Source organism: Gilliamella sp. B2717, assembly GCF_026536675.1.
In the GTDB taxonomy this organism is placed as follows: domain Bacteria; phylum Pseudomonadota; class Gammaproteobacteria; order Enterobacterales; family Orbaceae; genus Gilliamella; species Gilliamella apicola_I.
The window spans coordinates 280-57,950 of the sequence record NZ_JAFNNQ010000009.1 but is presented as its reverse complement, the minus strand read 5'-3'; the positions used below and the strand labels follow the sequence as shown (position 1 = coordinate 57,950).

Here is a 57,671-nt window from a genome sequence, read left to right as displayed (position 1 = left end):
GAAAACCTAAAATTAAGTCGCTTAAAACTGGCTTCTTTGACAGCTAAAACACTGAAAGTAGGATTAGATATGTTAGGCATAAAAACCGTTGAAAAAATGTAATTTCAACAAAATAGATGCCTGATGTTATAACGCCATTCATCACTTTATTAAATCGGTTGTCAACAAAAGTTTTGGCAACCGATTGACCTGATTAAACTGCTCCAAACTTTATCGCATCCGCGTTATTAATATAATATTTCATGACCAATTTTCTTTCTCACACAATTTGGTTAATCGCTTGTTCGGTTTAATTTTATAACACAGGTTTCACAATACAAATTTCGAGTTTTTCGCAATGCTCTTTAGCAAATGCGGCGAATTCAATAAAATGTGGTGTATGATTGTGCAAATCAATTGCTTGTTTCGAAGCCCATGTTTCAATGACGACATAAACATCGGGATCATCGATGCTTTGATTAAGTTCATAACGAATACATCCCGCTTCTTTACGGCTTGCTTCAACAAGTTTTTTAAAAAGCGTTTGAAAAGCGGCATGATTTTCTGACTTGATTTTTAGCGTAGCAACAATATTTAACTGGCTCATAATAACCTCTTATCTTAGGCAAACTTTATCAACTTTATACTAACATAGGTTGTTTTAACATCAATAAAAAAGCATTATGGAAAATCTCATTTTTTTGACAATCGCTTATTGATAAAAATTAATCCGTTATCCTAATCATGTTACCCAAAATAAAACCAAAATTGTTAATGACCATCAAATGATGACAAGAAAATCTAAAAAATAATACTTTAACTATATCATTTATTTGCATATTTTCACTGTTATAACGCTTGATATTAATCAAGATAGGTTTAGAATTTCTGCTACTAAATAACCTGCTAGAGTCTTTAAACTATGAAGCCATGTGAATCAACAATCCAGATTTTAAACATTGTTGGTTCTATTTTTAATCCTCCTTTATGGAGGATTTTTTTTAGCTGTTATTTTTGAATTTTTAAACCAACTTTAGGTAATTTATTTGTAGAGGCATATTATGACAGACAACAAAAAGATGTTATTAACCAGTCGAGATCAAAGTTTAAAAGCATTTTTAATGAACAAAATCAAGCAAAATGGCGGTTGGGTTAATGCACATATGCACGCTGATCGTGCTTTTACAATTACCGTTGACAGTTTTGATGTGTACCAAAAACAGACATTGATTGAAAAATGGGATACGTTAGACAAAGTCAAAGCCGCCATGACCGAAGAAGACTATTATCATCATTTTAGTATGGCTGTTGAACGAATGATTGAACAAGGTGTTAGTGCCATGGGCTCATTTGTGGATATAGACCCTATCGCTGAAGAACGTGCAATCAAAGGCGCATTACGAGCACGAGAAACCTATAAAAACGATATCACCATTAAACTGGTGAATCAGACCTTAAAAGGCGTGATTGATAAAGAGGCTCGCTATTGGTTTGATAAAGGTGCCGATCTTGTCGATATTATTGGTGGCTTACCTCGCCGTGATGAACGTGATCATGGTGAAGGTATGGGACTTAAACATCTGGATGTATTAATGCAAACGGGCAAATCTTTAGGCAAAATGGTGCATGTTCATGTTGATCAATTTAATTCATCCGATGAGATAGAAACAGAGCAATTAACAGATAAAACCTTAGAACATGCAATGCATGGTCGTGTAGTGGCAATTCATAGTATTTCAATTACTGCCCATAGCTTAGAATATCGTCAAAAATTATACCAAAAAATGAAAGAAGCCCAAATGATGGTGATTGCCTGTCCGTTTGCGTGGATTGACAGTCCAAGGCGTGAGGAACAAGGCCCAACCCGTAACTCCTTAACCCCTGTTGATGAATTAGCCGCCGCTGGAATTCCTGTTGCGATTGGTACCGATAATGTCAGTGATTATATGCTCCCCTTTTCAACGGGTAATATGTGGGAAGAGCTAAAACTGCTTGTAACCGGATGTCGATATACCGATTTAGATAATGTGGTTAACGTCGCCACTCGGAATGGACGTAAAGTGCTGGGACTTGAGTAATTAACGCAAAACGTTATAAATCAGGTTGTTAAAGCAGACTCCCCCCTTTTAGAAATTAAAAAACCCAACAATACTGAAATTGTTGGGATTTTTACTACCATTGAACAGCGTCAATGATTCACGATGCTTTTATACTGATAAAAAATTAAGATCCAGCTCGATAATTTGGTGGCTCTTTGGTTATTAGCACATCGTGAACATGGCTTTCTTTCATGCCAGCGCCGGTTATTCGATAAAATTTAGATTGCGTTCTTAGCTCATCGATAGTGGCACAGCCAGTTAATCCCATACAAGAACGTAATCCTCCCATTTGTTGGTGAATGATTTCTTTTAATGGGCCTTTATAGGCAATACGCCCTTCAATACCTTCAGGAACTAATTTATCAGCAGCATTATCAGATTGGAAATAACGATCAGATGAACCTTTCGCCATTGCACCAAGTGATCCCATACCTCGATAAGATTTATAAGCTCGACCTTGATATAATTCGATTTCACCAGGGGCTTCTTCTGTTCCAGCAAACATTGAGCCAACCATAACACATGATGCACCTGCGGCAATTGCTTTAGCAATGTCACCCGAAAAACGAATACCACCATCAGCAATAACAGGGATATTATGTCGTTGTGCCATTTCAACTGCATCCATAATGGCACTAATTTGTGGCACACCGACTCCAGTCACAATACGTGTAGTACAGATAGAGCCCGGCCCAATACCGACTTTAACGGCATTAACCCCTGCATCAATTAATGCTTTTGCGCCTTCCGCTGTAGCAATATTCCCCCCAATAATTTGTAATTCCGGATACGCCTGCCTTGTCTGACGAATACGCTCTAATACACCTTCTGAATGTCCATGAGATGAGTCAATCAATAAAACATCGACCCCTGCTTCAACCAATGCCGCAATCCGTTCTTCATTGCCTGCACCAGCGCCCACCGCTGCCCCTACGCGCAAACGCCCTTTTTCATCTTTGCAAGCATGTGGTTTTTGTTCTGCTTTATTGTAGTCCTTAACCGTTATCATTCCTTTAAGATGAAATTTGGAATCAACAACTAACACTTTTTCAACACGGTGTTCATGCATTTTTTTCAGCACAATTTCACGTTGTTCGCCCTCTTTTACCGTAACAAGTCGTTCTTTTGGTGTCATGACTGCCGTTACCGGTAACGATAAATCAGTCGCAAAACGAACATCTCGAGCGGTAATAATCCCCACTAACTCTTGAGATTGAGTAACCACAGGAAAACCGGCAAAACCATACTCTTTAGCAAGTTCGATAACATCTCGAATCGTGGCAGTAGGTAAAACGGTCACGGGATCTTGGACGATACCACTTTCATGCTTTTTCACCCTTTTTACATGGTTAGCCTGAGCTTCGATTGACATATTTTTATGAATAAAACCAATTCCGCCTTCTTGAGCTAGGGCGATGGCTAAATCGGATTCAGTCACCGTATCCATTGCAGCTGACAGCATCGGAATATTGAGTTTAATTGTTTGGGTTAGCTGAGTAGAAATAACCGCAGTGTTGGGTAATACCGTGGAGTGGGCAGGAACTAATAACACATCATCAAATGTAAGTGCTTCTTTAACTATACGAGACATGACAATATTCACCATTGAGTTGAATTGTTGATAAAATATTGCCGATGTATTCTACTGACTTTTGCGATAAAAGACCAGCGGTATTTTGATTCTTGAAATAGTTTGAACAGTTATCCTTCTTATTATTTCATCAAAAATAATTATATCTCATACAAACTAACCTTATAAAAAAAGATTAATGATCAAACAGCCGATTAATCCACTGACAGATATCACTGTTTCGAGTAAAGACCATGATTTCAATGTTTCGGTAATGCTCAGATTAAAATATTCTTTAAATAACCAAAAGCCCGGATCATTTACATGCGAAAAAACGACACTACCCGCACCCGTTGCAATAACCATTAATTCTGGGCTAACACCCGTTGAAGCAATTAATGGGAAAACAATCCCACCTGCCGTTAGTGCTGCAACCGTTGCCGACCCTAAGGCTAATCTTAATAAGGCTGCAATTAACCACGCCATAACAATGGGGGAAATAGTCGATCCATGCATTATCTGTTCGATATAAACTTTCACGCCACTATCGACAAGAACTTGTTTAAATGCCCCACCACCCCCAATAATCAATAGCATCATTGCAATAATTTTAATTGAATCAACTAAGCTAGTATTGATGTCTGACATGCTACGGCCACGTAATAAACCAAAAGTGAATATGGCTATTAATACTGATACCAGCGTTGCAATGACTGGATCCCCAAAAAATTCAACATAGGGTAGCAACCAATGCCCATTATTTAACGTCATTTCACTTATGGCTCGGATTGACATTAATATAACTGGAATCAATGCGGTAATAAGACTGACACGAAAACTAGGCATCTGCTGTTCAGTAAATGTTTTAGTATTATATAAGCCTTCTTCAACAGGATGATTAATCAAACGAATAAAAGGTAATTTAGTTAAAATAGGCCCAGCTAGTATGACGGTTGGAATACCTATAATTGTGCCATAAAGTAAGGTTTTTCCCATATCGGCTTTAAATATTTGTGCAATCGCTGTTGGTCCAGGGTGCGGCGGTAAAAAACCATGTGTAACCGACAAAGCCGCCGCCATGGGAATACCAATATATAGCGGAGAGATACCTAAGGTTGCAGCTATAGTTAAAATTAAGGGTAACAATAAAACGAAACCAACCTCATAAAACAGAGCAAATCCAACAATAAATCCCGTAAGCGTCACTGCCCATTGAATCTTTTTATCGCCGAAAGTGGCAATGAGCGTTGTTGCTATCCGCTGTGCACCTCCACAATCGGCGAGTAATTTGCCTAACATTGCGCCAAATCCCATAATTAATGCTAAGCTGCCAAGCGTGCCACCGACACCATTTTTAATTGATTTGATGACCTCCATAACGGGCATCCCTTCCAGAACACCGACACTAAGTGCCACCAAAATTAATGCGATAAAACCATTAACTCGTAAAGGTAACATGAGAATCAATAACATCAAGACACCAAAAGCAATAATGATTAATGGCATAATCAACTCCTCTTAATCAACAACATCCAATCTGGTTAAATTGACACAGCTAGACTTAAATACTTTAAACATAATTAGTAAATTGCAAATCAATTAAGATTTGAACACATCGCTTTTATGGGTAAGTACGAATAAATTAACAATAAGTATTTACCCACATAGTATCGATATATGTGGGAATGTTAGAGGAAAATTTACACTATTTATTAGAAATGAGAATAAGATCACACTTTTAAATTTAAACTTCTTTTTGCGCCATTAAAATATAATTTACATCCACATTGTGACCTAATTTGAATTGATTTTTTAAAAGATGATATTCCATACCAATAATGCCTTTAACCGCTAATTTAGATTGCTCAACTAAGTCCATTAATTCTGAAGGTCGAATAAAGCGATTAAAATCATGTGTTCCTTTTGGTACAAGCCGAGCAATGTATTCAGCACCATAAATAAGTAATAACTTTGCTTTGGTATTTCGATTGATTGTCGATAAGAATAGTTTGCCACTGGGTTTTAGCAACTTAGCACAAGCATTAATGATGGAGAATGGATCGGGGACATGCTCTAATAACTCCATACAAGTAATCACATCATAATATTCTGATCGTTCTTCTGCATGCGCTTCAACGGTTTGTTTTTCGTAATCGATAGAAAGACCATTTTGCTCTGCATGCATTTTAGCAACGTTTAAAGACTCATCCGCCAGATCGATAGCGGTCACTTGCGCACCAAGTTTAGCAAGGCTTTCTGATAAGATGCCACCACCACACCCGACATCTAACACCTTTTTGCCAGTAAGAGATTCGCATTGCTGCAATATATAATCAACACGTAATGGATTAATGATATGTAAAGGTTTACATTGACCATTTGGATCCCACCATTGTGCGGCTAATTGTGAGAATTTATTTATTTCGTTAATATCGATATTTTGTGACATGCTGGCGTTTTTAAAGTGTAAAAAATGGGTTTTACTATATGCTAACTCCAATCAATTATCAATAAAATAGCTTACACTGCCCGCTTTTTATTAACAAAAAAATCCACTTAGTTTAAGCGTTCAAATGATATACTTTTTACCAATAAAAAATAGACAATTAATTTAATTCATAAAAACGGTATAAATATAATATAAGGAAGACAAATTATGATAATCGCGCTAAGAACAACTCGACCTAGTTTAATAAAAATAATGGATATACCAATTATAGGCAGTTTTATCATGTTTATTTTTGCACTGATTCCAATGTTTATTTTAATGATAACCGATGGTGCTTTTGGATACAGTTATCAAGATCTCCAAACAAATATAATATATTTTATAGTAGGCGTTTATAACTTCATTTTAGCCTTCTTTTTTGGTATCAGTATTTGGATTATGATATTACCTTCCTGGTTACTTTTTAACCTTATCGGTATATTGAAACTCATCGGTTGGATCTAATAATAATCGAATCATTTGATCCATTTCAATGATTGACGCCAATTCTAGTTAAATTTTTAAACAATATTGTCAATGACTGTAATGATTTCTTGTGAATAGTTTGATTTCATGGCATGATTTAAAGTTTTAATTAAGACATAATTTTACTAAACGCAAATTAAACTATTTATTAAGAATCAAAGGAAAATTCATGAGTACAGGTACTATGAAGAAAAGTCATTCCCAATGGAGCTCACGCATGGGATTCATGCTAGCAGCAGCTGGCTCTGCTGTGGGTTTAGGTAATATTTGGAAATTTCCCTATATGGCGGGTGAAATGGGTGGTTCAGCATTTGTGCTCACCTATTTACTCTTTATGTTTATCATTGGGCTACCTATCCTTGTTTTAGAATGGTTGATCGGGCGCCGAGGGCAAAAAAATCCGATTCATACCATGCAAGATGTGGCCGTTTCTGAAGGTCGTTCAAAATTATGGGGCTGGGTAGGGATAATTGGGGTACTTGGTTCATTCTTAATTCTCTCCTTTTATAGTGTGATTGGTGGCTGGGCAACAGATTACATCGTTCTAGCAGCGCAAGGCACATTTGAAGGTGCGAATGGTGGAATAACCGAAAATCTCTTTACTAATTTTCTGGGCGATGTAAATAGTTTATTAATCTGGCATACAGTATTTATGTTTGCAACGGCCTTTATTGTCGCTCTCGGCGTTGGAGCTGGCTTGGAACGTGGCTGTAAGATTATGATGCCTGGTTTAGGTATATTACTCTTAGTGCTGGTTGGGTATGCCGCATATGCCAGCGGTTCTTCTTTCTGGAAGGCTTGTGATTTCTTATTTACACCTAACTGGTCTGCCTTAAATGGCACGGCAATATTAGCTGCTTTAGGTCACGCATTTTTCAGTCTATCTTTAGGTATGGGAATTATGATGGCATACGGCTCGTATTTAGGGAAAGATGTCAATCTACTCTCAACAGCCCGAACAGTGGTCATTTTGGATGTGATTGTGGCGGTTTTATCAGGATTAGCAATATTCCCGCTTGTTTTTGCTAATGATTTACAACCGGGTTCTGGCCCTGGTCTCATCTTTGTGACACTACCAATTGCATTCGGCAATATGGCTGGCGGTTCAATTTTAGGCATATTATTCTTTATATTCTTAACGTTTGCTGCATTAACCTCGTCAATCTCATTATTAGAACCGACTGTAGAGTTACTCGAAGAAAAAACCCATATGGGACGCAAAACGGCAACCATTGTCACCAGTATTATTATTTGGGCTTTAGGTATTGCTTGTATTCTTTCATTTAATAAATGGGCAGATGTCACATTATTTGATAAAAATATTTTTGATTTACTTGATTACTTAACCAGTAAAATCATGTTGCCAGTAACCGGTTTAGGTACCATTATTTTTGCTGCATGGATGATGAATCAAAAACGAATTCGTGAAGAACTTAATCTAAATGCTTTCTGGTTTAACATTTGGACAATCTTAACCCGTTTTATTATTCCAGTGGCAATTGTTGCTATTCTTGTTTTTGGATTTTTTCCAGAAGGGAAATAGTTAATTATCATCTGCAAAGCCTTGATATTTTCAAGGCTTTCTTCCCACCAAGCTAACAAAAAAACAGCAAACAATTACCAAAATTACTTAATCTCTATTGAAAACCTCATTTTCATTCCCATATAACAATAAATCAAACTATTATGACAGTGTTATTCATTTAACAGTTATACCCTTTTGCAATCAAATCTGCTCTTGCAGACGTTGAAAGCATGGATAGCTTTATTAATTAAGGTTATCGGTATAAATTGTTAATTGAATCAGTTAAATATATTAGAGGAACTAGTCAATGAGTAAGCAAGGTACAGAAACTCGTGGATTTCAATCCGAAGTTAAACAAATTCTTCATTTAATGATACATTCTTTATATTCCAATAAAGAAATATTTTTACGAGAGTTAATTTCGAACGCATCCGATGCGGCGGATAAATTACGTTTTAAAGCACTTGAAAATCCTAGCCTTTATGCTGGTGATGCTGAGCTTGGCGTACGTATTTCTGTGAACAAAGAAGCAGGAACTTTAACCATTGCCGATAATGGTATCGGTATGACACGTGATGAAGTTATCGAAAATTTAGGTACGATTGCCAAATCTGGCACCAAAGCATTTTTGGAATCAATCGGTAGCGATCAAGCTAAAGACAGCCAACTAATTGGTCAATTTGGTGTTGGTTTTTACTCTGCATTTATAGTAGCAGATAAAGTCACCGTCAAAACTCGTGCTGCAACAGCTAACGCTGATGAAGCGGTTATGTGGGAATCGGCTGGCGAAGGTGAATATACGATTTCTGATGATAATAAAGAGACACGTGGTACTGAAATTATTTTACATCTAAAAGAAGATGAAAAAGAGTTTTTAGATGACTGGCGTTTACGCTCAATTATCAGTAAATATTCTGATCATATTTCACTCCCTGTTGAAGTACAAACCATCGACGAAGAAAGCAAAGACGTAAAATGGGAAAAAGTAAACAAGGCTCAAGCCCTTTGGACTCGGAGTAAATCTGAAATTACCGACGAAGAGTACAAAGAGTTTTATAAACATATTTCTCATGATTTTGCCGATCCACTCAGTTGGAGCCACAACCGAGTAGAAGGTAAACAAGAATACACCAGTTTACTTTATATTCCGTCAAAAGCGCCTTGGGATATGTGGAATCGTGATAATAAACACGGTCTAAAACTTTATGTACAACGTGTCTTTATTATGGATGATGCAGAGCAATTTATGCCAAACTATTTACGCTTTGTAAAAGGTTTAATTGACTCTAATGATCTTCCATTGAATGTATCACGTGAAATATTGCAAGATAACAAAATCACCCAAAGTTTACGCAATGCATGTACAAAACGTGTATTACAAATGTTAGAAAAACTGGCTAAAGATGATAAAGAACAATATCAACAGTTCTGGAGCGAATTTGGCTTAGTGTTAAAAGAAGGTACGGGTGAGGACTATGCTAACCGTGAAGCTATCGCGAAATTGCTCCGTTTTGCTTCTACGCATTCGGATAGCAATGCGCAAACCATCTCCTTAGACGATTATATTAGTCGTATGCAAGAAGGTCAGGATAAGATCTACTACATTACCGCTGATAGTTATGGTGCGGCTAAAAATAGTCCACATTTGGAATTATTTAGCAAAAAAGGCATTGAAGTCTTACTATTATCTGATCGTGTTGATGAGTGGATGATGAGTAATTTAACTGAATTTGAAGGAAAACAGTTCCAATCAATCAGTAAATCTGACGAATCGATTGAAAAACTTGCCGTTCAAGATAGCGAAGAACAAAAACAAGCTGAAAAAGAGCTTGAACCATTTATTGAACGTGTCAAAGCAGTGTTAGGCGATAAAGTAAAAGAAGTTAAATTAACGCATCGTTTAACCAATACACCTGCAATAGTGACTACTGCAGCGGATGAAATGACCACGCAAATGGCAAAACTTTTTGCTGCTGCCGGTCAAAAAGCGCCTGAAATCAAATATACGTTTGAGATCAACCCTGATCATAAATTAGTAAAACGTATTGCTGATACACAAGACGAAACGGCATTTAGCGACTGGATTGAATTATTATTAGATCAAGCGCTACTGGCTGAGAAAGGATCATTAAGTGATCCAAGTAAATTTATTCAAACCATGAATAAACTGCTTGCAGAATAATCGAAAAATAATAAAACCCGATATTAGATTGTAATATCGGGTTTTTTATTAACTTTTATTTAAGTTAGGTAATCGAAATTTACTAAAAATATGATGCCTATCACATTTTCTTATATTTCTTCTTTTCATTTTCTGATGGCTATTCATAATACCTAAAGTTTACAATCAGACGGTGACAGATGAAAGTTTATAAAATTCTCAATAACAATGTAGTCGTTACACTTGACTCCAAAGGCAATGAACTCATTGTCACTGGTCGTGGCATTGGATTTAAAAAACGTGAGGGAGACTTGATTGATCCTAAACTGATTGAAAAACAATTTTCCCTCAACAATCAAGAAACGCTACCAAGATTTGCTGAATTACTATCCGAAATACCCATTGAAATATTCACTACTTCAGAAATCATCATTAATCACGCCAAGCAAGTCCTGAATGGAAAACTGCAAGATAGTATATATATTTCACTCACAGATCATATCCATTTTGCTATAGAGCGCCATAAACAAGGATTTGATATTCCGAATAGTTTTTTATGGGAAACAAAAAAACTTTATCCTAAAGAGTTTCAAGTAGGTTTATTTGCTTTATCGGTCATCAAAAAACGTTTATCCATTGAATTACCTGAAGATGAGGCGGGGTTTATTACCTTTCATATTATTAATGCTCAACTTAATGATACGATGCCCAATATCGTTAAAATGACCAAAATCATGCGTGAAATTCTTAATATCGTCAAATACCATTTTAATTTTGAGTATGATGAAGATTGTCTTTCTTATCAACGTTTTGTGACACACTTAAAATTCTTCTCACAACGCATTTTGAGTCAAACTCAACCGGTTCAACAAGATACCTCATTATATGAATTAATTCGTAAAAAGTATGAGCTAGCATATCTATGCACAAAACAGATTGATCTCCATTTAATTCAACAATATCAACATCCACTTACCGATGATGAAAGCCTGTATTTAACCATTCATATCGAACGACTACGCACTGAGCTCAAAAAATAATGTGATGTAGTTCACAATTCGAACATCTCAAAATGAGAAATCATATTCACTATCTTTTATTTATGCTAGCCTAAGCGAATAAATTTTGGATTGTTATTGCATAGCATTTTATGTTGTGTAAGCAAAACCTAATCACCTCAACTTGAGGTGGTTAGGTTTTTTTTTGCATTTAAAAAAGGATAAGGTATGAAAAACAAACAACTTGCCGAATCAATTATTGAATATGTTGGTGGTCAAGACAATATTATCAGTCTGGTACACTGTGCAACTCGTCTAAGATTTGCATTAAAAGATGATAATAAAGCTAATGCAGATATCCTCAAAAAACAAAAAGGGGTAATAACGGTTGTGCAAAGTGGTGGACAATTTCAAGTTGTCATTGGTAACAATGTGGCAGATGTATATAACAATATTATGCAACTAACCAACCTCAATGAGAAATCCAATGCCGAGGCACAACCAAATAAAAAATCAGGTTTTTTATCGAAATTAATTGATCTCGTTTCCGGCATTTTTATTCCTGTTCTAGTCGTAATAGTTGCCGGTGGGATTTTAAAAGGTTTAATCTCTTTATTACAAATTTTGGATATTGTCCGTGCACAAACACCAACCTATGAATTCTTGTATGCCATTGCTGATGCCCCACTCTATTATTTACCTATTATTTTAGGTTTTTCTGCGGTAAAAAAATTTGGTGGCAACCCCTATGTTGGAATGGCGATAGGTGGCGCCTTAGTTCACCCAAGTATCGCCAATATGATACCTAGCGGTCAATTTTCGTTAGAAACCGAAATGTTTTCAATACCAATACAATTAATTCCTTATGCATCATCGGTTTTCCCGATTATTTTGGCAGCTTGGTTCTATTCTTTACTAGAACGAACTTTCAATAGAATCATGCATGATTCATTTAAAAAATTTATTGCTCCCCTGCTCGGAATTCTTATCACTGTTCCATTAACTTTTGCGGTAATTGGTCCTGCGGTAACGTATGTCAGTAATGCTATCGCAAGTTGTATCATCTTCATGTATGAACTCAGTCCGGTTATAGCATCCATGGTTTTAGCGGCACTTTGGCAAGTCATGGTAATATTTGGTATTCACTGGGGACTTGTTCCATTTGCCTTAAATAACTTATCGGTTTATCAAAATGACTTTATGTTACCGATTCTGTTCCCTGCTGTGTTCGCACAAGTTGGTGCCGTATTAGCGGTAAGATTTCGAGCCAAAGATCCTGAATTCAAAGCATTAGCAAGTTCGTCGGTATTATCCGGTATTTTTGGGGTAACCGAACCGGCAATTTATGGTGTCAATTTACCATTAAAAAGACCATTTGTTATTGGTTGTCTTGCAGCAACTGTAGGTGGAGGCATTGTTGGTTATTATCACAGCGTCATTTATTCATTTAGTTTTATTAATATTTTCTCCTTCTTACAACTCATTCCACCAACAGGTATAGATGAAAAATTTTATGCGGTCGTCGTTGGTTGTATTCTGTCATTCACTTTAGCGCTGATTGCAACCTATTTATTTGGTATGCCAAAAACAAAATCGACAGTTCAAGATGATGCTGCAGCAACAAACAATCCTAACCCTTCTAATCCGGTTAATCTGCATCCTGTCACGATTTTCAGTCCGTTAACAGGAAAAATAATACCATTAAATCAAGTCAATGATCCCACCTTTGCCAGTGAACTAATGGGTAAAGGCATTGCTATTATTCCAACAGAAGGGAAAGCTTATGCCCCTGATGACGGTGAAGTCGTATCACTGTTCAGAACCAAACACGCTATCGGATTTCAAACTGATTCTGGCGTGGAAATATTAATTCATATCGGGATCGATACGGTTAAATTAGACGGTCAACACTTTCAAGCACATGTTCAAGCCGGTAGCCAAGTCAAAAAAGGCGATTTACTCGTCAGTTTTGATATCGAGGCAATCAAACAAGCAGGCTTTGAAGTTACCACGCCGATCATCATTACTAACAGTGATGACTATCAGAAGATCCAGACTATTCATCAATCAGAAACTATTGAAAAGGGTGACGTTTTATTGACGTTATCAGCAAATAAGGAGTAACACATGTTAACACAATTTCCGAATGATTTTCTTTGGGGCGGAGCAATTGCTGCCAACCAAGTTGAAGGAGCCTATCGTGAAGATGGCAAAGGTTTATCTACATCAGATTGTACACCCAACGGTTTATTTGGTGACATCATCGATCGTAATAAAAACACAATTACCAGCATTAAAGATCGTGCCATTGATTTTTATCATCGCTATCCTGAAGATATCGCTTTATTTGCTGAAATGGGATTTTCGTGTTTAAGAACGTCAATTGCTTGGACTCGAATCTTTCCAAATGGTGATGAAGAACAACCAAATGAAAAAGGACTGGCGTTTTATGACAAACTGTTTGACGAAATGTTAAAACACAACATCACCCCACTTGTCACCTTATCGCATTACGAAATGCCCTACTACCTTGTCACACAATATGGTGGATGGGGAAATCGTAAAGTCATCGAATTTTTTACTCGTTATGCCAAAACCGTATTTGAGCGTTACAAGAATAAAGTGAAATATTGGTTAACGTTCAATGAAATCAATATGTCATTACACGAACCCTTTACCGGTGTCGGATTGGATAGACACAGTAATAAAGAACAGATCTATCAAGCCATTCATCATCAGTTAGTCGCCAGCAGTCAAGCGGTAAAACTATGTCATCAAATTATTCCCGATGCCAAAATAGGTAACATGTTATTAGGCGCTGTTGCTTATCCTTTAACACCTAAGCCTGAAGATGTTTGGGCTACACTTCAAGAAAACCATGGTTGGCTATTTTTTGGTGATGTTCAAGTTCGAGGTTATTACCCGACTTATATGAAACGTTTTTTCAGAGAAAACAATATTAATTTAACGATTACCGAACAAGATCGACAAGATCTTAAAGAAACGGTCGATTTTGTATCGTTCAGTTACTATATGAGTTGTTGCGCAACTTCAGATGAATCACAAAAAACAAAAGGCAATATTTTAGATATGGTACCAAATCCTTATCTAAAAGCATCGGAATGGGGTTGGCAAATCGATCCAACAGGAATCCGTTATCTATTAAATATGCTTTATGAACGTTACCAAAAACCATTATTTATTGTTGAAAATGGTTTAGGCGCAAAAGATAAATTAGAAGCAGATGGCACGATAAATGATGATTATCGTATTAACTATATGAACGATCATCTTGTGGAAATTCGTGAAGCTATCGATGATGGTGTCGAAGTGATGGGCTATACCAGTTGGGGACCAATCGATTTGATTAGTGCTTCAAAAGCCGAAGTAACTAAACGTTATGGATTTATTTATGTCGATTTAAACCAAGACGGATCGGGAACGCTAAAACGCTATAAAAAGAAAAGTTTCTACTGGTATCAAGCGGTGATTGCATCAAAAGGCGAAGTTTTAAAATCTTAACTTTTGTGTCACACCTAAAATTGGAAAGTTACTGCTTACAGCAGGCAAAACCTAAATAGCATTAGAGATAACTTTGCTTAACCGGCTATTTAGGTTTTTGATAATTAAAAAAAGGATATAAAAATGAAAATAAGATATTTAACCTTCGCATTATTTAATATCATGTCTTATTCCGTTCTCGCAAACCCAATATCCAATAATCATTTACAACCTAGCTTTATAGAGAATGCTTTTATTACCGATAGTAAACTTGATTTTTCTACCCGTAATCATTGGAAATATTTAAAAGAAAATGCGGCTCAACCAAAAGAAGTGCACAGTGCTTGGGGACAAGTTTTCACGTTCAATTATAAATCGGGTTATCTGTTTGATACACTTGGATTTGATGTCACTTATGACAATGCAATAAAACTGGGTGCAAGTGACTATTTTGCAACCCGTAATCTACTTTATAACCACGGTAAAAGTTATAGTAAACACAATGCGCATGGCTTTAATAAATTTACTCAGCGTTATATAAAAATAAAACTGGGTGATGATAAGATAAATTTTAACGGGAAAGTGGGCTGGCATAGTGTGAAAGATTTAGGCATCATTAGCTCTTCACAACATTTAACACGAAACAGCTATCTCGGATTTAGTGGTATATTAAAATATGATGACTTTGCCTTTTCATTTGGTCGTTTAGACAGTGCCCTACCCCGTGAATCCGCCCAAAAAGTTCACTTTTTAACAAACGATCGTAAAAAAGTCATTGATCACATCTCAACAGTTGAAATGGCTTATAATGATAGTGATACCAAAATCGACTATTCTTATGGGGTCGCCAAAGATTATTTAAGACGGCATGCAATTGAATTATCTTATAAACCTGTTAAAAATTTAACTTTGGGTTCACAATTTTATGGTAGCTATGCGATGAAAAATTATGATGCCATGAAACAAAATAGAAAAGAGTTTGATTCCCATGCTTGGCACTATGCAACCGACATTGAATGGAAAGAAGAAGACTGGAGCATCAAAGTGGGGCTCGCCTATACCGATGCAAATAAACATAACGCTCTTGGGTATTATGGACGCCATATCGGTAAAAATAACCGTGGTCGTTTTAATGGACTTGCCGCGGCAGCAGCAGATTACATGCGCGATGGGGAACTTGTTTTCACCGCCGTATTAAATTATGATTTTATTAAGGATAATACCACTGGATTGTATATGAACTATGCTAAATTTAATTATAAGCATGACCGATTAAAAAATGGTGAGATCAACATTTTTAATATTTGGAAACCGAGTTCTGGCATGTTTAAAAATCTCTCGATTTTATCTAAATTTGGTTATGGATGGTCTTACAAAACGATGAGTGCCTCAGATGCGACACCAAACCTGAAACATGGAAGAGCACAACGTTCCCCAACCTTATCAGCGGAAACCGTTATCGATTATCGATTTAATTTATTTTAAAATTTTGTTAAATAAAGGATGAAACATGAAAAAATCTATTCAATTTATTAGCCTACTTTTTGTTATGGTCATATCAATTTCACAAGCTTTTGCCAGTGAAGTGACAATCTATTTAACCCGTCATGGTAAAACCATGTTTAACAACGTTCATCGTGCTCAAGGATGGTCTGATACACCATTAATTCAGTCTGGTATAGAAGTTGCTGAACAATTAGGACAAGGCTTAAAAGATGTCGAATTTATTACTGCTTATTCAAGTGATTTAGGCCGTGCACGACAAACTGCACGTATTATCTTAGAAAGTAAAGGTGATACGTTGGCAATTAATGAAATGGAAGCTCTGCGTGAAGCCTGCTTTGGCGATTTTGAAGGCGATCTAGATCCCAATATGTGGACTCCTGCTGCGCAACATTTAGGATATCCTTCTGACAAGGATTTAATGGCTGATCTTGCTAAAGGTAAAATAACACTACAAAAAATGTTAGATGCCGTGGCTGCGGTTGAAAAATCAGGACAAGCAGAAAATTATCAGCAAGTTAAAAAAAGAATGGAAGTCGCATTAAAAACCATTGCTGAATCAGCAAAAGCACAAGGTGGTGGTAACGTATTAGTTGTTTCACATGGTATTGCGATTATGTCTATGGTAGAAGATCTGCTTGATGCTCCAATCACCTCTCCATTAGGCAATGCCAGTGTTACCAAAATTCGTTATACCGATGAAGGTAAATTTATTGTCGAAAGTTTTGGCGATATGAGTTATGTCGAAAAAGGAAAACAAAGCACAAAATAACGTCTTAATTTTATTTGGCTTGCTTAGGTAAGCCAAATAACAAAATGTAATTGGCAATATCAACAAAAAACTAGAAATTTAGTGAATAAACAAGCATAATTTAATTTCAATGTTGAGCTCCAAATTTTAAGGTTTATATGTTTTATTCATCCGATTACGTTTCACCATTAGGGTTAATTACGCTGGCAAGCCGAAACAATCAACTTGTTGCTGTATGGATTGAAGGACAAAAATATTTTGGTGATACCGTCAATGCTCCCCTTGAAAGCAAACCTAACTTACCCATCTTTAACCACACAAAAAAATGGTTTGATCACTACTTTTCAGGAAAAAATCCGGCTATCAATCAACTTGATTTAGCCCCGATTGGTACGTCTTTTCGTCATCAAGTTTGGGATATTCTTTGTAAAATTCCTTATGGTGAACTCATCACATATGGCGATATAGCTAAACAAATTGCGAAAACCAATCAACTTGCAAGTATGTCAAGCCAAGCTGTCGGCGGTGCAGTTGGGCGTAATCCACTATCCATTATTATTCCTTGTCATCGAGTCATTGGCAGTAACGGCAGTTTAACCGGTTATGCAGGTGGCATTGATAAAAAAATTAAACTTCTGCAACTAGAAGGCGTTGATACCCTAAAATTAACGATACCTACTAAAGGCACTGCACTTTAAAAAATTTAGGTTATCAAGGAAAGGCAAAAAATTCATTAAATGGTGCGACTTATTGACGGTATAAGATTTCGCTCTCTTTTTGAGCATACCGATACGATGACTTATCAATATTTAGTTAAACTTGACTACAAATAGCCTTTATCTGATAAACAAATACGCATTTTATTTTGAACTTCTAAACGATTGTAATCTAAGTAATCCAAAATTCCTTCAGGATACTTTGAATTTGAATAACCGTAAACATCAAAATAGTGATGCAAACAACTATTCGGCTCGATATTCTTAAGTTGTATAAGATACAAAAAAGCAATATCTCCTTTAGTTAATTCATTTAATTTCAATTTGGTTGGTAAATAAACCCACTCTGTATTTTGGATATTATTTACCAGAATTTCCATCGTTTTTTTATCGTTTTTATTATTAACAAAAAAGAAATCAATATCAAAATCGTCAATACTACTGTTCCATGATAATTGTACACCTTTCTCAAAATAGATCGCTTCTATAATATCACGTTGCTGATTTGATGAATTTTTTGAATTATTTGGTCCAAATTCAAAGGATTTGGTGATACCAAAATCATTATATTGATACTCTTGGGCTTGAATAACAAACGACAAATGTGCTAATAATATAAAAATTATTGATATCTTCTTCATTATTAAATTACCTTAAAAAAGGGCTTTAGATATTTAAACTTTTTAACAGCTAATGAAATGATCACCGATAACTTTGATTGTGAGCGCATTCATTTGCGTATGGAACAAAATGTTTAAATATTCATCATCCTTATGTTTTATGTCATTAAATAAAACAGATAATAGTTATTTATGACTATCTCTACTTTTAATTGTGAACACCCATTATCATAATGACGATATTTTACGAGTTATCTGAACAATATAATATAGTGTGCCATTATAACCAATTTTTACTTTTTAAAACAGACGGATATAAATTTAAACCTGTTTAATGGTAAATATGGATTTTAACGTTTTTTAATTTTTATAATAGCGCCTTCACATTTATCCTTTGTGACCTTAAATGATGTCGCAAAATTGATTGCGAAAATTATTAATTAGTCAAATTTTTATAAAGATGTTTGAGGGCCATAATAGGATGATAAATCATCATTCTTGGGCCTGAGAAACGCATCACTTGCTTTATTTTTTGTTTATAATCTTTACGATAACAATGTTTTGGACAACGTTCACAGGTTGTTTTATCCTCACCAAATCGGCATAAGGTTAAGCGTTGCATTGCATATTTTAATAAATCATTACACTCATCACATAGCTGATTGTTAGGAACATGATGCTGTTTGTGACAATAAAAATAAATCATTGTGCTAACGGTGGCTTTTTCTTGTTGTATGTTAGGGCCTGTATTATTTGCTACCATAATTCAATACGTCTAAATCGAGAAAGTGTTAAAATTAAAAAATAGATGAATATGATCACAAGGAACAATAAAAATGGCAAGAATTATCAATAAAGATACGATTGTTTGTATGTCATTGGCTGCCAGACCAAGCAATTTTGGTACTCGATTTCATAACTTTTTATATGAGAAACTCGATCTCAATTATCTTTATAAAGCTTTTACTACTAATAATTTAAAAGATGCAATATATGGCATTAAAGCGTTAGCAATTCGTGGCTGCGCCATTTCTATGCCTTATAAAGAAGCCTGCATTGAATTTCTTGATGAACTCGATGAATCCGTTAAATCTATCCATTCAGTTAACACTATTGTGAATACTGACTATCATTTGAAAGGCTATAACACAGACTATATCGCTGTTGCAAAACTGATTGCTTTACATCATATTGATAACACGACCCCATTTGTATTAAAAGGCAGTGGTGGTATGGCTAATGCCGTGATTGGCGCCTTTTTCGATGCAGGTTTTACCCAAGGAATTATTGCTGCACGTAATCAAGAAAAAGGAGAAGCGTTAGCAAAACGATACAATTATCGTTGGGTAAAAGATGAAATTGAAATTTCACCCGAACAAGCAAAATTGATAATTAATGTCACGCCTATCGGGATGCAGGGCGGAAATGAGGAAAATCATTTAGCTTTTCCAGACAGCATGATTAACCATGCCGATATTGTTTTTGATGTAGTTGCCATGCCGGTTGAAACACCTTTGATGAGTTATGCCAATCGATTAAACAAAATAAGGATTTCAGGCGCAGATGTTGCAGTTTTACAAGCCCTTGAACAGTTTTACTTATATACGGGAGTAAGACCGAGTGAAGAACTGGTTAAGCAAGCTGCCGACTTTGCCAGACAAGCTTAACGTTTAATTCATCCACCAATTTAATTGGGTGGATGAATTAATTAACTTTATAGCACTTTATTGCATAGCTTGATGCAATTTATGATACACAGCTAATAATTTTTGATGCATGGCAAATTGTTCAACATCATCATCAACTGATTTAGCGGTCACTAAAGCGTCTTTTAGACCGTAAAATGTTTTTTCGCCAAGGGCATATTGCCACATTTTATCAACACAAGCTTGACCATACATTTTATTAAAGGCCTTTTGATAATCACGGAATTGGCTTGCATCACGTTGAAGAATAAAATTCACCAACGTTTGTAAACAACGATAATCATGATTTCTTTCAGCTGACAAAATAGATTCATTCATTTCTATCGTCCAATCAATCCATAGTTTAGCCTGTTCTAAATCCTGAGCGGCTAATGCAAGCATTGCTTTTAGCTCACCAACTCGTAATGTTAACCAAGCGTTATCTTTGCCTGTAGCGATACCAAGCAGTTCACGAATTCGTGCAAAATCATCTAATCCTTCTTCATCCAATTGTTCAATAATGGCAAGATATTGTTCAGCAGAATAGTTTTTTACTGGTAGTGATAAAATAAGATCACGAAGATGTATCGCCATGTTGTTATTGGCAATTAAAAGATCTTCAGGCGGATAAATTTCGGACATACCGACCGCCAATATACGGCAAGCATATACCCCTAAGTGCTCATAGTCCATAATTAATACTTCGGTATTTTGTTCATGGAAAATTGCCATAAGATTATTAAATTCTTGTTCGGTTGTTCCCGAAAAATCCCAATCTACAAATTCATAATCGGCTTGTTGTTTAAATAAATCCCATGATATTAAACCACTTGAATCAATAAAATGGGTTTCTAAGTTACTTAAATCCGCAATTTCATCATTATCAAAACTTGGTGGTGAGAAAACATCAAGATCTTTTAAACTTCTGCCTTGTAATAGTTCGGTCACCGTTCTTTCTAGTGCAACACCAAAATTAGGGTGAGCACCAAAAGAAGCATAACAAGTGCCATTGTGAGGATTAAACAACACCACACAAATCACAGGATATTTACCGCCGAGAGACGCATCAAAACAATAAAGTGGAAATCCTTCATTTTCAAGTGATTCAATTGATGCTAACACACTTGGGTAGCGATCAATCACTTCTTTTGGAATCGTCGGTAAACTAATTGCTTCAGCAATAATTTTATTTTTAACGTAGCGTTCAAAAATTTCAGATAAACCTTGCACTCTGGCTTCATTACGTGTATTACCAGCTGACATACCATTTGAAGCATATAAATTAGCAATTAAGTTTACTGGAACATAAACAATTGTTTGATCTGTTTGAGAAACAAATGGTAAAGCACAAATACCACGTTCACGATTACTTGACTGTAAATCGATGAGATCGGTTGCGTTTAATTCTTGTTCTGGATCATAAAATTGTAATAATTTTTCCGATAACAGGCCTTCTGGCAAAGTATTATCCTCAGGCACTGCAAACCATTTTTCCGTTGGATAGTGAACAAAATTAGCCGTTGCTGCTTGTTTTCCCAAATAAAAATCGGAAAAGAAATAATTAGTTGATAACCGTTCAAAATATTCACCTAAAGCCGATGCAAGTGCGGCTTTTTTACTTGCGCCTTTACCATTAGCAAAGCATAAAGGACATTGGGTATTTTGTATATGAACTGACCAAACATTAGCAACGGGATTAAGCCAAGACGCCTGTTTAACGTCTAATTGATATTTAGCTAATTGTTGATGGAAATAGTGGATTGAATCTTCAAGGGCGGCATCTTTGCCAGTAATATAAGTTTTCATAAATATTTAATCTTTAATTGCATTGATTTCCTCAAAAAAATGTACTCTAATATACAACGATTATTTTAGATAATCATCCTATAGTTTAGCTTTTTATATGCTTTAATAACCTAAATTTATGTGAAACTACATTGGGGAAAGATATGAAAGATTTTAAACCTATAGATTTACTTTTCTTTAATCGTTTAATCATGCCAAGTATATTAACCATTCTGTACTGGTTATCGTTAGCTTGCGTCGTTCTGAGTTGTTTATTCAATATATTCCAAGGTAATTTTTTTTATGGATTGTTCTGTTTAATTAGCGGGGCTATTGTTACACGTATTGGCTTCGAATTAATCTGTGTGACTTTTAGTATCAATAGAAATCTAGAAAAACTCGTTGCAATGCAATCTGAAAACACCAATAAACTCACTAATTCCGATAATTAAACATGCTCTTTTCTAATCCAACTAAATATATCCAACACTAACTGTTGGATATATTTAAAGCCCATCGAGGATTTACCTCAATAGCCAGTTCATTACCTTCTTTAGATTGCAAATGAATCATACCAGCATAAGCTATCATCGCACCATTATCGGTACAAAACGCAACTCTAGGGTAAAAAACTTCTCCTTTTCGCTGTTGCATTAATTGTGTTAATTTGTCACGCAAAGGCTTATTGGCACTCACACCACCAGCAATGACTAAACGGTTAAATCCCGTATGATCAAGTGCTCGTCGGGATTTAATGACCAAAGTATCGACTAACGCATCTTCGAAAGCACGGGCAATATCGGCTTTGGTTTGTTCATCAATCGCATTATTTTGACTATGCTGATGAATGGTATTGGCTGTGGCTGTTTTAAGACCAGAAAAACTAAAATCAAAACCTGGTCTATCTGTCATCGGTCGAGGAAAATGGAATCGAGAAGATAAGCCTTGCTCAGCTAATTTTGATAATTTCGCTCCTCCAGGATAATCAATCCCTAGTAATTTAGCAGTTTTATCAAATGCTTCACCTGCTGCATCATCAATGGATTCGCCAAGTAGCTGATATTCCCCTACTCCAGTCACACTGAAAAGTTGAGTGTGTCCCCCTGAAACTAATAAAGCCACAAAAGGAAACGCTGGCGGATTATCTTCAAGCATAGGAGCAAGTAAATGACCTTCCATATGATTGACGGCAATCGCAGGCACATTCCACGCATAAGCGAGTGATCGCCCAATCGAGGCTCCCACCATTAATGCTCCAATTAATCCGGGCCCAGCCGTATAAGCCACACCATCAATATCGCGCGAAGTTAAATTAGCTTCTTTTAAGGCCGCTTGAATCAGTGGTACGGTTTTACGAATGTGATCACGTGATGCAAGTTCCGGTACCACTCCACCATAATCAGCATGTAACTTGACTTGTGAATAAAGTTGATTGGCAAGCAATCCATGTTGATCATCATAAATCGCCACCCCTGTTTCATCGCAAGATGTTTCAATACCCAAAATTTTCATTACTGATTACCTGAAGAGTTGAATTTATCATCTTCGCTCCAATGATCTTGTTCGCTTATCTCTTTATCAGCAATACGGTGTTCTTCCGTTGCCCAGTCACCGAGATCAATAAGTTGGCAACGTTTACTACAAAAAGGTCGATAAGGACTAACGTCTGACCATTCGACTTGTTTTTGACAAGTCGGACAATTTACAAAAGTGTGTGTTTGATTACTCATTTCAGTTTCTTCAAAATAGACTTTACCATAACTAACAACAAGCTAGTTCAAATTCAATCGAATCATGTGTTGTGTTTTCACAAGTTTCAAGGGGTAAAAAACGGATACTATACCGTGACATATGTCCCGATACTTGAGGATAAACATTTTTATCTAATGAAACACGAACACGAATTAAGTTAATTTCTCCGTTAGTTTCTTGAAAAAAATTGTTACTACAATGATATTTTTTAAACTCGCCCAGCTGTCTTATAAGTTGCATACAAGAAGATAATGCCTCATCTAATAAAGACAACTGTTGCAGCCAATTTCTTACCTGAAGGTTTCGTGTTTCTTGAGACAGTTTCAACCATAAATAAAAGAAAGGCAGATCAAAACTACAACACCCACCCGGAATGGTTAAACGTTGCCTTATTGACGTAATAAAACGGTCGTCTTTTAATGACTGCCCTAAACGAGCGGTTGCATTAAATTTGACTAAAAACGAATCGAATCGGAGGATTAAATCACTGATTAGATCCTTATCAACACCATCAATATTCATCCATGAAATCAGTTTTTGTTTTTGTGATTCAATTTCTTTAATGAGTTCCCCTCTGACATCACTACGCTCTATTATCTCAAGAAGTTCAGATAAGGCATGGAAAAAGAGCAGCGCATTATTTTCATTCAAATGGCAATGCGTATTAATTTGTTTTAATAAAAATTCTAATCGTAACCAAGTACGCATTTTTTCATTTAAAGGATGTTCAAAAATAATATTATTCATACTTATCCATTCTTAATTTTTGAATTTTTTAAATATTGTTGATGTAATTTACAAACCTGCTGTTTTAATGAATCTAAATCATCATTGTTAATAATAATATCATCAGCATACGACAAACGTTTGCCAGAACAAACCTGTGAAAATATCATTTTTCGGGCTAATGACTCAACAATATGATCACGATTCATAAGACGTTCTAATTGCAATGATTCAGGTATATCTATCATTAATACGCGATCAGCAAAATGATGTAAATTATTTTCAACAAGTAATGGTACCACCCAAATGACATAATCAGCAGTTTGCTTTTCAATTTGAGCTTGGGTTTCTTGCTGTATAATCGGATGTAATAAACTGTTCAACCAAAGACGTTCATGGTCATTATTAAAAATAATTTCTCTTAATTGACGACGATCCAATTCACCGTCAGGTAAGACAATTTCTTGACTAAAATGTTTAACAATTTGAGAAAATGCTAAGGTGCCACTTTTTACAATTTGGCGAGCAATAATATCAGCATCAATAATTGGAACCCCTAAATCAGCAAATAGATGTGCAATGGTACTTTTACCACTGGCAATTCCACCACTGAGTGCAACAACATAAGGCATGAGACAATTCCAATTAAAAAAACAATTTTGCTTAGTATATCATACTACTGGCCTTCATTATATAACCTTAATCTCTGAAACAAAACAAGGAAAACGCATCGTAAAACAGCCCAATCCAATATACAAAATTAAACGCACAATCATTTTTTATAACATTATGAATATATTTAAACTATTATCAATTATTGTTGATATACAGGTTAAAATTCAACCTCAGTTATTTTGTAACAAAAGTCAGATAACATTCACCTTAATAAACACAATTAAACCTTGTTGAGCAGAAATAAAATAAAAATCAATGAAAGAAAGGGTTGGCATTATTAACTTAGCTGTATATAATCACATATATCTGTATAAATAAACAGGAAAATCGAATGAGACCATTAACTGAACGCCAACAGCAAATTTATGATTTAATCAAAGATAATATTCAGACTACCGGAATGCCACCAACACGAGCAGAAATAGCTAAAATATTAGGTTTTCGTTCAGCTAATGCAGCAGAAGAGCATTTAAAAGCTTTAGCCAAAAAAGGCGCTATTGAAATGATTGCTGGCTCATCAAGAGGTATCCGCCTGTTACTTGAAAATCATGAAAAAAATGAAGCGGAAGGTCTACCGCTTATTGGTCAAGTAGCAGCCGGTTCACCGATTCTTGCTCAAGAACATATTGAAAGTTATTATCAAGTGGATCCCAATTTATTTAAACCCAATGCCGATTTTTTATTACGTGTACAGGGAATGTCAATGAAAGATATCGGTATATTGGATGGTGATCTACTGGCGGTGCATAAAACTCAGGATGTTAAAAATGGACAAGTTATTGTGGCACGAATTGAAGATGAAGTGACAGTTAAACGCTTATCTCGCCAAGGTCGATATGTACATTTGATTGCCGAAAATAGTGAATTTTCTCCGATTCTGGTTGATCTTGAACAACAAAATTTTGCTATTGAAGGCATAGCTGTGGGTATCATTCGCAATGGATCATGGTTGTAACTTAGTATAAAATAGTCACAAATTATAGCTAATTCAGGAGAAAATGGTATGTGGCTATTTTGGTTATTTGAAGCGTTAGGATTTGTTGCCGTTATTATCCTCATTTTTGTTTATTGCCGTTTTCGTAAACAAGGATTTTGGTCGTTTCTTTGGCGGCGTTTAAAATGGGTGGCTATTGCTATTCTTGTGGTTTGGCTTGCTATTGCAATATTGTGTCGAAATCACTTATTTAGTGCGGTTCACTGTTATTTTCGTGGTGAAAGTATGCATGCCAACACCAAATACTCAATCTATTTAAGTGAATGCCAAGTTGAAACGCCAAGTGGTAGTTACGTGCCAATCGAACGATCCCGAGCGATACCGGGTTCAAATGACCACCATAATGAAGATAATACTATTGATTATTACCATTAATATTCAATTTAACTAAAAATTCAGATAAAAAAATAAGGTAATTTCGGTGAAAATTACCTTATTTTTATTTCAGTTATGTGATTTTACATTCTGTTTTAACAAACCTTATTAACATCAAAATTATTTAGTCATTTCACTTAACAAAGAATGTTGTAAACTTGAAGCATTGTCAAAATCCGTCAACTCATTACCATTAATAGCTTGTGGTACTTTGGAACCTTCTAATGGTTTACCCAGTACCTGCGACGCTAGTACTAAACCTTTATGCTCCATAACAGAATGGGTATAAAAGTTAATCAAATCTTGTTGGGTAATTTTTTTCAATTGATTGATTTTTTTCTCACGTGAATCAAATTTAAAGCGTGATAAACGATAATCTGACAGATAAAGATTTAATTCTTCCTCTAGCGTTTGTGGCGGCATTGTCAATTCATTGAGCACGCCTTTTTTATATTGCTCAACATCTTGATCGGATAATTCTTTCAATTTACTTAACATGCTAGGATAAAAATCTTGATAGCGTTTAAGTAAATAATCAGGATCATACTGATTACTTTGAATTAAAAATCCTAATCCTGACGACTCACCTATGGTAAACGGAATGGTAAACACGGCATAACCAAGCTGCTCGTTACTGCGCAACTGCTCATAAAAAGAAGGTTCAATCATTTTGGTTAGCGTATAACTTAAAACTTGTCCCTCGATTTCACTATAATTCGCTGGAATATATCCAATCATTAAAGCATTGTCGCTCGAAGTTGCATGTTGCGTAATTTTTGCTGTCTGTGTCGATGTTATTTTTATCGTTGGTTTTGGTTCAAACTCGATATTCGCATCCAACGTTTTTTGTATTTCCTGATAAAGTTTGAGTGAATTATCGTTCGATATATTCCCTAAACTGATCATATAAGGAACGGATTTCGACAGTAACTTATCTCGATAAGCCAATACATCATTCACACTGATATCCACTGTTATTCGGCGTTTATCACTGCGTTCGAAGTAAGGAATATAAGATAAAGCTTTAACTGGTTGCATCGATAATAAATAACTATTAGCATGATCGGCGGCATCAAGTTTTTGAAGATACCAGGATTTCGCTAATGCTAAACTTTGCTCATCAATATTAACATTTCGATAGCTATTTAAGACAGCGGTTATCATATCTGGCAGATGTTGATTAAAGCCTGTTGCAGTGATCATTAGTCCATTATCACCCGAACATGATAAAGACATACCTGCGACACCAGCCTGAAATTCTAACTGCGCTAAATTTCGACTGACAATATAGTCAAGTAAGTAAAAAATGACCTGTGATTTTACATCTTTAAATGCCTCGTTATTGCGCAATGAAACCACTATGGCAGCTTTCGGATCTTGTTTAAAATATTGACTAGCTAAATGAATATGATTTCCCCGTTTGTTAAACTCAACGGCTGGTAATGGAGTTTCACTTTGCTTTACAATCGAAAAGTCATCGGGGATATAAGGATTGAGCGCTGGTAAGGTAAACGAGAAATCTTTACCTAACGCTGTCCAATTTAATTTTTCTTCTTTAGTAATGTTATCAATTTTGTAAGGCGCTTCAACAAAATAAGCGGTTTTATTGGTTGCTTGATTCGGTGAAATCGTCCATATCCGGGCATTATCGGCAGTTAAACTTTTTAGTCGGGCGATAATTGCAGACTTATCAAAATGCGTTGCAATATAATCTGAATTAAGAACATTTTGAATTGGATATAGCAACATCTGATCCGATAACCATTCAACATAGGACATATCCCGTTCAATATCTTGATATTTAAATCCTAAATCTAAGACTTTCTTAAACTCCTCATAATAAGCTTCGGTTACACCTTCTTTTTGAATTAACTGCAAATAATTAAAAATAGCGCCAATAACTTTATCTTTCTGGCTAAGCCCTGCATCGGTTAAACTGACATTAATACTAAAAATACCACTATTGCCATATCGATTAGGTGAAATCGAGGAGGATATACTTTCGATTAATCCTTGTTTTTGAAGTTGGTCAGATAATGTATTTTGGCTACTGTTACTAATTAAATAAGTGATATATTCATCACTTTTATCGGCAAATTTAGCTAAATTGTTTTCAATGGGAAATTGCAATAACAACAACTTTTTAGGTTGTGCAGGAATCATATAAATTTGTTTACCTAACGTATCCGACGTCATTGCCTGCTTATCAATTTTTGGCGCAATAGTATGGCGATTGGGAATCTTTCCATAGGTATCTTCGGCTAATTTTGCCAATTTATTTATCGATTGATTACTGTAAATGACCCCGACCATAATATTGGCAGAATAATAATCGTGATGAAAATTGACTAAGGCATCTTGTAGTTTACTGTCTGGCTTATCACTTAATGTTTCTAAGTTACCCCCTGAAAATTGTGATGCAGGATGTTCGGGATTAATGGTTTCAGCATTAACTTGTTCAATTCTAAAACCATCATTGGATCGTGCCATAGTCAATTCGGCATTAACGGCATTGCGTTCTTTATCGGCAAATTTAGGATCTAAGATAGGCTCGGCAATGGCATCAGCTAAATAATCCAATGCTTTATCAAAAGCACTATTTTCAACTTCAAAATAAAATGCGGTACGATGTGCGGCAGTACTTGCATTATAACTGCCGGTGTGACGGCTTAAAAATTTAGAAAAACTTGCTGGTTTAGGATACTTTTTTGAGCCCATAAGTACCATGTGCTCAGTATAATGCGCTAAGCCTTGCTGTGCTTTTGGATCTTGCAATGAACCAACCGGTAGCGCTAGTGAGCCAAGCGATTTGACTGCATTGGGATCAGACACCAGTAATACCTGCATTTTGTTTGGTAACTCAATCACTTCATATTGACGTTTATCTCGTTCACTTTGTTGTACCTTTTCCAATAATACAGGGTGAACAAGCTTATTATCAATTGCGCTAGAAGAGTTGGAAATAATGAATCCTAACGCAGTAAAAATAATCAATTTAATTTTCATCTTATTCATATAATTTTCCCATTTAAAAAACTATTATAGTCTTAATTCAACAATTAAGGGCAAAAAAACATAAATAAACAATAGCTATCAAACTAAACAAAACTACACCAAATATTTCTATTCTTTGTTATATGTATTTTATATAATCCACGCGTTTGGATAACCTAAACCATGTAATTAAAATTACATCATCCTGTGATATTACCTAAGATTTCTATTTTTTGCTGATTCAGAACAACTCATTGATTAATTTACATCATTTCAATAGTGCTTTGATTCATACACAAATAAAAATAAAAACATAGATTTTGAAATATATTGAATTAAGGTGGTTTTATGTCTTATAAGTTAGTCTTAATGCTAAGTTTTTTTGCCTACAGTTCTACTATATTAGCAAACCCAATTTATGGAAATAACGCAATCAAAGCAGAACAATTATTAAATGAAAGCATTGAAGCAAAAAAAATGCAAAATTTTAATCTCGCTGCGCAAAAATTAGAATCTGCGCTTGTACTATCACCAACTAATTCAGACATACTAGTCCAACTTGGATTTAACTATTATGCACTGAAAAACTTAGATCAAGCAAAACAAGCGTTTCACAAGGCTTTAGTCTTAGCCCCCAATTATGTCGATGCCCAATACGGATTGGTCAGCGTTGTGTTAGCACAAAATATTGATAATCCAAGTGAAGCTGAATTACTACTCAATCACTATTTAACGCAATCACCCAATGATACCCAATTGTTAACATTAAAAAAAACAATCACTGACATCAAAAAATCGATTCATTACTGGACACTCAATGTTGCAGGTACTCATAGTCATTTAACAAAATCTTATGCTGACTGGAACGAAATGGAGTTTGCGCTATCTTACAAACTATCTAAAACAAGTACGATTACAGGTCATGTTGCTCAATCTCATCGTTTTAATATGAATGATCAAAGAATTGGTACAACATTTTGGCATACGCTAAATGATCGTGCTTACGGCTACTTATCAGGCTTTACCGCGACGTCGAAAAAATTCTTTGCACGTTATACTTTAGCAAGTGGTGCTGACTATGTATTATTATCATCAACAAATAAATATTTTAATTCCCTTCATATCACATTGGATTTAAAGTTCGACCACTACAACGACGGAAATATTAAAAGTATTACGCCAGGGATTGAGCAATACTTCTTGAATGACCGATTATCAATTGCCGGTAAGTGGTACAATACTTATGATCAGGATAATAATCATACCAACGGTTTTCTAATTAAGCTAACCGCAACACCAATCGAAAAATTGCATCTATTTATCGGTTACTCAAATGCTCAAGAAACATCAGATCGTTCTAACCGCTATAATCATTCATTAATCAAAGCGAAAGCACATTTCGTTGGGCTAACGTATGATGTTTCTGACAGATTAAGTCTTCAATTTAACTACACTGCTGAAGGTCGAAAAGACACCAACCGCAACCGTAATTTGTACAACAAGAAAACATTAGGATGTGGTATAAAATGGACATTTTAATACGGTATATGAATATTTACAATGTCAGTATGATTTTTGCTGGTCTGATAATTGTTTTTATCACGTCAATAATTTATCTTGACCGAAGATATCATCGGAAAAGATTTAATGATTTAAAACTAAAATTAATCGATTTGATTGCACAAAAAAGTAAAGTAAACGCCTTTTATGCAAGCAAAATATCGAAATATGCATTAAATTCCGTTGACTTAATTGCCGCTTTTTTTGCTGAAAAACAGTTCAATGAGCTTGAACCGGTATTACCGCTGTTTGAAAATGAAGTATTTCAAAAAAAATTGCGCACTTTATTAAAAAAAGGAACGACGAAAGAACGCATTGATGCCGCAAACATGTTGTCTTACTACCCTTCCACACAAACCATTGCGGCGTTGAAACATGCTTGTAAAAACCATAACCAAGAAGTTGCTGTTGCAGCAGCGCTGAGTTTAGCGATCAGTAATCCTAACGTGACTCTTGCTGAACTCATAATCTTATTGTCTAATTCAATATCGCAAAATGGTCTATTTTGTTTTTTACGATTAGTTCCATCCTATAAGCTTTTAGAGTTTGAAACCGAACTATCAAATCAACAATTTAGCAAAATTGTTGATAATCTACCTAATATCTTAACCCAAATTTCTATAAATTATATCACGCCTTACGCTATGTTAGCCAAAGAAGATAGACGCGATTATATGCGGGCGTTTTATGAATCGTTAATCGATTTACAAAATAGTTCTTCCGGTATTATTCACAGCTGTTATCTACTTAATTTCATTAATGAATTCTGCTATCAAGAAAAGATATGTAGTATTGAAGAATTGATAACAGAATATTTTGATTTTACGACTAAGCGATTTGTCCATATCCTCGATAAAAACAACAATATTTTCAAAATTAAACACGGGTAAACTTTATGAACAATGATTTATACTATGCAATCAAGCTTTGCATGGAAGTGCTGGTTATTCTCATAATGATTGTCGGACTTTTACAAGTGCTCATCTATTTTTTGCAACTTATCATTTCTGTTTATGTCCTAATTAAAGCGCGAGATAACGATAAAAAAATTCAGAATATTAAAAAGAATGAAGGTATTTTACCGGCTATCTCTATTATTATGCCTGCCTATAATGAAAGCGTTACCATTATCGATAGTATTGAATCGATGCTCGCAACGGAATACCCTAATGTTGATATTATTGTGATTAACGATGGCTCAACCGACAATACTTTTCAATTAATTTATGACCATTTTCGATTACAAGAAACCGCCCATCATTTAAATAATGTGGAACAAAATCACCTATCTCATGCCAAAATAAGAGGGGTTTATATCTCTCAAAAAGATAGCCGTCTTCGCGTGATAGATAAAGTCAATGGTGGCAAAGCTGATGCACATAATGCGGCAATCAATTTAAGCCAAGCCCCTATCGTTTGTCTCATTGATGCTGATTCCATTTTAGAACCCGATGCATTAACTAAAGCGGTTATTCCTTTTATTTACAGTCCTAAAACTATTGCCGTGGGTGGAACCGTTCGAGTTGCCAACAGTTGTTTGATTAATAAAGGGGTGGTAACAAAAATAAAACTATCAAGAAAATACATTGTTCAATTACAAGCATTGGAATATATGCGTTCATTTTTAATGGCTAAAGTGGCCTGGAATCATATTAAAATATTACCGATTATATCAGGCGCATTTGGCTTGTTCCGTCGAGATTTAGCCATAAAAATTGGTGGATTTTCGGCTGACTCGGTTGGTGAAGATTTTGACTTTACGGTAAAATTACATAAACTAATCTATGATACCAAAGCCAATTATAAAATAGAATATGTCCCAACTGCGGTATGCTGGACTCAAGTACCCGAAAAATGGAAAGTATTAAAGAATCAACGAATACGTTGGCATATCGGTGCATTGCAAACTTATTTGCATTTTCGGGAGTTTACTTTTAAGTTAAAATATAAAAGATTAAGTTTTATTCTTTTACCCTTTTCGATTTTAACCGATATTTTAGGGCCGATTGCTGAATTATTAGGTTATATATTATTACCCCTTTTTTGTTATTTTGATGTGGTTGATGGTAATTTAATTTTATCCTATTTTTTACTTGTTATTAGTTACAATATTTTAATCACCTCGACTGCCATTGCCATTGACGGCCTCTTGCTAAGAGGATTAGATAAAATCAGATATTTTGTATCACTACTTTTTATTTCGCTAATTGATAATTTTGGCTATCGACAAATCTGTTTATATTGGAAATTTAAAGGTTTCTTCCGTTTGAAAAAAGGTAAATTATCTTGGGGAAAAATGGAGAGAGTTAAATTTGATAAATAACATTAAACGACTATCAAGCAATGTACTATTTATTCTAATTACTGTCATGCCTGCGGCTTTTGCGGGTAATGTGTCGATGTTGAACAACCTTAAAAACACCGAAACGAGCCAATACGATACGGCATTGCAACATGATTTGTCGAATCCTAATAGCGATTCGGTTTTAAGCGCCGTGGTAAATACAACGCAAATTATTGAGCAGGTAGCAATGAGTGATCCGGTTCCAATTATGATTGATCAAAATCAACCCTTATCACTTGATACATCCCCTCAACCAGATAGTTCAAATTTTCCAAAACTGGACATTGAACAATCAACACATTCAAATACACTGATTGATAACTTAACTTATCCGGAAAAAAACCGCAATCTTGCTATGTGGAATTGGAAAGCAACCACATGGAATAACTCACCTAACCAATTTATCACAAAGATAAAATCAAAAGGGATCAATCAGATTTATTTACAATTATTTATTGAAAACCAGCAAATTGAATATGAAGAACAGCTAATAAATCTCTTAGACATCGCATTTCAAAATGGTATTGAGATCATTGCTGTTGAAGGAGCAGCAGAAATGATACTTGAAAGTGGTTTACAAAATGCGATTGAACGTAATCAGATAATTAAGCAATTCTGTCAGCGACGTATAAATAAACCTTGTCTTGCTGGAATTCAATATGATATAGAACCCTATTTATTAAGTGATTATGACCAAAATAAAGATCTGATTTGGCAACAATGGGCACAAGCGATAAAAAAATTGAGTGAAAGTTGGGGAGGAAAAATTGAGATTGTAGTCCCATTTTGGTTAAAAGATATTAATCAAAGCAAGCAAATTATCCAGTATATTGAACCTTATTCCTTAAAATATATTATCATGGTTTATCGTACTGATTATGAACTAATTTATGATATCAGTGCTAAATGGTTATCATGGGGAGATGAAAATCTTCATAAAATCGTTATTGCCCTTGAAAATGGTATACTCAGTGAAGAATTCGAAAAATATTACTCCTATGACCAAACGAATAGTGAAATCGAAGAAGGGTCAAATGATGAGAATTCTGATGTTAATTCAACTGATCATATAGTTGACTTCACAGAAATTAGCTTTGAAGGTAAAGAAGATGAGCTATTTGGCATGATTAATGCCTTGACTGAAGTATTTTCAAACTGGAGTTCTTTCGATGGTTTTGCTATTAATGGGCTTGATGTTGAAGAAGATTAAATAAGAGCTAGTCACCTAGCTCTTCTTAATTGGCATTATCGGTTATACCAAAAACGGATAAATGAAGTTTACATTAATGCTCACGTGTTTTTCTAAATTCAACATCCGGATAACGTTCCTGTGTTAAATTCAAATTCACCATACTTGGTGCAATGTAAGAAAGATTATCGCCACCATCCAGCGCTAAATTTTGTTCACATTTACGTTTAAATTCTTCCAATTTTTTCACATCACTACATTCTACCCAACGGGCGGTTGTGACGTTCACCGGTTCATAAATGGCTTCTACATTGTATTCCGATTTTAAGCGCGCAACCACAACATCAAATTGCAGCACACCGACCGCTCCGACAATCAAATCATTGTTGGATAAGGGTCTAAATACCTGTACAGCTCCCTCTTCTGACAACTGCACCAATCCTTTTAATAGCTGTTTTTGTTTAAGTGGATCTTTTAATCGTATCCGTCGGAACAATTCAGGCGCAAAATTAGGGATACCAACAAATTTAAAATCTTCACCCTGCGTAAACGTATCACCGATTTGAATCGTACCATGATTGTGCAATCCAATAATATCACCTGCATAAGCTTCTTCGACATGTTCACGATCACCGGCCATAAATGTCAAGGCATCAGAAATATTCACATCTTTGGCAATCCTCACATGGCGTAACTTCATGCCTTTTTCATATTTACCCGAAACGATACGCATAAAAGCCACACGGTCACGATGTTTTGGATCCATATTGGCTTGAATTTTAAAGACAAAGCCACTAAATTTTTCTTCTGAGGATTTCACTTCTCGCTTATCCGTTTGACGAGGTTGTGGTGTTGGCGCCCAAGCAGTTAAGCCATCAAGCATATGATCGACACCAAAATTACCTAACGCTGTACCAAAAAAGACAGGGGTTAAATCACCAGATAAAAAAGCATCCAAATCAAACTCATTTGATGCACCTTGAACCAGTTCTAGCTCTTCCCGCAATTGCAGAGCTAAATCCTCACCCACCGCTGTATCTAATTCGGGGTTATTTAACCCTTTAATAATACGTACATCCTGAATAGTGTGACCTTTACCCGATTGATAAAGATAGGTTTCATCTTTTTTCAAATGATACACGCCTTTAAATAACTTACCACAACCAATCGGCCAAGTGATCGGTGCACATAGGATATTAAGCTCGTTTTCAACTTCGTCAAGCAGCTCCATTGGATCACGAATATCACGGTCTAACTTATTCATAAAAGTTAAAATTGGGGTATTACGTAACCGTGTCACTTCCATTAATTTACGAGTACGATCTTCCACCCCTTTAGCCGCATCAATGACCATTAAACAGCTATCCACTGCTGTCAATGTGCGATAGGTATCTTCCGAAAAGTCTTCATGCCCGGGGGTATCAAGTAAATTGACTAAACAATCATTATATGGAAATTGCATCACAGAAGTTGTGATAGAAATACCACGTTGTTTTTCCATCTCCATCCAGTCAGATTTTGCATGTTGAGCATTGGCTCCCCGCCCTTTTACCGTTCCGGCAGTTTGAATTGCGTGACCGAATAACAAAACCTTTTCGGTAATCGTGGTTTTACCGGCATCAGGGTGCGAAATGATAGCAAAAGTGCGACGAGCATTAACTTCGTCTAAATAAGCTTGTTCTGTCATAAAATTAACGTTCATTAACCTGTACAAAAATAATCGAGCATTTTAACAGGTATCGCTATGCATTGCCATGAATGTATTACCTGTGATTTTCCTTATTTAATTATCTCTGCATAATATCTTCACTAGCCTAGCCAATTTGTACATTTACAGTATAAAATAGCGCTGAACTACGCAAAAGTTTTATCAAAACGGAACTTTCTATGAATATTCGTGATTTGAAATTATTTTTACATTTATGTGAGACGTGTCATTTTGGCATGACAGCTAATGCTATGCATGTTAGCCCATCGACTTTATCACGGCAAATCCAACGCATGGAAGACTATTTTGGTCATCCGCTTTTTATACGTGATAATCGGCAAGTTCAAATCACCCAAGTTGGCGAAAAGGTCAAACGTTTTGCACTCCAAGTTATTAGTCAACATCAGCAATTAAAACAAGAGTTAGAATTATCCAATCAACAGCTCATTGGTGAATTAAGACTTTTTTGTTCAGTGACAGCCGCTTACAGCCATTTACCCGACATTTTAGACCAGTTTCGTATACATTACCCACTGATTGAAATCAAATTATCAACTGGCGATGCGGCAGATGCCGTTGAAAAAGTCCAGTCTAACGAGGCGGATCTCGCTATCGCAGGCAAACCGAAACAATTGCCTGCTGGTGTTGAATTTTTAAAATTTGGTGAAATTGAAATGGTTTTGTTAATACCCAAACTTAATAGCACCTTTAGTGATAAACTTCATCAAAAAAAGCCCGATTGGCATAATATCCCTTTCATTTTACCTGAGCATGGCCCAAGCCGACAACGTATTGATCTTTGGTTTAAGCAACAGAAAATTACCAGCCCTAAAATTTATGCCACCGTTGCCGGACATGAAGCCATTGTCTCAATGGTGGCATTAGGCTGCGGTGTTGCCCTATTACCGAAAGTTGTGATGGAAAACAGTCCCGAAAGAATAAGAGAGCGTATTACTGAATGGTCAACCAACTTAATGCAACCTTTTGACATAGGAATGTGTGTCCAAAAAAGGCGATTATCCGAAAAAATTATCGCGGCATTTTGGAACCTATCCAATCTAAATCATACCAAAAATTAGAAAATAATTTATAATGGATTTGTCATTCAAAAACTAACATTAACAGGATTGTTAATGTTTTTGATTGCAATGAATGATACGCAACTATTTAACAGTCTGACTATCAAAAAGGAATATTTGAAATGCAATTGCACAACTTTCACGTTAAAACATTATTATCATTATTACTTTTTAGCTCCACACTTATTCCAATTTCCTTGCACGCTCAACAAGATATTCAGACCGATTCTTCTCAAAATTACTCAATCTCAGCTCCCGACTGGCTACTTACCGAAGAAGCCGTTTATTACGATGGTGACAGTGATGACCTCGTTACGGCAGGTTTAGGATTTACTACCTTATCCACGTCAATTTATACCCCACATTTCAGTGATCCGACTCAGCCAACCATTCAAGAGCTACGGCAAGCAAAACTCAATCGTTTTATCAATATCAATAATGGTGAAGGCTCCTTATTTGGATTTAGACGCCAGGAATTAAGTCCCCTTTTTGATGGCAAAATTCCGGGATTTGAAATTTTAGCAACACTAAAATTAGAACAAGAAAAGGTGGGCATGTTACTGCAAATCCCGCTTGATTTTGATAAAAATAAACCATGTATTGTTGCAGTGCCTGCGACGGATTCAGACGGGTTATATAATGCAAAAGATGTGCAAATTCGTGGTTTATGGGGACTTCGGCACAATTGTGCGGTTGTTTATAATGATAAAGGTTTAGGCAATGGTATTTATGATATTGAGCATAAGCGTGGTTATGCCATAAATGGGCATACTCAATCTACTAATTTATTATTCGAACCCACTATTTTCAATAGAGATAGATTTATTAAAAAATATCCAAATCGCTATGCAATAAAACAACTCCATTCACGATTAAATTCTGAAGAAAGATGGGGCGAATTTGTATTAAAATCCATTGAATTTGCTTTTTATGCCCTTAATACACAATTCCCTTCTGATTCTAAGTTTCATTTTAATAAGGATAACACAATAGTTTTAGTTTATGGTGCAAGTGATGGTGGCGGTGCAGCACTAAAAGCAGGTGAACTTGATACTGACAATGTCATTAAAGGTATCGTTGCGGTTAATCCACAAATTCAACCCAATGTTGAAAATAGCACCGTTTCCATTCAATATAATAAAAGTGCTCCTCAAAAAATCGATTATAAATCAATTGCTGATTACAGTAGTTATGCGTCCCTGTATATTCCTTGTGCTATACCTGCTATTGTAGCTAAGCACAAAACGATCACTATTCCGTTTGCCGACAAATACCTTTATTCGCAAAACCGTTGTGATGCGCTAAAAAAAGAAAACTTATTAACAAAAGGTACCCCTGAAGAAGCACTTGAAAAATTACATAGCTATGGTTGGACGCCATCAATGGATATCCAACTCCCTTATTTTTATTATAAAGAAACAATTGGATTGCCTTATCAATATATCAGTGCCTATGGTCATTTTGATGTCACCGATAGAATGTGTGGTTACTCGGTCGCAAGTACGCAACAAAATCCGATAAATTATCAAGGTAAAGTTGCTAGTTTACACGAAGTGACATTTCAACAGCTATGGTCTTTTGCAACGGGTCATTTACCGATATGGTTAACGGATGATTCAACGGCTTTAGCACTGGTTAATAATGAAGATGCCTATTCACCAAGAAGCGATTTCTTTTCGGGTTCAGATAACAAAAAAGCCATTGACTATAATGCTAAGGGCGCCATATGTTTATATAAAAAATTAACGCATCCTCGAGTTAAATTTGGCATTAATCAAGTGAGTGCATCAGCAAATTTACATGGCACAAAAACCCTTATCGTTCATGCTCGTCATAACGTTAAACAGCTACCTGATTATACTGCACGTGCTTATGTCGCATTAAATAGCCAAGTAGAAGGTAACGCCTCGCAACTGCGCTATTATGAGATTGAAAACACCAGCTACTTGGATGGCACTTATCCATTTGATAATTCGCTCTTACCAATTGATTATTATGGGGAAGATGCCATGGAATGGTTATGGTTTCATTTAACGAATCATGCCTCTTTACCTGAAAGCCAAGTTGTTCGTGCAAAAGCCAGAGGTGGTAAAATAGGTTTTGCTCCACAATTGACCGAAAATACGCTTGTCCCTATTTCGCAAACACCAAACCAAAAGGATTTAATCACGACTGAAAACGGGAAAATTATATTACCCAATTAGTATCTACGGTAATTAGCAATCCGCTTAGGACACATCCAAGTTATTAATTCACATTTGTTAAGTCTAATTTTACATTAATAACAGGTAGTCCTAGCGGTGATGATAACTAAATAGGATCAGCTATTATTAAACGACACATTTTAGGATACAAAATAAAAAACAGCGCTTCGAATTCTTTGTAGTGCTGCTTTATATCATAAATAGTCTCTTTTAATAACCATAGCTTTGGTCGTCGGGTGGCCATACCATTAAGCACTTTTCCAACAAATTCAAGATTTGCGTAATTTTCTAACCATTTGCCTTGCCACATTGACTGCATAAAATGCTGATAATGTTCGGGATAGAGATGAATAAAAGGCTGAATTTGTTGTCTGGTGTATTGGTCAAATTCAGACACTGATTGCCCCATGCCATAATCAGTCCAATGTTTAGATAAAAAATGATCCCATACAATATCAAGTGCAATCGGTGCGACACGTTGATGCGGTTTGATAAAGCGTGTTTTGGCTTGTTTCACTTCAGTCAAACTGTCGACCATGCTATCAATTTTACGATGTAACATGATACCGTCGGCTATCATTTGCGGATAAACAAGATAAGGATCCCCTTTAACAAAATCAGCCACACTATTGCCAATTAAGGAGCTATTAGCTAAAGTGGCAAGATGTAAATGAGCCAGAATGTTCATCTTAATTACACGTTACTATTCACGATGTTTAAACTCCCCTTCAGCAAAACCTTGTCGCCAATAACTAATAATATGAAATGCATCGGGGGGTAAATGAGGATAATTATCTTTAAGCGTATGTCGAATTTGCTGGGCTAAATCCCGTTCCATTCCACCCCAAATAAGTAAATTATCACTATGGACAATATTCGCTTTTTTTATTGTTTCAACAAGTTGATTTGGCTGATTAACATCTTGTATCATCCAGTTAACATGAGTATTTAGACTATTCGGTAAAGCCATAATATCTGTTGGGTGATTAACTTCGATAAACGCTTGAACATTAACATTGTTAGGTAGGTGTTCAAGCGTATAACAAATAGCTGGCACAGCTGTTATATCACCAATCAACACCAAACTTTGCTGATTAAACATAAGTTTTGCCGCTGTGCCGACTAAACCTATCTGATCATTGACTTTAGCCTGCTGAGCCCAAACCGAAGCTAATCCCTCTTGATGAATGGCAAAATCAATCGTTAATTGGTGTATCGTTTCATCATAGTGACGAATACTGTAACTGCGAGCCAATTGACGAATTTTGTCATTTATCAGTATTTTATTATTGTCGTCTAATTGAGGAAAAATTATCGTTCCCGTTGAAGGATCAGCAAACAATAATTTTAAATGAGGACAAATCCATAAAGGATTAACCGTCAGCTGTTTATCACAACTAAAGTTAATTCGAATAAAACTATGCGATAACCTTTCAATTCTCAATACCGTTAAAAGTGCGTTAACAATAGATGTTTGTTTTTTTCCTGTCATTATGGCTAACCTAATATTTCATTTTTAACTATCATACAACAAAACTTAAATTTTTAGGCTATCTTTTCAATTATTGCTCAGAAACACAGACAAACACACTCCACACAATTAGGCGGAATGTGATAACAGATGATGACAGTTTAAATTAATAAGTCAGTGAACCAAACGCATTACGCCAATCTTGTTCAAATTTTACTATCGCTGCATCTACAGCTGGATCGGAGATAAATAGTTCAGCTACATCCACCGGTAAGGTAATAGATTGACATCCGGCTAACAGACAATCTAATGCTTGCCTAGGTGTGCGAAAACTTGCCGCCAACACCATGGTTTGAGGACAATGTAACGCTAACAGTTTTTGTAATTCTTGCACGGTATCTTTACTGTTGCCGCCTTGGGCATCAATTCGATTGACATAAGGCGCAATATATTTAGCCCCGGCTAGCGCACCTAATAATCCCTGCCCTGCGCCATAAACAGCAGTGCCTAAAGTAGGAATTCCTTGTTGTGTTAAAGCTCTAATCGCTTTCAGTCCTTCTGCATTAACAGGAATCTTAGTGACAATATTGGGTACGACTCTTCTGAGTTGTTCTGCCTCTTTTATCATGGATGATGCATCGCTTGAAAGTACCTGTGCAAACAGTAATTTATCGGCGCCTAATAAATCATGCAGTGTCGATAATAAGGTAAAGAGTGATTGACCGGATTTTGCCACAATGCTTGGATTGGTTGTGACGCCTTTAATCGGTAAAATGGGGGCTAGACGTTTAATGGCTTCAATATCGGCGGTATCTAAATATAATTCCATGGTTAACTCCTGCTGAATGTTCAAATTATTAATCACTGTATTGGTACCATACTAAGCAATCTGTAACCGATAGCCTAGATGACAATCCTGCGATTTACTGGATATTTGTACGCTTGATAAGAAAATGTGATTGAGATCACACTAAAAACATTTTAAGAATAACCTATTGATAAAATTAATGATTTACTTGATACTTTAAAATACTATTTGGCAGTATATAATCATGGTTACGATGCAAAACTAGATTTATCTACGATATTATTTTATGAAGATAGCGATATGGCGATAACGATCAATGAAGTGTTAGCAAAATGCCTTAATCATCAACAAACGAATCAGATATATTTTACTAATTATGCTCAATCAGCACCATTACTTGCTGATCAAGTCAGTTTACCCAGAATAGAAATCATGATAGAGGGAAAACAATCCATACAATGGGCAGACTATCAGGGAAACATTATTGAAAAAACGTTATTTCCTAGCGATCTTTTATATATCACAGCACAAAGTTGGAGCAAGCCCGCTTATACAACCCCCTTCACCACATTAAGCATCCTGTATGATAAACAACAAATTAGCATTACTATCAACCAGTGGGACGGTCAAGCACTGACATCTTATGATCAAATTAATGTACCTAGGCGAGGAGCACGTATTGGGGCGTTTATCATTCAAGCGCTAGCTGAACTAACTTGGCAGCATCAGCCTTGCGAGCGTGCTCCTACCGCTTATCATCTTATTCAAAGCTTATTAAGTCATACCTTCGACTTACTGAATGTTGATGTCAAAACCTCAACCAAAACAGCTAGCTTATTTGAGGCAATTCGGCAATATATTGATAGCCATTTTCGTGACGATATTACCCGAGATTTTCTCGCTAAAATGTTCTATATTTCACCCAATTATCTATCTCACCTATTCCAGCGAGAAGGTAAAATAGGTTTGAATGAATATCTTACCCATGTACGTCTGGAATATGCAAAAACTCGCCTTAGAGACTATGATTTAAATATCAAAGATATTGCCTTGGCTTCAGGTTTTAAAGATAGTCACTATTTTTGTCGAATCTTCAGAAAAAAAACTGAACGTACCCCGACCGAATACCGTCGCCAATATCATAGTCAATTAATACCGATGACGGATAACAACAAACCTAGTTAACTAAATTAATGGTTGTGAAAAGTAATTTCATTTGATATAGTTTCAAATGAAATTATCTAAATAAGGTGATGTGATGGCAATCCCGATAGCAACCGTTGAAAAACTGATTGAAAAATTTAAAGCTCGTGGACTCTCTTCAAACTATGACGAGATTTTTTTAAGTCGCTTATTGCAATTTAGTACCGAAGCACTATTAGAAAATTTGAATCAAACCTACCGACATTATGAATTAGATGATAAATTATTTGCGGTTTTATTAGTGATTAACGCCTTTCACCCTGAAGGGGTAAAACCATCGCAAATCAGCGAATTAACCAATTTTACTCGCGTACAAATTACCCGTTTTGTTGATACACTGGTGGGAAATGACTTAGTCGCCCGCCAAGCTGATCCGCATGACCGCCGCTCACATTGCTTAATTTTAACCAAAAAAGGCATCCATTTTTTTCAACATGAACTACCACCCATGGAAAAAAAAGTGGTTCAAGCTTGGCAAGTTATTACTCAAGAAGAACGTCAACAGTTACGCACAATCTTATCTAAACTTTTAAAACATCTTGCCGAGTCAACTAAATGAGAATATCCATGAAACAAAAAGGGCTTATCGCCCTATTAATATTAATTATTATTGCAGTAATTTGGGCGATTTGGTTCATGTATAAAAGTCCTTCATCGCTGATTTTATATGGTAATGTGGATATCCGAACGGTAAACAGTAGCTTTCGTGTATCAGGACGCTTAATACAATTAAATCACGAAGAAGGAGATTCGATTAAACAAGGTGATCTATTAGCTAAACTGGATGCAAAACCTTATCAAATCGCTTTAAATAGAGCGAAAGCAAATTTAATGGTAAAGCAGGCGCAACTTGATTTAATGATAACCGGATATCGTAAAGAAGAAGTTGCCCAAGCAGCAGCACAAGTTTTACAGTATCAAGCGAGTTATGATTATGCTGAGAATAACTATCAGCGCATGGTCAAATTGATGAAATCATCATCCATTTCTAAAGATCAACTTGAAAACAGTTTAACCTTACGTAATCAAGCTAACGCTAATTTACAAACAGCAAAGCAAAAACTTGATCAACTTACTAATGGTTACCGAAAAGAAGAAATTGAAGCTGCACAAGCCACTGTGCAAGCGGCTAAAGCCGAGTTAGACCAAGCGGAACTTAACTTATCGGATACCGAACTTTATGCACCAACCGACGGCACCATTTTAACTCGAGCAGTAGAATCAGGCACAATGTTAACCGCAGGAACCCCGATTTATGCTATATCACTAGATAGACCTGTCTGGGTACGTGCTTATATTGACGAGGTCAATTTACATCAAGCCATTCCGGGTAGAACTGTCTATATTTATACCGATTCACAGCCAGATAAACCTTATATTGGACAGATTGGTTTTGTATCGCCTACGGCCGAATTTACACCTAAAACCGTCGAAACCCCTGTATTACGTACAGATTTAGTTTACCGCTTACGTATTCAAATACGTCAAACTGGTGACGGTCAAGCGGATGATATGTTGCGCCAAGGCATGCCGGTAACGATTAAATTTGCAGAATAATCGATATGACTAAACAAAATCGCCAGCAAATCAAACTCACTCATGTGACCAAAGTGTTTAAGCAAAAAAATCAGCAAGTCACTGTCGCACTAAAACCTTTATCGACAACAATTTTTGCACAGGGTGTGACAGGATTGGTTGGCCCTGACGGTGCAGGGAAAACAACACTATTGCGTATGCTGGCAGGCTTGCTTTCGCCAAGTGCAGGTCAAATTAATGTTGCGCAATATAATCCGACTGAAGATCGGGATCAATTGCGCGCAATTTTAGGCTATATGCCTCAAAAGTTTGGTCTTTACGAGGATTTGACGGTTATTGAAAACCTTAATTTATTTGCTGATCTGCGACATATCAAACAAGAAGAACGTCAACAAATTTTTGCCAAACTCCTGAAATTCACCAATTTAACTAAATTTACCCAACGTTTGGCGGGCAAGTTATCGGGGGGAATGAAGCAAAAATTGGGGTTAGCATGTACTTTGCTTGGCGATCCACAAATATTATTACTTGATGAGCCTGGTGTTGGCGTGGATCCTATTTCACGCCAAGAACTTTGGCACATGGTTCATCAACTAGCCAAAGAAGGGATGTTAATTATCTGGAGCACCTCTTATCTTGATGAAGCCGAGCAATGTGAAACAATTTTACTGATGAATCAAGGTGAATTACTCTTTCAAGGTCAACCCTCATGTTTAACTGAACGTGTCAAAGATCGGGTTTACCTGCTCGCTTCGCCAATTTCACATCGTCGGTTATTACAAACGGCCTTAAAACTCCCTGAAGTCAGTGACGGCGTGATTGAAGGTGACCGTATTCGCTTAATACTCAAGCCGAATCACGCCATTGAACAAGTCATAGCAAAACTTGGGACAACTAACATCACTTATCAACCTACCTTAGGACGGTTTGAAGATGCGTTTATTGACCGATTAGGCGGAATAACTCAAAAAGAATCAATATTAACTAAAATTATGCCACAGGTTGCCGGTCTGCCAAACGATATTGTCATAGAAGCAAAAGATCTTACCCGAACTTTTGGTCATTTTATTGCAACGGATCATGTTAATTTTGCCATAAAGCGTGGTGAAATATTTGGTTTATTAGGGCCCAATGGCGCAGGTAAATCGACAACATTCAAAATGATGTGTGGTTTATTACCGATTAGTGATGGGCAAGCGTTAGTATTGGGATTTGATCTCAAAAAAAGTGCAACTAAAGTACGTGAACGCATTGGCTATATGGCACAACGTTTTTCTTTATATGACAGATTAACTGTACGCCAAAATTTAAGCTTCTTTTCAGGCATCTACGGCTTAATGGGCAGTGAACAAACACTGCGCATGAATGAAATGATAACCGCATTTAATTTTGAGCCGATTTTAGACAAAACACCAGAATCACTCCCCTTAGGATTCAAACAGCGATTAGCTTTAGCCTGTGCGTTGATGCATAAACCCGATATTGTATTTCTTGATGAACCGACATCTGGCGTCGATCCTATCACTCGTCGTGAGTTCTGGATCCATATCAACAGTTTAGTCGAAAAAGGGGGTACGGTCATGGTCACCACTCACTTTATGGACGAGGCCGAATATTGTGATCGCATTGCATTAATTAATGGTGGTAAGTTGATTGCTTTAGGCTCCCCCAACCAACTTAAGCAATCGGTCGCATGCAACGCCACCATGGAGCAAGCCTTTATTAAATTGGTGAACGACGCTAACTCAAGGGCAACAACATGATATTTTCACTCTCTCGAACATTAACATTGTGTAAAAAAGAGATGAAACAGATTATCCGTGACCCGAGCAGTTGGATCATGTCAATTATTATTCCATTAATATTACTCTTCTTATTTGGCTATGGTATCAGTTTAGATTCCAATAAAATCCGTGTTGGGGTATTAGTTGAACAAAAAAGTCAACCTGCCCATGATTTTGTCCAAGTGTTAAATGGTTCCCCCTATATTGAACCCATATATCTGGATAATCGTTCAGCATTATCGGCAAAATTAAATGCTGGCGAAATTCGAGGTATGCTTATCATTCCAGTTAATTTTGCTCAACAAGTGCAAAATAGGCAAGCAGCCATTCAGTTAATTACCGACGGAAGTGAACCGAATACCGCTAATTTTGTACAAGGCTATTTAACCGGTGTGTGGCAAATCTGGTTACAGCAACGCAGTCAACAGCAATTAATAAGTAGTCAACCAATGATTGACATGACTTCACACGTTTGGTTTAACTCCGCAGCAATCAGCAAAAATTTTATTTTGCCTGGTGCAATAACCATTATTATGACGATAATTGGCTCGATATTGACGTCGTTAGTCGTTGCTCGAGAATGGGAACGTGGCACAATGGAAGCATTGCTCTCTACCCCGATGACCAAGTTGGAGTTCTTATTATCTAAATTGATTCCCTATTACTTAATCGGTTTAATAGCCTTAATTATCTGTTTTATTGTCACTGTAGGCATTATGCATGTCCCTTTTCGTGGATCTTTTACGCTATTATTACTACTCAGCAGTCTATTTTTATTGGTGATTTTGCAACTTGGTTTATTAATATCCACCCTTACGCGGAATCAATTTAATGCCGCAATGATAGCGTTAAACGCGGCCTATTTACCTGCGGTTATGCTGTCAGGTTTTGTATTTGAAATCAATAGTATGCCCGCTATCATTCAACTAGTTACCTATATCATTCCTGCACGTTACTACGTCAATATTCTACAAACCCTCTTTTTAGCGGGCGATATTTTTTCAGTCATGCTAATTAATGCAGGCTTTTTACTGATGTGTTTATTGCTGTTATTTGTGGTGATTTTCAAAAAAACTCGAATGCAATTAGATTAAGGTAAAGGAATAATACTATGTTAAAATTTTTCAACACTATCGCCTTTTACCGCACATTAACTCTAATTAAAAAGGAGTTAGCCCTACTTTGGCAAGACAAACAGACACGCATTATCTTAATCGTGCCAGTATTGCTACAAATTTTTATTTTCCCCTTTGCTGCAACCTTGAATGTCAATAATGCGACCATTGCCGTTTATCGCCCCACGATTGATGAACCAACAACGGAGTTAATCCATCGTATAGCCCATGCCAGCAGTTTTTCAAACGTATTGATATTAGATTCACAGCAAGCCATTACTGACACGATTAATCATCAAAAAGCCTTGGTGGTTGTACAATTTCCTGCTGACTTCTCTCGCAAGTTACTGAATGGACAATCGCCACAAATTCAAATAATTTTAGACGGTCGTAAATCAAATAGTGCCCAAATTGCCGCTAACTATATTCAACAAATTATTATGCAATATCAGCAACAAAATATGAATCAAGATAAGGGAGGATTAATCGTTCGTCACCGTTATAACAGTAATTTAGACTATAAACATTTTATCTTACCTTCGCTGGTTGCACTTATTACCACCATTGGCGTTATGATCGTAACCTCGTTATCAGTAGCGAGAGAACGTGAACAAGGCACGCTTGACCAACTACGTATTTCACCTTTAATGACATGGCAAATTTTTGTTGGTAAAGCGATACCGGCAATCATTGTGGCAACATTACAAGGAACAATAGTACTTATTGCCAGTATTTTTATATATCAAATCCCGTTTCAAGGATCGTTTATTTGGTACTATGTCTGTATGATGAGTTACGGACTCTCTTTAGTGGGATTTGGATTATTTATATCAGCACTTTGCTCAACTCAACAACAAGCCTTTATCGGCATTATTACCTTTATGGTGCCAGCTATTTTACTATCTGGCTTTATTGCGCCAATCGAAAACATGCCACTCTGTTTACAGTATTTAACTGAAATCAATCCGGTGCGTCACTTTATCGAATTGACTAAACAGATTTATTTAAAAAATGTCGATTTCTCAATCATCTGGCAAAGTCTATGGAAGCTCTATGCAATCACCATACTATTAGGAGGTATGGCTTATTATTTATTTAAAAAGTATATGTGAATTTAAAGAGAGCCTCACCTAACTTTATAGGTTTAAATCAAATTCTGTTAACTGTTTTAGGATTACAATCCAATCATGACAATTCCTATTTAATAAACTTTCAGTAAGAGAATTGAACGACCAAAATCGGCAAGTATCCACCAAACCCAAACCAAATAAACACTTACAATACTTGGCAATGGGACTTTGACAATTATCACTTGTAAAACCGTCACACAACAATTTTCAATTTTTTGGAGGGATGAGAGAATCAAGAGAAGATTATATTATCCCCTCTTGATTTGAGCATGTTCAATATCAGCAAAATCACTTATTCAAAAAGTCTGTTCGACGTCCCGATGTTTATCGTCGTTAATCTAGTTTAGGATGTTGATCGACTAAATCTTGACGCTGTTCTTGCAGATTCTCGATTTGTTCATCAATATCTTCAACTTTTTGTTCAATTGAATCAAAATGATCCGATAAAATTTCTTTTGCTTCGCGACGATTTGAAGCGGCGGGTGTGGCGCCTCTTAATGGTTGATTTGCGGTTTCTCGCATTTTTAAACCAGTGACTAACCCAACCATTGCCACAACCATCAAATAGTATGCAGGCATATATAAGTTATTGGTTTCTTCGACAAGCCAAGCTGCCACTGTTGGGGTTGCCCCGGCAATTAATACCGAGATATTAAAAGCGATAGCTAACGCACTAAACCGGATATTGGTAGGAAAAATAGCCGGTAAAATAGATGCCATCACACCTGTAAAGCAATTAAGTAGTATGGCAAGTATTAGTAATCCCAAAAAGATTAAACCAATATTATCACTATTAATCATCATAAAGGCCGGATAAGCAAGAATAAGTAACCCCACACTACCGCCGATAATAAAGGGTTTTCGCCCAATTTTATCGCTTATTAAGCCAATCATAGGTTGAACAAATAGCATACCAATCATAATTGCAATAATCAGCAATACACCATGATCGGAATGATAATTTAAATCGTGAGATAAATAACTTGGCATATACGTCAGCAACATATAATAGGTAACATTGGTCACGATCACTAAGCCCACGCAGACCATAAAACTCTTCCAATATTGGGTTAAAATCTGTTTTAACGTAATTTTAGATGGTTTTTCAGACCGTTGTTCATTAGACTCAGATTGTTGCTGAAAAGTGGGCGTTTCCTCGAGCGCATGACGTAAATACAGACCAATTACCCCTAAAGGTAAAGCAAAGAAGAACGGGATACGCCACCCCCAATCTCGAAATTTGGCATCACCTAATAAAGTAGATAAAATGACAACCAATCCTGCACCAATTAAAAAGCCTGCAATTGACCCAAAATCCAGCCAACTCCCCATAAATCCTCGTTTACGATCAGGCGAATATTCAGCCACAAAGGTTGCCGCTCCAGAATATTCACCACCAATTGAAAATCCTTGTGCTAATTTTGCCAGTAACAATAAGATTGGTGCGGTAATCCCAATAGTTGCATAAGAAGGAATTAAGCCAATACAAAAGGTACTTAACGACATAATCACAATTGTCATAGACAGCACCTTTTGCCGTCCTAATTTGTCACCTAATAACCCAAACACCACTCCGCCCAATGGACGCACTAAAAAAGGGACTGAAAAAGTGGCTAACGCAGCGACAACTTGAACACTGGGCGATGCATTTGAAAAGAACACCTGCCCTAATATATAGGCTAAGAAACCATAAACACCAAAATCAAACCACTCCATCGCATTACCGAGTGCAGCAGCCGTAATGGCTTTTTTAAGCTTACTATCATCAATAATGGTAATATCATTAATATTCAAAGGTTTTGTAATTGACTTTTTTGCCTTCTTCATAAAAAACCGCCTATTTTCATGCAAATTATGGAATAAGTTGAATACAATTTTGATAAAGACTTGCTATAGTGCTTTAGTGACAACAAATGGTTTATTGATTACTTAAATTTTGAAGATATACAAGGAACAGAAAAAGAATTAAACGATTTATCGTTATTACTATCAATCAATTAAGTTTGATAATTACGTTTAGTTTGACAAAAAATAGGCTTTAATTATAGCAACATAAGATCAGGTTGTAAAATTACAACCAATCTGATAGTTGAAAGTTTCACGTCAATATATTCGACACAATTCTGGTTAAATTTTTTTAAAATAGCTGTTCTACCCTTTTCTAAATCGTTCACCTGTAACAAATTTAACTTTACCTAGTATCCCATGAAATAATCCTTTAAAATGACGTTACTAAAACTGATGAGGTAATTCCTATGCGCTGGAGAGACCAAAGAGAGAGTGATAATATTGAAGATCGCCGCTCACAATCAGGAAGTGAACTAGGAACGCGAATTTCTATTGGTGGTAAAGGTAGAGTTGTTCTATTCATTGTTGTTTTAATCGCCGGCTATTATGGCGTTGATTTAACGGGTTTACTCAATTCTGATGTTATTGATCTTAACAGCACTCCACAAAACAGCACTGAGTATGCGATTGATGATCCGCAAGCAGCGAAATTTACGTCGGTCATTTTAGCCAGCACCGAAGATTACTGGAGCCAGGAATTTAAACGTCTCGGCAAAACTTATATCCCACCCAAATTAGTTCTTTATACAGGTTCAACACAAACCTCTTGCGGTACTGGTCAAACCTTTATGGGGCCGTTTTATTGCAGTATTGATAAAACGGTTTATCTGGACACTTCTTTCTATCAAGAGATGAAACAGCGACTAGGCGGTGGCGGTGATTTTGCGCAAGGTTATGTCATTGCCCATGAAATCGGTCACCATGTGCAAAATCTACTCGGCACATTTAATCAACTAAAACAATTTAAACAATATTCCGATGTTAGCGATAATCAATTATCAGTAAGATTAGAATTGCAAGCCGATTGCTATGCAGGGTTATGGGGAAATGCAGTTCAAAAACAGAACTTACTTGAAGTTGGTGATATCGAGCAAGCACTGAACACAACCGAAGCCATTGGTGATGATCGCCTACAACGACAACGTGATGGCTATGTAGTACCCGATAGTTTTACACATGGCACGTCGAAACAACGTTACGCTTGGTTTAAAAAAGGGTTTGATAGTGGTTCAATTGAACAATGTGACACTTTTACTGAGTAACGAACAACATAAGGAAACAAAATGGATGTCAAATTAGTGAATCGTATTTTATTAGTGAATGATGACGGCATCGATGCCCAAGGTATCAAAATATTAAAAAAAGTGGCGGAAAAACTGGCTCATGAAGTTTGGGTAGTAGCGCCAATTATAGATCAAAGTGGCGTGTCTTGTTCCGTCAGTTTAAAAGCCCCATTCAGAGTCTCTAAACGTTCTCATACCGAATACGCCGTTTATGGTACGCCAGCAGATTGCATGTTATTTGCATTGAAACATCTAATGACAGACCAATTACCTGATTTAGTCTTATCCGGTATTAATAATGGGTCTAATGTTGGCTTTGAAACGATTTTATCGGGTACCGTTGGGGCGGCAATGATGGCGATGACCCTTGGCGTACCGGCAATGGCATTAAACCAAGTGAGCAGTGAAGATAATCAACCGACAAATTGGCATTGTGCCATTCACCATGCTGAAAACGTCATTCGAAAATTGCATGGGTTATCAATGCCTAAAAACATCTGTTTTAATGTCAATTTTCCAGATTGTAATGCTGATCAAATAAAAGGATATAAACTCACCAAACAAGGGGAACCGGATGTAAGCGAACTGATACTCACCCCGACTAAAGATCCAGAAGGACATGACTATTTTTGGTTCAGAGCTAAACGAAATCAAACCGCTTGCCATGAAGACAAAGAACTGGATATAGCAAACAGTGGCTACGTTGCAATCACGCCTATGAGTTATGAAAGAACACATTATCCTAGTCTCAACACATTGCAAAATGCGTTTAATCTTGACTAATGCTTAACGCGTACGTCTTTCCTATATCGAAAGACGTACAAAAGCTATTAAGTGTTTGATTTTGATTCGTTAACAAAAGCACAAAACAGGAAAGAAACCGCCACCATAATTAAAGCGATCCAATATATCATTTCATGTCCAAATGCTTTAGAGACGAAACCTTGAATCAGACCGGCAATGATAACGCTACACGTTATACCATTATTAAAAAGCGTTGAAGCAACGCCCATTCGGGTAGGAAGAAGATCTTGGAAATAGATAATTCCAATATTCGCCACAATACCGATGAAAAGTGCATTAAAAATTTGCAATGAAAATAGTGCTACTTCATTTTTGAACAGGATGATGCCAATATAAAACAGAACACCACAGCCAATTGCAATAAAAAATAGATTACGTTTTCCTAAATAAGGTACTAAAAAACCGGCAATTAGCATAACCGGAATTTCGATTCCTGCAGCAAGCCCCATTAACTGACCCGGCAAGGAATCCGACAGATGTAAACTCGATTTTATATATAATGGCATATCGATGATATACATCATATTCGCTGTCCACATAAATACGGTTGATAAAAATAAAAAAACCACATTTTTATTTTGGAATAACGGTTGATTTATCTCCTGCTGATTCATAGCTTGAGTTTGCTGTGTAGCCGGATTTTTTTCGACTGAAGGCAAAAAAATGGCGACAAAGATCATCGCAACAAAAAACATCCCCATTGCACTTAGATACATGGTAGTAAAACCATAATTGATCGCTAACGCAAATGACAAAGGTGGACCAATAACCCAAGCCAAGGAAAGTTGAGCTCGAATAAGTGAGTTAAATGCCACAACATTACGACCCGTTTTAACCGCATACTCACGTGCTAACGCAAAAATTTGTGGCATTGCCGCTGAGGATAATGCCGCAAATAACACGCCCAACGTAATCAAAAAGACATAATGCCGAGAAAAGGCAAAAACCAGACTATTGAAAACCCCCATTAAACAACAGAATATGACAATGAGTCGTCTGTCCCCTTTTTTATCCGAATATTTCGCCAATAAAAAACTCCCCACTATACTGGCAATCGCGTTGACTGAATAAAAAAGACCGACAAGAATGGGATCAACATTGACTTCATCAGTTAAAAAACGACTTAATGTCGGAGATTGTAAAGCGCCTGCGATTCCGATAATGAAAGTAGTAACAAGAAAAGCAGTAAAAATTACCCCTTTTAATTGTCGAAAAGATGAAGTACTCGGCATAGTGATTTCCTGTATATAGAATGAAATAATTATATACTGAAAATAAGCATAACAAAAAACATGTTAAGCATTCGGGTTTAATCCCGCATGACTTGTTTTCAATCCTTTTTAATTAATACAAACCAAACCTTGACAAATATCATTAAAAAAAATGATTTATTTTTAATGATACAAGCGTACAATAAAAATCATCAACTAGCCGAGGTAACGTTATGTTATATAATAACAAATCCACTCATCAGCACGCTGATCATCACTGCCATGATAGCTGCCAAAACATCACACATAATCATGCACATAATTCACTTCATGCCCGTAATATTAATAAAAACCATCAATCCAATCTGGGGCGTGAAAATCATGATCATATTCAAACGCAAACCAATGATCTTGATCCTCCACCCGATGAACCTGACCAGCAAAGCCCAACTGTCAAATTAACATGGAAAATTCAAGGCATGGATTGTGCGCATTGCGCCCAAAAAATTGAAAATGGAATCAAAACGTTACCCGATATCAATCAAATAAAAATGACGTTTTCAACTGGAAAACTCATGGTATTTGTGCCCAACAAAAATAAAGAAATTATCAAACTCATTGAAGATAAAGTGGTTGAATTAGGTTATACCCCTATTTTTGAATCTTCGCCAAATCATCATCATGAGCATTCACACAGTTTGGATAAAAAAGCGCTACTGCCTTTAGTGACGCTGGGTATCTTAATTGTAATAAGTTATATCATCCTGTTAATCAATCATGATATAGGTAAGTATGCCTTCATTGTTACGGCTATTATTGGCATCATTCCAATAGCCAAAGAAGCCATCACATTAACCCGTAGCGGCACTCCTTTTGCCATTGAAACGCTAATGAGTATTTCAGCAATTGGTGCGCTATTTATCGGTGCCGCAGAAGAAGCCACCATGGTGATTTTTTTGTTTATGATTGGCGAAATGCTTGAAGGGATTGCCAGCAATAAAGCTAAAAAAGGTATTTCCTCACTGGTTGAATTAATGCCAGAAGAAACCGTGATTGTTGTTGACGGAAATCGAAAAACGGTGGCAAGTCACAGTCTTAAACCGGACGATATTATCGAAATATCATCAGGCGGTCGATTACCGGCAGATGTGATCTTAATCAGTGAGCAAGCCAGCATTGATGAAAGCGCACTAACAGGGGAATCGATTCCAGTCAATTATTTATATGGTGATAAAATTTTAGCTGGCTCACTAGTGGTAGATAACACCATTCAATTAAAAGTTGTCTCAGAAACAGGACAAAACGCTGTTGACCGTATTTTACAACTTATTGAAGATGCTGAAGAACGCAAAGCACCGATAGAGCGATTTATTGATCGATTTAGTCGCTATTATACCCCTGCTATTGCCCTATTATCGCTATTAGTAATGGTTATTCCGCCTCTATTGATTCAAACTGATTGGTACACATGGATTTATCGTGGATTAACGTTACTATTAATAGGTTGCCCATGTGCGTTAGTTATTTCAACACCGGCTGTTATTACTTCTGCGTTATCGAGTGCGGCTAAATATGGTGTTTTAATTAAAGGCGGTGCAGCCCTAGAACATATAGGTTCAATCAAAATGATTGCTTTTGATAAAACCGGAACCCTGACCGAAGGCAAACCTCAAGTTACCGATGTTATTAATCGTGATATCACAACCGAACACTTGTTAACTGTTGTTGCTGCGGTGGAAAGTGGATCACATCATCCGTTGGCCAAAGCTATCCTTGACTATGCTAAACAAAATAAGATTGTTTTTACTGAAGCCAATAATCGTAAAGCGATTGCTGGGGTCGGTATTCAAGGAGATATCAATCAAGAGACTTTTTACGTTGTAGCTCCGAATAGACTCGACACCCTATCAACCCAATTACCCCAAGAAGATGCACAGCTTATACAACAGCTTGAAACTGAAGGAAAAACGGTTGTCGTTGTAGTATCTCATCAAAAATTATTGGGTATCATTGCTTTGCAAGATGTACTTCGCCAAGATGCGGTCAGTGCACTTAATCAACTTCATCAATTAGGCTTAAAAACCTTGATGTTAACAGGTGATAATGAACGAGCAGCCAAAGCTATTGCCCAACAACTCAATATTGATTACCGAGCGGAACTTTTACCGGCCGATAAATTAAATGAAATTGAAAAAATAAGCACCACAACCGCTATTGCCATGGTTGGCGATGGTATTAATGACTCCCCTGCCATGAAAGCCGCTACTGTAGGTATTGCAATGGGTAGCGGAACAGATGTCGCACTCGAAACAGCCGATGCGGCTTTAACCAAAAATAGTTTATTGAGTTTACCAAAATTGATACGTTTAACGCGCTTTGCTAACCGTAATATCAAACAGAATATTACAATTGCTTTAGGCATTAAGTTGATATTTTTAATTACCAGCCTATTTGGTATTACAGGACTTTGGCTTGCTGTATTAGCTGATTCGGGAACAACAGCGATTGTCACAGCCAATGCATTAAGATTGCTTAAACTTAAAAAATAAGGATTATAAATGACAAGTTGCAGAAACGCCATTGTCAAAAAATGAGTTTTTAGACTTTTTAAAAACGGTATGACATCTATCAACACCCACCAAGCAGGGATTTTACAAAATGCCTGCTTGGCGCTATTAAGAATAAAAGAAACCTTATCGATTATTCATATTTGTTCGCATGCGAACAGTTTATCCCTATGTGTATAGGGAACACTTCAGGAAAGGGCATTAAAAATACTGATACTACGGTTTATCCCTATGTGTATAGGGAACACGTTAAATCAACTTTGTATGCCTCTGCTATGTCCGGTTTATCCCTATGTGTATAGGGAACACGCTATTCGATTCTTTCAGATCGTCGATATCGACGGTTTATCCCTATGTGTATAGGGAACACATGTCAAAATTGTCCGAGCAATTCGGCTAATACGGTTTATCCCTATGTGTATAGGGAACACTAAATCTTTTACCGTATTTTCAATAGCTAACTCGGTTTATCCCTATGTGTATAGGGAACACTTCACCACGATCACCCCTATCTCCTTTATCCCCGGTTTATCCCTATGTGTATAGGGAACACAGCTCGAATGCCTAGTCAGGTTGTATAATTACCGGTTTATCCCTATGTGTATAGGGAACACTTTATTAATTACCGCCTCGTATAGCCGAGTGATCGGTTTATCCCTATGTGTATAGGGAACACAAATTTGCTGGAGCTAAAAATCAGACTACACCCGGTTTATCCCTATGTGTATAGGGAACACTGCACGCTGCAAACCCGCTAATACGTACGCAGCGGTTTATCCCTATGTGTATAGGGAACACCGCCGTCACCCAGCGTGAACGCGATTTCCTCTCGGTTTATCCCTATGTGTATAGGGAACACGCATAAATCGCCCGTGTATCTTTGAATACCCTCCGGTTTATCCCTATGTGTATAGGGAACACGTTTTATCGCCAAAAATACAGTTAACGGCATTCGGTTTATCCCTATGTGTATAGGGAACACATGAACGACGCTGGACGTTTTACCAACGCCACCGGTTTATCCCTATGTGTATAGGGAACACATAAAAAAGTTTAGTTTTTAATAAACATTTCACGGTTTATCCCTATGTGTATAGGGAACACCCTTATTATAATAATTAAATTAACCATGTTTCCGGTTTATCCCTATGTGTATAGGGAACACGATCGTTTTTGCGTTATAAGCCATGATGATACGCGGTTTATCCCTATGTGTATAGGGAACACTACAATTAAATATGTTGAGGGTGGTTTTTCGACGGTTTATCCCTATGTGTATAGGGAACACATAAACAATTCGCGCGTAAATAGCTCTAATGTCCGGTTTATCCCTATGTGTATAGGGAACACATTTGTTTACCCTTTTGGTGGGTGGTAGGTTGCGGTTTATCCCTATGTGTATAGGGAACACTTTATTAAGCTGTCTCGAAATACTAATGTTGTA

47 protein-coding genes and 1 CRISPR repeat array (1 of these 48 running past the window's edge) are annotated in these 57,671 nt (G+C 36.4%); of the genes, 29 read left to right on the top strand and 18 right to left on the bottom strand.

Annotated elements, in window-relative coordinates; genetic code table 11:
* Positions 1 to 102, top strand: partial view of an arginine--tRNA ligase gene (gene argS / locus J3U35_RS02360; RefSeq protein ID WP_267359298.1) — the end only. Its footprint begins 1,632 nt before the window's first position; 102 of the gene's 1,734 nt are visible here — the last part of the coding sequence; its start codon lies beyond the left edge, outside the window; the stop codon is at positions 100 to 102.
* 193 nt (positions 103 to 295) lie between these two features.
* On the opposite strand, the gene J3U35_RS02355 is transcribed toward argS, so the two are convergent.
* Positions 296 to 586 carry a putative quinol monooxygenase gene (locus J3U35_RS02355; protein ID WP_267352180.1) on the bottom strand — a complete coding sequence of 97 codons (291 nt, stop codon included), beginning with the start codon at positions 584 to 586 and terminating at the stop codon, positions 296 to 298.
* 454 nt (positions 587 to 1,040) lie between these two features.
* Here J3U35_RS02355 and J3U35_RS02350 point away from each other — a divergent pair, with 454 nt between their 5' ends.
* Complete coding sequence (locus J3U35_RS02350; protein WP_267359296.1) at positions 1,041 to 2,057, top strand: amidohydrolase family protein; 1,017 nt, start codon at positions 1,041 to 1,043, stop codon at positions 2,055 to 2,057.
* Between the two features lie 145 nt (positions 2,058 to 2,202).
* On the opposite strand, the gene guaB is transcribed toward J3U35_RS02350, so the two are convergent.
* The 3 genes from guaB to ubiG all read right to left on the bottom strand — a co-directional run bounded on the left by guaB (position 2,203) and on the right by ubiG (position 6,097).
* The gene (gene guaB / locus J3U35_RS02345) at positions 2,203 to 3,669 is read right to left on the bottom strand and encodes an IMP dehydrogenase (RefSeq protein WP_220215297.1); all 1,467 of its coding nucleotides are present in this window, start codon (positions 3,667 to 3,669) and stop codon (positions 2,203 to 2,205) included.
* A gap of 162 nt (positions 3,670 to 3,831) precedes the next feature.
* Entirely contained in the window at positions 3,832 to 5,154 is a 1,323-nt protein-coding gene (gntT, locus tag J3U35_RS02340; protein ID WP_267359294.1) for a gluconate transporter, read from the bottom strand.
* Between the two features lie 238 nt (positions 5,155 to 5,392).
* Positions 5,393 to 6,097: a bifunctional 2-polyprenyl-6-hydroxyphenol methylase/3-demethylubiquinol 3-O-methyltransferase UbiG gene (gene ubiG / locus J3U35_RS02335; protein ID WP_267352183.1), complete on the bottom strand. Its 705-nt coding sequence runs from the start codon at positions 6,095 to 6,097 to the stop codon at positions 5,393 to 5,395.
* 694 nt (positions 6,098 to 6,791) lie between these two features.
* Here ubiG and J3U35_RS02330 point away from each other — a divergent pair.
* The 8 genes from J3U35_RS02330 to J3U35_RS02295 all read left to right on the top strand — a co-directional run bounded on the left by J3U35_RS02330 (position 6,792) and on the right by J3U35_RS02295 (position 17,759).
* Positions 6,792 to 8,165, top strand: a complete 1,374-nt coding sequence (locus tag J3U35_RS02330; protein ID WP_267359292.1) for a sodium-dependent transporter — start codon at positions 6,792 to 6,794, stop codon at positions 8,163 to 8,165.
* Between the two features lie 289 nt (positions 8,166 to 8,454).
* Positions 8,455 to 10,329, top strand: a complete 1,875-nt coding sequence (gene htpG, locus J3U35_RS02325) for a molecular chaperone HtpG (protein WP_267359290.1) — start codon at positions 8,455 to 8,457, stop codon at positions 10,327 to 10,329.
* A 179-nt stretch (positions 10,330 to 10,508) separates the two neighbouring features.
* Positions 10,509 to 11,348: a BglG family transcription antiterminator LicT gene (gene licT / locus J3U35_RS02320; RefSeq protein WP_267359289.1), complete on the top strand. Its 840-nt coding sequence runs from the start codon at positions 10,509 to 10,511 to the stop codon at positions 11,346 to 11,348.
* A gap of 186 nt (positions 11,349 to 11,534) precedes the next feature.
* Complete coding sequence (locus J3U35_RS02315) at positions 11,535 to 13,430, top strand: beta-glucoside-specific PTS transporter subunit IIABC (protein WP_267359287.1); 1,896 nt, start codon at positions 11,535 to 11,537, stop codon at positions 13,428 to 13,430.
* A 3-nt stretch (positions 13,431 to 13,433) separates the two neighbouring features.
* Positions 13,434 to 14,828, top strand: coding sequence for a glycoside hydrolase family 1 protein (locus J3U35_RS02310; RefSeq protein WP_267359285.1), 1,395 nt, complete (start codon positions 13,434 to 13,436; stop codon positions 14,826 to 14,828).
* Between the two features lie 123 nt (positions 14,829 to 14,951).
* Positions 14,952 to 16,292 carry an OprD family outer membrane porin gene (locus tag J3U35_RS02305; protein ID WP_267359283.1) on the top strand — a complete coding sequence of 447 codons (1,341 nt, stop codon included), beginning with the start codon at positions 14,952 to 14,954 and terminating at the stop codon, positions 16,290 to 16,292.
* A gap of 25 nt (positions 16,293 to 16,317) precedes the next feature.
* Positions 16,318 to 17,082, top strand: a complete 765-nt coding sequence (locus J3U35_RS02300) for a histidine phosphatase family protein (RefSeq protein WP_267359281.1) — start codon at positions 16,318 to 16,320, stop codon at positions 17,080 to 17,082.
* 137 nt (positions 17,083 to 17,219) lie between these two features.
* Positions 17,220 to 17,759 carry a methylated-DNA--[protein]-cysteine S-methyltransferase gene (locus J3U35_RS02295; RefSeq protein WP_267359279.1) on the top strand — a complete coding sequence of 180 codons (540 nt, stop codon included), beginning with the start codon at positions 17,220 to 17,222 and terminating at the stop codon, positions 17,757 to 17,759.
* 125 nt (positions 17,760 to 17,884) lie between these two features.
* On the opposite strand, the gene J3U35_RS02290 is transcribed toward J3U35_RS02295, so the two are convergent.
* Both J3U35_RS02290 and J3U35_RS02285 read right to left on the bottom strand, forming a co-directional pair.
* Complete coding sequence (locus J3U35_RS02290) at positions 17,885 to 18,418, bottom strand: hypothetical protein (protein WP_267359277.1); 534 nt, start codon at positions 18,416 to 18,418, stop codon at positions 17,885 to 17,887.
* Between the two features lie 415 nt (positions 18,419 to 18,833).
* On the bottom strand, positions 18,834 to 19,160 hold the full coding sequence (locus J3U35_RS02285) for a nitrous oxide-stimulated promoter family protein (RefSeq protein WP_267359275.1): 327 nt from the start codon (positions 19,158 to 19,160) through the stop codon (positions 18,834 to 18,836).
* Between the two features lie 82 nt (positions 19,161 to 19,242).
* On the opposite strand from J3U35_RS02285, the gene J3U35_RS02280 reads away from it, so the two are divergent.
* Positions 19,243 to 20,064, top strand: a complete 822-nt coding sequence (locus tag J3U35_RS02280) for a shikimate 5-dehydrogenase (protein ID WP_411599248.1) — start codon at positions 19,243 to 19,245, stop codon at positions 20,062 to 20,064.
* Between the two features lie 57 nt (positions 20,065 to 20,121).
* Here J3U35_RS02280 and ycaO read toward each other — a convergent pair whose 3' ends face one another.
* Positions 20,122 to 21,888: a 30S ribosomal protein S12 methylthiotransferase accessory factor YcaO gene (ycaO, locus tag J3U35_RS02275; protein ID WP_267359271.1), complete on the bottom strand. Its 1,767-nt coding sequence runs from the start codon at positions 21,886 to 21,888 to the stop codon at positions 20,122 to 20,124.
* Positions 21,889 to 22,031: 143 nt separating this feature from the next.
* Here ycaO and J3U35_RS02270 point away from each other — a divergent pair, with 143 nt between their 5' ends.
* A complete protein-coding gene (locus tag J3U35_RS02270; RefSeq protein ID WP_267359269.1) occupies positions 22,032 to 22,319 on the top strand; it encodes a DUF4282 domain-containing protein in 288 nt (95 codons plus the stop codon).
* Between the two features lie 37 nt (positions 22,320 to 22,356).
* Here J3U35_RS02270 and tsaD read toward each other — a convergent pair whose 3' ends face one another.
* The 4 genes from tsaD to coaE are packed head-to-tail and all read right to left on the bottom strand — an operon-like array spanning position 22,357 to position 24,977.
* Complete coding sequence (tsaD, locus tag J3U35_RS02265) at positions 22,357 to 23,379, bottom strand: tRNA (adenosine(37)-N6)-threonylcarbamoyltransferase complex transferase subunit TsaD (RefSeq protein WP_267359268.1); 1,023 nt, start codon at positions 23,377 to 23,379, stop codon at positions 22,357 to 22,359.
* Entirely contained in the window at positions 23,379 to 23,597 is a 219-nt protein-coding gene (yacG, locus tag J3U35_RS02260) for a DNA gyrase inhibitor YacG (protein ID WP_267359266.1), read from the bottom strand. Before yacG ends, tsaD begins: the two co-directional genes overlap by 1 nt.
* Before the next feature lie 31 nt (positions 23,598 to 23,628).
* Positions 23,629 to 24,366 carry a cell division protein ZapD gene (gene zapD, locus J3U35_RS02255; protein ID WP_267359265.1) on the bottom strand — a complete coding sequence of 246 codons (738 nt, stop codon included), beginning with the start codon at positions 24,364 to 24,366 and terminating at the stop codon, positions 23,629 to 23,631.
* 2 nt (positions 24,367 to 24,368) lie between these two features.
* The gene (gene coaE, locus J3U35_RS02250; protein ID WP_267352197.1) at positions 24,369 to 24,977 is read right to left on the bottom strand and encodes a dephospho-CoA kinase; all 609 of its coding nucleotides are present in this window, start codon (positions 24,975 to 24,977) and stop codon (positions 24,369 to 24,371) included.
* Between the two features lie 374 nt (positions 24,978 to 25,351).
* Between coaE and lexA the strand changes: the two genes are divergently transcribed.
* Together lexA and J3U35_RS02240 are read left to right on the top strand one after the other, a co-directional pair.
* Positions 25,352 to 25,975 (top strand): transcriptional repressor LexA, encoded by a 624-nt coding sequence (lexA, locus tag J3U35_RS02245; RefSeq protein ID WP_267352198.1) that lies wholly within the window; start codon positions 25,352 to 25,354, stop codon positions 25,973 to 25,975.
* 48 nt (positions 25,976 to 26,023) lie between these two features.
* Positions 26,024 to 26,389, top strand: a complete 366-nt coding sequence (locus J3U35_RS02240) for a hypothetical protein (protein ID WP_267352199.1) — start codon at positions 26,024 to 26,026, stop codon at positions 26,387 to 26,389.
* Positions 26,390 to 26,509: 120 nt separating this feature from the next.
* Here J3U35_RS02240 and ptrA read toward each other — a convergent pair whose 3' ends face one another.
* A complete protein-coding gene (gene ptrA, locus J3U35_RS02235) occupies positions 26,510 to 29,404 on the bottom strand; it encodes a pitrilysin (protein ID WP_267359263.1) in 2,895 nt (964 codons plus the stop codon).
* A 327-nt stretch (positions 29,405 to 29,731) separates the two neighbouring features.
* Here ptrA and J3U35_RS02230 point away from each other — a divergent pair, with 327 nt between their 5' ends.
* From J3U35_RS02230 to J3U35_RS02215, 4 genes are read left to right on the top strand one after another with little or no spacing between them, the layout of a single operon-like run.
* On the top strand, positions 29,732 to 30,922 hold the full coding sequence (locus J3U35_RS02230; protein ID WP_267352201.1) for a YaiO family outer membrane beta-barrel protein: 1,191 nt from the start codon (positions 29,732 to 29,734) through the stop codon (positions 30,920 to 30,922).
* The gene (locus J3U35_RS02225) at positions 30,910 to 31,833 is read left to right on the top strand and encodes a hypothetical protein (RefSeq protein ID WP_267359261.1); all 924 of its coding nucleotides are present in this window, start codon (positions 30,910 to 30,912) and stop codon (positions 31,831 to 31,833) included. The genes J3U35_RS02230 and J3U35_RS02225 overlap by 13 nt, the downstream gene beginning before the upstream one ends.
* Before the next feature lie 5 nt (positions 31,834 to 31,838).
* Positions 31,839 to 33,266: a glycosyltransferase family 2 protein gene (locus J3U35_RS02220; RefSeq protein WP_267359259.1), complete on the top strand. Its 1,428-nt coding sequence runs from the start codon at positions 31,839 to 31,841 to the stop codon at positions 33,264 to 33,266.
* The gene (locus tag J3U35_RS02215) at positions 33,256 to 34,497 is read left to right on the top strand and encodes a hypothetical protein (protein ID WP_267359257.1); all 1,242 of its coding nucleotides are present in this window, start codon (positions 33,256 to 33,258) and stop codon (positions 34,495 to 34,497) included. The genes J3U35_RS02220 and J3U35_RS02215 overlap by 11 nt, the downstream gene beginning before the upstream one ends.
* Before the next feature lie 73 nt (positions 34,498 to 34,570).
* On the opposite strand, the gene prfC is transcribed toward J3U35_RS02215, so the two are convergent.
* A complete protein-coding gene (gene prfC / locus J3U35_RS02210) occupies positions 34,571 to 36,163 on the bottom strand; it encodes a peptide chain release factor 3 (protein ID WP_267352205.1) in 1,593 nt (530 codons plus the stop codon).
* Between the two features lie 200 nt (positions 36,164 to 36,363).
* On the opposite strand from prfC, the gene ilvY reads away from it, so the two are divergent.
* Together ilvY and J3U35_RS02200 are read left to right on the top strand one after the other, a co-directional pair.
* Positions 36,364 to 37,263, top strand: coding sequence for an HTH-type transcriptional activator IlvY (gene ilvY, locus J3U35_RS02205; RefSeq protein ID WP_267352206.1), 900 nt, complete (start codon positions 36,364 to 36,366; stop codon positions 37,261 to 37,263).
* Between the two features lie 122 nt (positions 37,264 to 37,385).
* Positions 37,386 to 39,467 carry a 3-hydroxybutyrate oligomer hydrolase family protein gene (locus tag J3U35_RS02200; RefSeq protein WP_267359255.1) on the top strand — a complete coding sequence of 694 codons (2,082 nt, stop codon included), beginning with the start codon at positions 37,386 to 37,388 and terminating at the stop codon, positions 39,465 to 39,467.
* Between the two features lie 106 nt (positions 39,468 to 39,573).
* Here J3U35_RS02200 and J3U35_RS02195 read toward each other — a convergent pair whose 3' ends face one another.
* The 3 genes from J3U35_RS02195 to fsa all read right to left on the bottom strand — a co-directional run bounded on the left by J3U35_RS02195 (position 39,574) and on the right by fsa (position 41,767).
* Entirely contained in the window at positions 39,574 to 40,155 is a 582-nt protein-coding gene (locus J3U35_RS02195; protein ID WP_267359253.1) for an ACP phosphodiesterase, read from the bottom strand.
* Positions 40,156 to 40,170: 15 nt separating this feature from the next.
* Positions 40,171 to 40,959, bottom strand: coding sequence for a siderophore-interacting protein (locus tag J3U35_RS02190; RefSeq protein WP_267359251.1), 789 nt, complete (start codon positions 40,957 to 40,959; stop codon positions 40,171 to 40,173).
* A gap of 145 nt (positions 40,960 to 41,104) precedes the next feature.
* Complete coding sequence (gene fsa / locus J3U35_RS02185) at positions 41,105 to 41,767, bottom strand: fructose-6-phosphate aldolase (RefSeq protein ID WP_267359249.1); 663 nt, start codon at positions 41,765 to 41,767, stop codon at positions 41,105 to 41,107.
* Positions 41,768 to 42,046: 279 nt separating this feature from the next.
* Here fsa and J3U35_RS02180 point away from each other — a divergent pair, with 279 nt between their 5' ends.
* The 6 genes from J3U35_RS02180 (at position 42,047) to J3U35_RS02155 (ending at position 48,496) form a co-directional block, all read left to right on the top strand.
* Positions 42,047 to 42,931, top strand: coding sequence for a helix-turn-helix domain-containing protein (locus J3U35_RS02180; RefSeq protein WP_267359247.1), 885 nt, complete (start codon positions 42,047 to 42,049; stop codon positions 42,929 to 42,931).
* A gap of 73 nt (positions 42,932 to 43,004) precedes the next feature.
* Positions 43,005 to 43,508, top strand: a complete 504-nt coding sequence (locus J3U35_RS02175) for a MarR family winged helix-turn-helix transcriptional regulator (RefSeq protein ID WP_267359245.1) — start codon at positions 43,005 to 43,007, stop codon at positions 43,506 to 43,508.
* A gap of 8 nt (positions 43,509 to 43,516) precedes the next feature.
* Complete coding sequence (gene hlyD, locus J3U35_RS02170) at positions 43,517 to 44,506, top strand: secretion protein HlyD (protein WP_267359244.1); 990 nt, start codon at positions 43,517 to 43,519, stop codon at positions 44,504 to 44,506.
* A 5-nt stretch (positions 44,507 to 44,511) separates the two neighbouring features.
* On the top strand, positions 44,512 to 46,248 hold the full coding sequence (locus J3U35_RS02165) for an ATP-binding cassette domain-containing protein (RefSeq protein WP_267359243.1): 1,737 nt from the start codon (positions 44,512 to 44,514) through the stop codon (positions 46,246 to 46,248).
* A complete protein-coding gene (locus J3U35_RS02160; protein ID WP_267359242.1) occupies positions 46,245 to 47,363 on the top strand; it encodes an ABC transporter permease in 1,119 nt (372 codons plus the stop codon). The genes J3U35_RS02165 and J3U35_RS02160 overlap by 4 nt, the downstream gene beginning before the upstream one ends.
* Before the next feature lie 17 nt (positions 47,364 to 47,380).
* Positions 47,381 to 48,496 (top strand): ABC transporter permease, encoded by a 1,116-nt coding sequence (locus J3U35_RS02155; RefSeq protein WP_267359241.1) that lies wholly within the window; start codon positions 47,381 to 47,383, stop codon positions 48,494 to 48,496.
* A gap of 351 nt (positions 48,497 to 48,847) precedes the next feature.
* Here J3U35_RS02155 and proP read toward each other — a convergent pair whose 3' ends face one another.
* Complete coding sequence (proP, locus tag J3U35_RS02150) at positions 48,848 to 50,341, bottom strand: glycine betaine/L-proline transporter ProP (RefSeq protein WP_267359240.1); 1,494 nt, start codon at positions 50,339 to 50,341, stop codon at positions 48,848 to 48,850.
* 428 nt (positions 50,342 to 50,769) lie between these two features.
* Between proP and J3U35_RS02145 the strand changes: the two genes are divergently transcribed.
* Both J3U35_RS02145 and surE read left to right on the top strand, forming a co-directional pair.
* On the top strand, positions 50,770 to 51,624 hold the full coding sequence (locus J3U35_RS02145; RefSeq protein ID WP_267359238.1) for a neutral zinc metallopeptidase: 855 nt from the start codon (positions 50,770 to 50,772) through the stop codon (positions 51,622 to 51,624).
* Positions 51,625 to 51,645: 21 nt separating this feature from the next.
* Positions 51,646 to 52,428 (top strand): 5'/3'-nucleotidase SurE, encoded by a 783-nt coding sequence (gene surE, locus J3U35_RS02140; RefSeq protein ID WP_267359236.1) that lies wholly within the window; start codon positions 51,646 to 51,648, stop codon positions 52,426 to 52,428.
* 47 nt (positions 52,429 to 52,475) lie between these two features.
* Here surE and J3U35_RS02135 read toward each other — a convergent pair whose 3' ends face one another.
* A complete protein-coding gene (locus J3U35_RS02135) occupies positions 52,476 to 53,681 on the bottom strand; it encodes an MFS transporter (RefSeq protein ID WP_267359234.1) in 1,206 nt (401 codons plus the stop codon).
* Positions 53,682 to 53,893: 212 nt separating this feature from the next.
* Between J3U35_RS02135 and J3U35_RS02130 the strand changes: the two genes are divergently transcribed.
* Positions 53,894 to 56,209 (top strand): zinc/cadmium/mercury/lead-transporting ATPase, encoded by a 2,316-nt coding sequence (locus J3U35_RS02130; RefSeq protein ID WP_267359232.1) that lies wholly within the window; start codon positions 53,894 to 53,896, stop codon positions 56,207 to 56,209.
* Between the two features lie 176 nt (positions 56,210 to 56,385).
* Positions 56,386 to 57,638: a CRISPR direct-repeat array (repeat unit 29 nt; unit sequence CGGTTTATCCCTATGTGTATAGGGAACAC).
* Positions 57,639 to 57,671: the final 33 nt, after the last annotated feature.

Excerpts from the sequence above, each read along its gene's own strand:
- J3U35_RS02220 (WP_267359259.1), top strand. The coding sequence starts at position 31,839 with ATGAACAATGATTTATACTATGCAATCAAGCTTTGCATGGAAGTGCTG.
- fsa (WP_267359249.1), bottom strand. The coding sequence starts at position 41,767 with ATGGAATTATATTTAGATACCGCCGATATTGAAGCCATTAAACGTCTA.
- J3U35_RS02230 (WP_267352201.1), top strand. The coding sequence starts at position 29,732 with ATGTCTTATAAGTTAGTCTTAATGCTAAGTTTTTTTGCCTACAGTTCT.
- J3U35_RS02180 (WP_267359247.1), top strand. The coding sequence starts at position 42,047 with ATGGCGATAACGATCAATGAAGTGTTAGCAAAATGCCTTAATCATCAA.
- J3U35_RS02165 (WP_267359243.1), top strand. The coding sequence starts at position 44,512 with ATGACTAAACAAAATCGCCAGCAAATCAAACTCACTCATGTGACCAAA.
- J3U35_RS02135 (WP_267359234.1), bottom strand. The coding sequence starts at position 53,681 with ATGCCGAGTACTTCATCTTTTCGACAATTAAAAGGGGTAATTTTTACT.
- J3U35_RS02130 (WP_267359232.1), top strand. The coding sequence starts at position 53,894 with ATGTTATATAATAACAAATCCACTCATCAGCACGCTGATCATCACTGC.
- zapD (WP_267359265.1), bottom strand. The coding sequence starts at position 24,366 with ATGAATAATATTATTTTTGAACATCCTTTAAATGAAAAAATGCGTACT.
- J3U35_RS02305 (WP_267359283.1), top strand. The coding sequence starts at position 14,952 with ATGAAAATAAGATATTTAACCTTCGCATTATTTAATATCATGTCTTAT.
- J3U35_RS02160 (WP_267359242.1), top strand. The coding sequence starts at position 46,245 with ATGATATTTTCACTCTCTCGAACATTAACATTGTGTAAAAAAGAGATG.
- J3U35_RS02295 (WP_267359279.1), top strand. The coding sequence starts at position 17,220 with ATGTTTTATTCATCCGATTACGTTTCACCATTAGGGTTAATTACGCTG.
- J3U35_RS02355 (WP_267352180.1), bottom strand. The coding sequence starts at position 586 with ATGAGCCAGTTAAATATTGTTGCTACGCTAAAAATCAAGTCAGAAAAT.
- htpG (WP_267359290.1), top strand. The coding sequence starts at position 8,455 with ATGAGTAAGCAAGGTACAGAAACTCGTGGATTTCAATCCGAAGTTAAA.
- J3U35_RS02175 (WP_267359245.1), top strand. The coding sequence starts at position 43,005 with ATGGCAATCCCGATAGCAACCGTTGAAAAACTGATTGAAAAATTTAAA.
- ptrA (WP_267359263.1), bottom strand. The coding sequence starts at position 29,404 with ATGAATAAGATGAAAATTAAATTGATTATTTTTACTGCGTTAGGATTC.
- J3U35_RS02240 (WP_267352199.1), top strand. The coding sequence starts at position 26,024 with ATGTGGCTATTTTGGTTATTTGAAGCGTTAGGATTTGTTGCCGTTATT.
- J3U35_RS02195 (WP_267359253.1), bottom strand. The coding sequence starts at position 40,155 with ATGAACATTCTGGCTCATTTACATCTTGCCACTTTAGCTAATAGCTCC.
- tsaD (WP_267359268.1), bottom strand. The coding sequence starts at position 23,379 with ATGAAAATTTTGGGTATTGAAACATCTTGCGATGAAACAGGGGTGGCG.
- J3U35_RS02200 (WP_267359255.1), top strand. The coding sequence starts at position 37,386 with ATGCAATTGCACAACTTTCACGTTAAAACATTATTATCATTATTACTT.
- ilvY (WP_267352206.1), top strand. The coding sequence starts at position 36,364 with ATGAATATTCGTGATTTGAAATTATTTTTACATTTATGTGAGACGTGT.
- ycaO (WP_267359271.1), bottom strand. The coding sequence starts at position 21,888 with ATGAAAACTTATATTACTGGCAAAGATGCCGCCCTTGAAGATTCAATC.
- guaB (WP_220215297.1), bottom strand. The coding sequence starts at position 3,669 with ATGTCTCGTATAGTTAAAGAAGCACTTACATTTGATGATGTGTTATTA.
- coaE (WP_267352197.1), bottom strand. The coding sequence starts at position 24,977 with ATGCCTTATGTTGTTGCACTCAGTGGTGGAATTGCCAGTGGTAAAAGT.
- ubiG (WP_267352183.1), bottom strand. The coding sequence starts at position 6,097 with ATGTCACAAAATATCGATATTAACGAAATAAATAAATTCTCACAATTA.
- J3U35_RS02310 (WP_267359285.1), top strand. The coding sequence starts at position 13,434 with ATGTTAACACAATTTCCGAATGATTTTCTTTGGGGCGGAGCAATTGCT.
- licT (WP_267359289.1), top strand. The coding sequence starts at position 10,509 with ATGAAAGTTTATAAAATTCTCAATAACAATGTAGTCGTTACACTTGAC.
- J3U35_RS02350 (WP_267359296.1), top strand. The coding sequence starts at position 1,041 with ATGACAGACAACAAAAAGATGTTATTAACCAGTCGAGATCAAAGTTTA.
- J3U35_RS02290 (WP_267359277.1), bottom strand. The coding sequence starts at position 18,418 with ATGAAGAAGATATCAATAATTTTTATATTATTAGCACATTTGTCGTTT.
- J3U35_RS02270 (WP_267359269.1), top strand. The coding sequence starts at position 22,032 with ATGAAAGATTTTAAACCTATAGATTTACTTTTCTTTAATCGTTTAATC.
- hlyD (WP_267359244.1), top strand. The coding sequence starts at position 43,517 with ATGAAACAAAAAGGGCTTATCGCCCTATTAATATTAATTATTATTGCA.
- J3U35_RS02225 (WP_267359261.1), top strand. The coding sequence starts at position 30,910 with ATGGACATTTTAATACGGTATATGAATATTTACAATGTCAGTATGATT.
- J3U35_RS02285 (WP_267359275.1), bottom strand. The coding sequence starts at position 19,160 with ATGGTAGCAAATAATACAGGCCCTAACATACAACAAGAAAAAGCCACC.
- prfC (WP_267352205.1), bottom strand. The coding sequence starts at position 36,163 with ATGACAGAACAAGCTTATTTAGACGAAGTTAATGCTCGTCGCACTTTT.
- J3U35_RS02315 (WP_267359287.1), top strand. The coding sequence starts at position 11,535 with ATGAAAAACAAACAACTTGCCGAATCAATTATTGAATATGTTGGTGGT.
- J3U35_RS02145 (WP_267359238.1), top strand. The coding sequence starts at position 50,770 with ATGCGCTGGAGAGACCAAAGAGAGAGTGATAATATTGAAGATCGCCGC.
- J3U35_RS02300 (WP_267359281.1), top strand. The coding sequence starts at position 16,318 with ATGAAAAAATCTATTCAATTTATTAGCCTACTTTTTGTTATGGTCATA.
- J3U35_RS02155 (WP_267359241.1), top strand. The coding sequence starts at position 47,381 with ATGTTAAAATTTTTCAACACTATCGCCTTTTACCGCACATTAACTCTA.
- surE (WP_267359236.1), top strand. The coding sequence starts at position 51,646 with ATGGATGTCAAATTAGTGAATCGTATTTTATTAGTGAATGATGACGGC.
- J3U35_RS02330 (WP_267359292.1), top strand. The coding sequence starts at position 6,792 with ATGAGTACAGGTACTATGAAGAAAAGTCATTCCCAATGGAGCTCACGC.
- yacG (WP_267359266.1), bottom strand. The coding sequence starts at position 23,597 with ATGAGTAATCAAACACACACTTTTGTAAATTGTCCGACTTGTCAAAAA.
- J3U35_RS02190 (WP_267359251.1), bottom strand. The coding sequence starts at position 40,959 with ATGACAGGAAAAAAACAAACATCTATTGTTAACGCACTTTTAACGGTA.
- proP (WP_267359240.1), bottom strand. The coding sequence starts at position 50,341 with ATGAAGAAGGCAAAAAAGTCAATTACAAAACCTTTGAATATTAATGAT.
- lexA (WP_267352198.1), top strand. The coding sequence starts at position 25,352 with ATGAGACCATTAACTGAACGCCAACAGCAAATTTATGATTTAATCAAA.
- gntT (WP_267359294.1), bottom strand. The coding sequence starts at position 5,154 with ATGCCATTAATCATTATTGCTTTTGGTGTCTTGATGTTATTGATTCTC.